At 61.9% G+C, this 55,173-nt stretch carries 57 protein-coding genes (1 of these 57 only partly in view); 21 read left to right on the top strand and 36 right to left on the bottom strand.

From position 1 onward, the window contains the following. The 4 genes from M5B98_RS07060 to M5B98_RS07045 form a co-directional block, all read right to left on the bottom strand. Positions 1-962, bottom strand: partial view of an MFS transporter gene (locus M5B98_RS07060; protein WP_248742307.1) — the 5' portion only. It extends 271 nt beyond the left edge of the window; only the first 962 of its 1,233 coding nucleotides appear in the window; the start codon lies at positions 960-962; its stop codon lies off the left edge, out of view. After that, positions 955-1,911, bottom strand: coding sequence for a diiron oxygenase (locus tag M5B98_RS07055; protein ID WP_248742306.1), 957 nt, complete (start codon positions 1,909-1,911; stop codon positions 955-957). Before M5B98_RS07055 ends, M5B98_RS07060 begins: the two co-directional genes overlap by 8 nt. Beyond that, positions 1,908-2,981 carry a SagB family peptide dehydrogenase gene (locus tag M5B98_RS07050; RefSeq protein WP_248742305.1) on the bottom strand — a complete coding sequence of 358 codons (1,074 nt, stop codon included), beginning with the start codon at positions 2,979-2,981 and terminating at the stop codon, positions 1,908-1,910. Before M5B98_RS07050 ends, M5B98_RS07055 begins: the two co-directional genes overlap by 4 nt. 445 nt (positions 2,982-3,426) lie before the next feature. Beyond that, positions 3,427-4,623: a class I SAM-dependent rRNA methyltransferase gene (locus M5B98_RS07045; RefSeq protein ID WP_085709044.1), complete on the bottom strand. Its 1,197-nt coding sequence runs from the start codon at positions 4,621-4,623 to the stop codon at positions 3,427-3,429. A 266-nt stretch (positions 4,624-4,889) separates the two neighbouring features. Between M5B98_RS07045 and M5B98_RS07040 the strand changes: the two genes are divergently transcribed. The 3 genes from M5B98_RS07040 to M5B98_RS07030 all read left to right on the top strand — a co-directional run bounded on the left by M5B98_RS07040 (position 4,890) and on the right by M5B98_RS07030 (position 6,933). Beyond that, a complete protein-coding gene (locus M5B98_RS07040; RefSeq protein WP_162803536.1) occupies positions 4,890-5,702 on the top strand; it encodes an HDOD domain-containing protein in 813 nt (270 codons plus the stop codon). A gap of 27 nt (positions 5,703-5,729) precedes the next feature. Further along, complete coding sequence (gene mutM / locus M5B98_RS07035) at positions 5,730-6,542, top strand: bifunctional DNA-formamidopyrimidine glycosylase/DNA-(apurinic or apyrimidinic site) lyase (RefSeq protein WP_085731547.1); 813 nt, start codon at positions 5,730-5,732, stop codon at positions 6,540-6,542. Positions 6,543-6,609: 67 nt separating this feature from the next. Then, positions 6,610-6,933, top strand: a complete 324-nt coding sequence (locus M5B98_RS07030; protein ID WP_085731548.1) for a multidrug transporter — start codon at positions 6,610-6,612, stop codon at positions 6,931-6,933. A 38-nt stretch (positions 6,934-6,971) separates the two neighbouring features. Here M5B98_RS07030 and M5B98_RS07025 read toward each other — a convergent pair whose 3' ends face one another. The 5 genes from M5B98_RS07025 to M5B98_RS07005 all read right to left on the bottom strand — a co-directional run bounded on the left by M5B98_RS07025 (position 6,972) and on the right by M5B98_RS07005 (position 11,558). Continuing rightward, positions 6,972-7,223 carry a YfhL family 4Fe-4S dicluster ferredoxin gene (locus M5B98_RS07025; protein WP_003195146.1) on the bottom strand — a complete coding sequence of 84 codons (252 nt, stop codon included), beginning with the start codon at positions 7,221-7,223 and terminating at the stop codon, positions 6,972-6,974. A gap of 102 nt (positions 7,224-7,325) precedes the next feature. Beyond that, a complete protein-coding gene (coaD, locus tag M5B98_RS07020; RefSeq protein ID WP_007953414.1) occupies positions 7,326-7,805 on the bottom strand; it encodes a pantetheine-phosphate adenylyltransferase in 480 nt (159 codons plus the stop codon). A 115-nt stretch (positions 7,806-7,920) separates the two neighbouring features. Next, positions 7,921-9,516 carry a GMC family oxidoreductase gene (locus M5B98_RS07015; protein WP_248742304.1) on the bottom strand — a complete coding sequence of 532 codons (1,596 nt, stop codon included), beginning with the start codon at positions 9,514-9,516 and terminating at the stop codon, positions 7,921-7,923. 41 nt (positions 9,517-9,557) lie between these two features. After that, positions 9,558-10,103, bottom strand: coding sequence for a twin-arginine translocation pathway signal protein (locus M5B98_RS07010; RefSeq protein ID WP_248742303.1), 546 nt, complete (start codon positions 10,101-10,103; stop codon positions 9,558-9,560). A gap of 24 nt (positions 10,104-10,127) precedes the next feature. Continuing rightward, positions 10,128-11,558 carry a coniferyl aldehyde dehydrogenase gene (locus M5B98_RS07005; protein WP_248742302.1) on the bottom strand — a complete coding sequence of 477 codons (1,431 nt, stop codon included), beginning with the start codon at positions 11,556-11,558 and terminating at the stop codon, positions 10,128-10,130. Positions 11,559-11,704: 146 nt separating this feature from the next. Here M5B98_RS07005 and M5B98_RS07000 point away from each other — a divergent pair, with 146 nt between their 5' ends. Both M5B98_RS07000 and M5B98_RS06995 read left to right on the top strand, forming a co-directional pair. Further along, on the top strand, positions 11,705-12,376 hold the full coding sequence (locus M5B98_RS07000; protein WP_065258928.1) for a TetR/AcrR family transcriptional regulator: 672 nt from the start codon (positions 11,705-11,707) through the stop codon (positions 12,374-12,376). A 27-nt stretch (positions 12,377-12,403) separates the two neighbouring features. Continuing rightward, positions 12,404-13,258, top strand: a complete 855-nt coding sequence (locus M5B98_RS06995; protein WP_248742301.1) for a sulfurtransferase — start codon at positions 12,404-12,406, stop codon at positions 13,256-13,258. 6 nt (positions 13,259-13,264) lie between these two features. Here the strand turns inward: M5B98_RS06995 and M5B98_RS06990 are convergent, their stop codons facing one another. From M5B98_RS06990 to M5B98_RS06960, 7 genes are all read right to left on the bottom strand, one after another. Continuing rightward, a complete protein-coding gene (locus tag M5B98_RS06990) occupies positions 13,265-14,095 on the bottom strand; it encodes an AraC family transcriptional regulator (RefSeq protein ID WP_248742300.1) in 831 nt (276 codons plus the stop codon). Between the two features lie 4 nt (positions 14,096-14,099). Then, positions 14,100-15,116, bottom strand: coding sequence for a hydrolase (locus M5B98_RS06985; RefSeq protein ID WP_248742299.1), 1,017 nt, complete (start codon positions 15,114-15,116; stop codon positions 14,100-14,102). A gap of 67 nt (positions 15,117-15,183) precedes the next feature. Next, positions 15,184-16,671 carry a M16 family metallopeptidase gene (locus tag M5B98_RS06980; RefSeq protein ID WP_248742298.1) on the bottom strand — a complete coding sequence of 496 codons (1,488 nt, stop codon included), beginning with the start codon at positions 16,669-16,671 and terminating at the stop codon, positions 15,184-15,186. Further along, entirely contained in the window at positions 16,664-18,007 is a 1,344-nt protein-coding gene (locus tag M5B98_RS06975) for a M16 family metallopeptidase (RefSeq protein ID WP_248742297.1), read from the bottom strand. The genes M5B98_RS06980 and M5B98_RS06975 overlap by 8 nt, the downstream gene beginning before the upstream one ends. Positions 18,008-18,122: 115 nt before the next feature. Further along, positions 18,123-18,728, bottom strand: a complete 606-nt coding sequence (rsmD, locus tag M5B98_RS06970) for a 16S rRNA (guanine(966)-N(2))-methyltransferase RsmD (RefSeq protein WP_248742296.1) — start codon at positions 18,726-18,728, stop codon at positions 18,123-18,125. After that, complete coding sequence (locus M5B98_RS06965) at positions 18,728-20,215, bottom strand: M16 family metallopeptidase (RefSeq protein ID WP_248742295.1); 1,488 nt, start codon at positions 20,213-20,215, stop codon at positions 18,728-18,730. The genes rsmD and M5B98_RS06965 overlap by 1 nt, the downstream gene beginning before the upstream one ends. Further along, complete coding sequence (locus M5B98_RS06960) at positions 20,208-21,563, bottom strand: M16 family metallopeptidase (protein WP_114886107.1); 1,356 nt, start codon at positions 21,561-21,563, stop codon at positions 20,208-20,210. Before M5B98_RS06960 ends, M5B98_RS06965 begins: the two co-directional genes overlap by 8 nt. Positions 21,564-21,908: 345 nt before the next feature. Between M5B98_RS06960 and ftsY the strand changes: the two genes are divergently transcribed. From ftsY to rpoH, 4 genes are all read left to right on the top strand, one after another. Continuing rightward, positions 21,909-23,417, top strand: coding sequence for a signal recognition particle-docking protein FtsY (gene ftsY, locus M5B98_RS06955; protein ID WP_248742294.1), 1,509 nt, complete (start codon positions 21,909-21,911; stop codon positions 23,415-23,417). Beyond that, complete coding sequence (gene ftsE, locus M5B98_RS06950; protein WP_008065082.1) at positions 23,414-24,085, top strand: cell division ATP-binding protein FtsE; 672 nt, start codon at positions 23,414-23,416, stop codon at positions 24,083-24,085. Before ftsY ends, ftsE begins: the two co-directional genes overlap by 4 nt. Further along, a complete protein-coding gene (gene ftsX / locus M5B98_RS06945) occupies positions 24,082-25,107 on the top strand; it encodes a permease-like cell division protein FtsX (protein ID WP_134828404.1) in 1,026 nt (341 codons plus the stop codon). The genes ftsE and ftsX overlap by 4 nt, the downstream gene beginning before the upstream one ends. Positions 25,108-25,221: 114 nt before the next feature. Next, entirely contained in the window at positions 25,222-26,076 is an 855-nt protein-coding gene (gene rpoH / locus M5B98_RS06940; RefSeq protein WP_003229146.1) for an RNA polymerase sigma factor RpoH, read from the top strand. 70 nt (positions 26,077-26,146) lie between these two features. Here the strand turns inward: rpoH and mtgA are convergent, their stop codons facing one another. Beyond that, complete coding sequence (mtgA, locus tag M5B98_RS06935) at positions 26,147-26,869, bottom strand: monofunctional biosynthetic peptidoglycan transglycosylase (protein ID WP_085709060.1); 723 nt, start codon at positions 26,867-26,869, stop codon at positions 26,147-26,149. Positions 26,870-26,943: 74 nt separating this feature from the next. Here mtgA and M5B98_RS06930 point away from each other — a divergent pair, with 74 nt between their 5' ends. The 4 genes from M5B98_RS06930 (at position 26,944) to trmB (ending at position 29,187) form a co-directional block, all read left to right on the top strand. Next, positions 26,944-27,324, top strand: a complete 381-nt coding sequence (locus M5B98_RS06930) for a DUF423 domain-containing protein (protein ID WP_085709061.1) — start codon at positions 26,944-26,946, stop codon at positions 27,322-27,324. Positions 27,325-27,396: 72 nt separating this feature from the next. Beyond that, positions 27,397-27,597: a sulfur carrier protein ThiS gene (gene thiS / locus M5B98_RS06925; protein WP_007953386.1), complete on the top strand. Its 201-nt coding sequence runs from the start codon at positions 27,397-27,399 to the stop codon at positions 27,595-27,597. Between the two features lie 60 nt (positions 27,598-27,657). After that, positions 27,658-28,452 carry a thiazole synthase gene (locus tag M5B98_RS06920; RefSeq protein ID WP_007953385.1) on the top strand — a complete coding sequence of 265 codons (795 nt, stop codon included), beginning with the start codon at positions 27,658-27,660 and terminating at the stop codon, positions 28,450-28,452. Between the two features lie 9 nt (positions 28,453-28,461). Beyond that, positions 28,462-29,187 carry a tRNA (guanosine(46)-N7)-methyltransferase TrmB gene (gene trmB / locus M5B98_RS06915; RefSeq protein WP_085646976.1) on the top strand — a complete coding sequence of 242 codons (726 nt, stop codon included), beginning with the start codon at positions 28,462-28,464 and terminating at the stop codon, positions 29,185-29,187. Between the two features lie 65 nt (positions 29,188-29,252). Here the strand turns inward: trmB and M5B98_RS06910 are convergent, their stop codons facing one another. From M5B98_RS06910 to M5B98_RS06860, 11 genes are all read right to left on the bottom strand, one after another. After that, positions 29,253-29,801, bottom strand: a complete 549-nt coding sequence (locus M5B98_RS06910) for an RNA 2'-phosphotransferase (protein ID WP_248742293.1) — start codon at positions 29,799-29,801, stop codon at positions 29,253-29,255. A 19-nt stretch (positions 29,802-29,820) separates the two neighbouring features. Then, positions 29,821-30,144: a DUF3392 domain-containing protein gene (locus M5B98_RS06905; protein ID WP_085709063.1), complete on the bottom strand. Its 324-nt coding sequence runs from the start codon at positions 30,142-30,144 to the stop codon at positions 29,821-29,823. 20 nt (positions 30,145-30,164) lie between these two features. Then, positions 30,165-31,370, bottom strand: coding sequence for a radical SAM family heme chaperone HemW (gene hemW, locus M5B98_RS06900; protein WP_248742292.1), 1,206 nt, complete (start codon positions 31,368-31,370; stop codon positions 30,165-30,167). Beyond that, positions 31,367-31,963, bottom strand: a complete 597-nt coding sequence (gene rdgB, locus M5B98_RS06895; protein ID WP_085709065.1) for an RdgB/HAM1 family non-canonical purine NTP pyrophosphatase — start codon at positions 31,961-31,963, stop codon at positions 31,367-31,369. The genes hemW and rdgB overlap by 4 nt, the downstream gene beginning before the upstream one ends. After that, on the bottom strand, positions 31,960-32,394 hold the full coding sequence (locus M5B98_RS06890) for a DUF4426 domain-containing protein (protein ID WP_248742291.1): 435 nt from the start codon (positions 32,392-32,394) through the stop codon (positions 31,960-31,962). Before M5B98_RS06890 ends, rdgB begins: the two co-directional genes overlap by 4 nt. A gap of 26 nt (positions 32,395-32,420) precedes the next feature. Then, complete coding sequence (gene metW, locus M5B98_RS06885) at positions 32,421-33,041, bottom strand: methionine biosynthesis protein MetW (RefSeq protein WP_085709067.1); 621 nt, start codon at positions 33,039-33,041, stop codon at positions 32,421-32,423. Between the two features lie 7 nt (positions 33,042-33,048). Beyond that, complete coding sequence (gene metX / locus M5B98_RS06880; RefSeq protein ID WP_248742290.1) at positions 33,049-34,188, bottom strand: homoserine O-succinyltransferase MetX; 1,140 nt, start codon at positions 34,186-34,188, stop codon at positions 33,049-33,051. A gap of 65 nt (positions 34,189-34,253) precedes the next feature. Further along, positions 34,254-34,544: a DUF167 domain-containing protein gene (locus M5B98_RS06875; protein WP_248742289.1), complete on the bottom strand. Its 291-nt coding sequence runs from the start codon at positions 34,542-34,544 to the stop codon at positions 34,254-34,256. Next, complete coding sequence (locus tag M5B98_RS06870; protein ID WP_114886096.1) at positions 34,541-35,131, bottom strand: YggT family protein; 591 nt, start codon at positions 35,129-35,131, stop codon at positions 34,541-34,543. Before M5B98_RS06870 ends, M5B98_RS06875 begins: the two co-directional genes overlap by 4 nt. Before the next feature lie 10 nt (positions 35,132-35,141). After that, a complete protein-coding gene (gene proC, locus M5B98_RS06865) occupies positions 35,142-35,960 on the bottom strand; it encodes a pyrroline-5-carboxylate reductase (RefSeq protein ID WP_248742288.1) in 819 nt (272 codons plus the stop codon). Between the two features lie 23 nt (positions 35,961-35,983). Next, positions 35,984-36,670 (bottom strand): YggS family pyridoxal phosphate-dependent enzyme, encoded by a 687-nt coding sequence (locus M5B98_RS06860; RefSeq protein WP_085709072.1) that lies wholly within the window; start codon positions 36,668-36,670, stop codon positions 35,984-35,986. A gap of 56 nt (positions 36,671-36,726) precedes the next feature. On the opposite strand from M5B98_RS06860, the gene M5B98_RS06855 reads away from it, so the two are divergent. Further along, the gene (locus M5B98_RS06855) at positions 36,727-37,761 is read left to right on the top strand and encodes a type IV pilus twitching motility protein PilT (RefSeq protein ID WP_248742287.1); all 1,035 of its coding nucleotides are present in this window, start codon (positions 36,727-36,729) and stop codon (positions 37,759-37,761) included. Between the two features lie 51 nt (positions 37,762-37,812). On the opposite strand, the gene M5B98_RS06850 is transcribed toward M5B98_RS06855, so the two are convergent. Further along, on the bottom strand, positions 37,813-38,436 hold the full coding sequence (locus M5B98_RS06850; RefSeq protein WP_085709074.1) for a C40 family peptidase: 624 nt from the start codon (positions 38,434-38,436) through the stop codon (positions 37,813-37,815). 248 nt (positions 38,437-38,684) lie between these two features. Between M5B98_RS06850 and M5B98_RS06845 the strand changes: the two genes are divergently transcribed. Next, positions 38,685-39,119 (top strand): NINE protein, encoded by a 435-nt coding sequence (locus M5B98_RS06845; protein WP_248742286.1) that lies wholly within the window; start codon positions 38,685-38,687, stop codon positions 39,117-39,119. 34 nt (positions 39,120-39,153) lie between these two features. On the opposite strand, the gene M5B98_RS06840 is transcribed toward M5B98_RS06845, so the two are convergent. From M5B98_RS06840 to gshB, 7 genes are all read right to left on the bottom strand, one after another. Then, positions 39,154-40,425 (bottom strand): dihydroorotase, encoded by a 1,272-nt coding sequence (locus M5B98_RS06840; RefSeq protein WP_248742285.1) that lies wholly within the window; start codon positions 40,423-40,425, stop codon positions 39,154-39,156. Next, complete coding sequence (locus M5B98_RS06835; RefSeq protein ID WP_025109148.1) at positions 40,422-41,426, bottom strand: aspartate carbamoyltransferase catalytic subunit; 1,005 nt, start codon at positions 41,424-41,426, stop codon at positions 40,422-40,424. The genes M5B98_RS06840 and M5B98_RS06835 overlap by 4 nt, the downstream gene beginning before the upstream one ends. A gap of 27 nt (positions 41,427-41,453) precedes the next feature. Then, the gene (gene pyrR, locus M5B98_RS06830) at positions 41,454-41,957 is read right to left on the bottom strand and encodes a bifunctional pyr operon transcriptional regulator/uracil phosphoribosyltransferase PyrR (protein ID WP_096817616.1); all 504 of its coding nucleotides are present in this window, start codon (positions 41,955-41,957) and stop codon (positions 41,454-41,456) included. An 81-nt stretch (positions 41,958-42,038) separates the two neighbouring features. After that, the gene (ruvX, locus tag M5B98_RS06825) at positions 42,039-42,476 is read right to left on the bottom strand and encodes a Holliday junction resolvase RuvX (RefSeq protein ID WP_119427542.1); all 438 of its coding nucleotides are present in this window, start codon (positions 42,474-42,476) and stop codon (positions 42,039-42,041) included. Then, positions 42,476-43,048 (bottom strand): YqgE/AlgH family protein, encoded by a 573-nt coding sequence (locus M5B98_RS06820; RefSeq protein WP_096817620.1) that lies wholly within the window; start codon positions 43,046-43,048, stop codon positions 42,476-42,478. The genes ruvX and M5B98_RS06820 overlap by 1 nt, the downstream gene beginning before the upstream one ends. A gap of 59 nt (positions 43,049-43,107) precedes the next feature. Next, entirely contained in the window at positions 43,108-44,007 is a 900-nt protein-coding gene (locus M5B98_RS06815) for an energy transducer TonB (RefSeq protein ID WP_248739939.1), read from the bottom strand. Positions 44,008-44,114: 107 nt separating this feature from the next. After that, positions 44,115-45,065 carry a glutathione synthase gene (gene gshB / locus M5B98_RS06810; protein ID WP_114886081.1) on the bottom strand — a complete coding sequence of 317 codons (951 nt, stop codon included), beginning with the start codon at positions 45,063-45,065 and terminating at the stop codon, positions 44,115-44,117. Between the two features lie 225 nt (positions 45,066-45,290). Here gshB and pilG point away from each other — a divergent pair, with 225 nt between their 5' ends. The 6 genes from pilG to M5B98_RS06780 all read left to right on the top strand — a co-directional run bounded on the left by pilG (position 45,291) and on the right by M5B98_RS06780 (position 55,157). Then, the gene (pilG, locus tag M5B98_RS06805) at positions 45,291-45,695 is read left to right on the top strand and encodes a twitching motility response regulator PilG (RefSeq protein WP_085709083.1); all 405 of its coding nucleotides are present in this window, start codon (positions 45,291-45,293) and stop codon (positions 45,693-45,695) included. 61 nt (positions 45,696-45,756) lie between these two features. Next, positions 45,757-46,122 (top strand): twitching motility response regulator PilH, encoded by a 366-nt coding sequence (pilH, locus tag M5B98_RS06800; protein WP_011336365.1) that lies wholly within the window; start codon positions 45,757-45,759, stop codon positions 46,120-46,122. Positions 46,123-46,132: 10 nt separating this feature from the next. Further along, the gene (locus tag M5B98_RS06795) at positions 46,133-46,672 is read left to right on the top strand and encodes a chemotaxis protein CheW (protein WP_085709084.1); all 540 of its coding nucleotides are present in this window, start codon (positions 46,133-46,135) and stop codon (positions 46,670-46,672) included. Positions 46,673-46,685: 13 nt separating this feature from the next. Next, on the top strand, positions 46,686-48,746 hold the full coding sequence (locus M5B98_RS06790; protein WP_085709085.1) for a methyl-accepting chemotaxis protein: 2,061 nt from the start codon (positions 46,686-46,688) through the stop codon (positions 48,744-48,746). A gap of 35 nt (positions 48,747-48,781) precedes the next feature. Then, positions 48,782-54,697: an Hpt domain-containing protein gene (locus tag M5B98_RS06785; protein WP_248742284.1), complete on the top strand. Its 5,916-nt coding sequence runs from the start codon at positions 48,782-48,784 to the stop codon at positions 54,695-54,697. Further along, the gene (locus M5B98_RS06780) at positions 54,690-55,157 is read left to right on the top strand and encodes a chemotaxis protein CheW (RefSeq protein ID WP_248742283.1); all 468 of its coding nucleotides are present in this window, start codon (positions 54,690-54,692) and stop codon (positions 55,155-55,157) included. The genes M5B98_RS06785 and M5B98_RS06780 overlap by 8 nt, the downstream gene beginning before the upstream one ends. The last annotated feature ends 16 nt before the right edge of the window (positions 55,158-55,173 follow it).

Below are 55,173 nucleotides of genomic sequence, written 5' to 3'. Positions count from 1 at the left end.
CCGGCGGTGCAGATCAGCATCGGGATCAGCACGGTTGCCGGAGCCAGAGCGAAGTTCGACGACAGATACAGCATGGTCACGCCGGCGAACAGGATCAGGCTCAGACCGACGACCATCTGCTGGCCGCTGCTGATGCGCCTGCTCAGCACGCTGGCGAGAATGCCTCCGGTGACGTAAGCCGCACCATAGATCAGCAGGATCAAGGAGAACTCGTAGGCGGACAATTGCAGCCGGTCCATGAAGATCAGCGGCGAGATTACGATGAATGAAAAGTGGCAGGCGAACGCAAATGCCGAAATCAGCCAGTAGCCGACGAAGTCGAAATCTCCCAACACCCGTCGGTAAGCCGTGAGGAAGTTTGTGCGTGTGCCGCGGGTGGTTGGTCGGGTGTTCTCCAGAAACAGCCAGGCCTTGAGCAGTACGACAGCTGATAACGCGATGAACACCCAAAAGCTGCCACGCCATCCCAGTGTTGCCTGCAGGAACGTACCGGCAAGAGGCGACACCGAGATGAAAATCCCGCCGGCGGTCACCATCAGGATTCGCAGGCGATCGCGTTCCTCGCCTTCGAACAGATCCTGGACCAGCGCCTGGGACAGCACGAAGCAACCGCAGCCCAGCGCCTGCACGACCCGGAACATCAGGAACAGCGAATAATCAGTGGTCATCACGCAGCCGAGGGCGCCGAGCATTGAAACGCTCATGCCGGCGAGCAACAGGCCCTTGCGCCCGATCACATCCGACAGCGGCCCGATCAGCAACTGGGCGAAAGCGATGCCGACGGCGAACAGGCTGATGGACAGCGCGATGTCGGCCGGGGTGCTGCGAAAGTGTTCGGCCAGTGCCGGGAACGAAGGCAGCAGGACATCCAGCGGAAATACGCCCAGCAGCACCATCGCCAGCAACAGGCTGACGGCCCCGCGACGCTGTCGGGTCGTCACCCCGGATTTTCCTTTATCCATCGATCAATCCCGCCCTGGCGAAAAGTATCTGGTTGTAAGGTTCTTCGAAAAATCCGGCTTTCCTCAGTGCATTCAATGTGGCGATGCCGCCTGTTCGGGCACGTCGTCTGGAGGCTTGCACTGTTGTCAGGCTGTCGAGTATTTCAAGCACGGCACCGTCGGCAATTCCGGCATCACACAGGCTTTGTCGCAGCCACTGTTCATCGGTTTCGAAGAAAATCCCGATGATCTCGAGCAGGGTGGTGGCGGCGAACGTTCGTTGCTGCAGCCCCAGACGCAACCAGAGGTAATGGAACACTTCGGTGAAGTAGCGACTGTGTCGCGCCTCGTCGGTGAGGTGATCGCGCAGCATGTCGTTGACCCCGGACACCAGGCTGTCCCGGCAGACGTCGAGCAGTTCCCGGGCAATGATGGTTTCCGACACGAAGCCGAGCAGAAACCCTGTCAGCGGTCGCTGCTGCGGAAGGGTTTCGTCGATCAGCCTGATCATGCGAGTGATCCGCCTGGGCATCGCCGGGCGCCCGGTGATGCCGTAGAACCCGGCGATCTGTTCCGCGACCTGATTTGAGAACAGGGCGTGGTAGCCCTCATCGGTGTAGAGCTGCAGCGCGGCGGTTTTCATGGACGGCGGAGCATCGACCGGCAGTTCGCCGTGGACGATGACTTCCACGGCGCGATTGACAATGCGATGTTCGAGCAGGGTGGTGTAGTCGAGAAAGTGCACCAGATGATTGGCCGTGAGCCGGTGCACTATCGAGCGGCCCGCGGCTTCGATGGCCGGGTGGGCGAGGTAGGGCAGAAATGCCGGCGGGAACCAGTGACGGGTTTCCAGTTGTTGCACTACGTCATCCGGCAAACGGTAATTGTGGGCGCTGGTACGCACCGACGCGCGAGTGCTCCAGTCACCCAGCGAAAACTCGAATGCCGGGTCTTGGGAGAGAAGGCTCATGCTGGCGTCTCGCGCAGCAGGTCGCGCATTTCCTGGCACATCGCCTGACCGTCGCTTTCCCCGCAACCGACGAAGAACAAGGGTTGTTCCGCACTGTTCTCGAGTTTCAGCAACGTCTCGACCTGGTCGTCGGAAAACGCACCGGTCAGCCAGGTGTTCATGCCCAGGGCGGTGGCCACCAGTTGAAACGTCTGTGAGAGGTGCCCGGCTTCGACGAATGCCATTCGATAGGCGCGCGAGTGCGGGTATTTCCACCAGAGCCTGTCGAAGCGGGCCGTGATAAACAGGCCCAGTGGCAGGTTATTGATGAAGTGCTGACCTCCCAGCAGATTGCCCAGTGCTGTGTCGGGCCTGGGGTTGATGAAGCTCAGGGCGTGTTCCGCCGGGTGATAGGCGTATATGCCGGGTGGCAGTCCGTCGACGTTCTGCACCAGCACAACCCCCGCGCAGGCATTGAGGCCGCCCCCGGAAGGGCTGCCGCGTCGCGCGCCAAGCCCTTCGGCGATGCTGTCGTCACAGTCGGCTTCGCGTTCTCGCAGGTAACCGAGGGACAGGTATAGCAAGGTGCCGACGTCGCCCAGCGGCACCGCAGCGCCGGTGAAGGATCGGCAAGTCTTTCGCCGGATCAGTGAGCCTGACAGGCTGTCGTCCTTCAGTGCCAGTGGTGCGGGCAGGGCGATGAGTGCGTTCGGGGCGGTGTCCACAGGGACATCGGCCGGAGGCGACGTGGCAAGCACGGTGTTGCAGTGTTCGAGGTATTGCCTGGACCATTCCCGAATATTTCGAGGCGTGTGTTTGCAGGGAATATTCCGGGTGCCGATATGGTAGATCCTGGACAGTTCATCCCAGCCCCAGACCGGCGCTGCGATTTTTGTAGAAGTCAGTATTCCGGCATTTAGAAGTTGCGCGTCTATTGTGTTGTCGCTGTCATATAAGGCTGGTTCGTGAATAAGTTGTGCGAGTCGAAAAGAGTATTTGAGGTCAAGTTCGTGCTGAGTATGGTCTTTGTAGTTCCAGACTATCTGGCCGGGCGTTCGTGGCAATATGAATAAATAAGGGTTTATATGCATGTTGGGGCACGCTGCTCTGGATGAGTGTTTTGCCAGAGGCGCTGGGTAGCCGGCATACCCAGCGCCCACCTTACTTATCGGGCTTTAGGTGCGACCAGAAAAGCCAGGTTTGCGAGGGTGCGGGATTCCAGAGTAATTGCTTTCATGATTGAACTCCTTGTTCATTGTTGCTTCGTGGTTAGTTGGTGCCACCTTCGTGGTGACGACTTAATAATAGTTTGTAATGGATTAATCGCAAGCAAATATTAAGTAGGAATAATCCAGTAATTTTGTCGGAGTGATCTTTGGCTGGAAGTAAATGTGTAAGTTAAATTCCAGTAAATAAAAGAGTTAAGGAAATATCCTGCACGCCGGCAGGACAATAAATGTAGGAAAGCAAAGCTCAAGACAAAAAAAGGGGGAGCCCGCGGGCTCCCCTTTCGACAGCATCAATGACGTGCGTCTGTCAGCTGTTCGGCAGCAGACGGCAGGTGATGCTCTTGATGTAGCGGGTTTCTGCAATGGCCGGGTGCACCGGGTGATCCGGGCCCTGACCGCCGCGCTCCAGCAACTGGATGTTGCGGTCCAGGTGGCGGGCGCTGGTCAGCAGGATGTTCTGCAGATCGTCTTCCGGCAGGTGCATCGAGCACGAAGCGCTGACCAGGATGCCGTCCTTGTTGAGCAGGCGCATGGCTTGCTCGTTCAGGCGACGGTAGGCACCTTCACCGTTTTTCATGTCCTTCTTGCGTTTGATGAACGCAGGCGGATCGGCCACGATCACGTCGAAGCGTTCTTCGCTGGCCTTGAGTTCCTTCAGGGCTTCGAAAACATCGCCTTCGATGCAGGTCATCTTGTCGGCGAAGCCGTTCAGCGCGGCATTGCGCTCGACGCCGTCGAGGGCGAAGCCCGAGGCATCGACGCAGAACACTTCGCTGGCGCCGAACGCGGCAGCCTGCACACCCCAGCCACCGATGTAGCTATAGAGGTCCAGCACGCGTTTGCCTTTGGCGTAAGGCGCCAGGCGTGCACGGTTCATGCGGTGGTCGTAGAACCAGCCGGTCTTCTGGCCCTGGATCACCGGCGCTTCGAATTTCACGCCGTTCTCTTCCAGAGCAACCCACTCCGGCACCAGGCCGAACACGGTTTCGGTGTAGCGCTCCAGACCTTCGGCGTCACGGGCGGCAGAGTCGTTCTTGAACAGAATGCCGCTCGGTTTGAGCACCTGGGTCAGTGCCGCGATCACGTCATCTTTATGGGCTTCCATGGTGGCGGAAGCGATCTGCACCACGAGGATGTCGCCGAAACGGTCGACCACCAGACCCGGCAGCAGGTCGGAGTCGCCGTAGACCAGGCGATAGAACGGTTTGTCGAACAGGCGCTGACGCAGGGACAGCGCCACGTTCAGGCGGTGCACCAGCAGCGACTTGTCCAGCGGCAGCTTGATGTCGCGCGACAGCAGGCGGGCGCAGATCAGGTTGTTCGGGCTCATGGCCACGATGCCCAGCGGCTTGCCGCCGGCGGCTTCGAGGATGGCCTGGTCGCCGGCCTTGAAGCCGTGCAACGGGGTGGCGGCCACGTCGATTTCGTTGCTGTAGACCCACAGGTGGCCGGCGCGCAGGCGACGGTCGGCGTTGGCTTTGAGGCGCAAGCTAGGCAGGGACATGACGTCGCTCCGGAAAAAAGAGCGGGAGTATACCGTGTTGCGACGCAGGCGGGTTCGGTGCTGGACATGTGGCGCACAGGCGTGGCGCGCAAACGGACGAAGGCAGAATTCTGTCCATGGTCTTGAATGAAAGTTTCCGCCGATCTGCCCCTGATGTGTCGTTCGTCGGTTTTTAGGGGTTAGAATCGCCGCCTGTCCAAGAGTATGTACTTATGTCCCAAGAGCTGACCACCGAACAGATTCAACAATCCCTGCAAGGCATCAGCGTGCCGGCGCAACCGCAGATCATGGTGGATCTGCAAATGGAGCAGTACATGCCCGACCCGGACCTGGAGACGATCGCCAAGCTGATCTCCCAGGACCCCGGCCTGTCCGGCTCTCTGCTGAAAATCGTCAATTCGCCGTATTACGGTCTGAGCAACAAGATCACCTCGATCAAGCGCGCGGTGAACCTGCTGGGCAGCCGCTCGATCATCAACCTGATCAACGCGCAGTCGATCAAGGGCGAGATGAACGACGACACTATCGTCACGCTCAACCGTTTCTGGGACACCGCCCAGGACGTGGCCATGACCTGCCTGACCCTGGCCAAGCGCGTCGGCACCGAGGCGAGCGACGAGGCCTACGCATTGGGCCTGTTCCATGACTGCGGCGTGCCGCTGATGCTCCAGCGTTTCCCGGATTACATGACGACGCTCGAAAAGGCCTACGCCAACGCAAGTGCCGAACGCCGGGTCGTGGACACCGAGAACGATGTCTACAACACCAATCACTCGGTGGTCGGTTACTACACTGCCAAGTCCTGGCGCCTGCCGGAGCACGTCAGTGCGGCCATCGCCAATCACCACAACGCCATGGCGATCTTCAGCGACGAGACTTCGCGTAACAGCCAGATGAAAAACCTGCTGGCGATCCTGAAAATGGCCGAGCACATCTGCGCGTCGTACCGGGTGTTGGGCAACCAGAGCGAAGATTTCGAGTGGCAGGCGGTCGGGCCGCTGGTGCTTGAATACATCGGTCTTTCGGATTACGACTTCGAAACCCTGAAGCAGACGATCCGCGAACTCGGCGCACACTGATCAAGACACTCAAGATTCGAGACGCTCATGCCTGAATTGCCGGAAGTCGAAACCACCCGTCGCGGGATCGCCCCGCACCTGGAAGGCCAGCGCGTCAGCCGGGTGATCGTGCGTGACCGGCGGCTGCGCTGGCCGATTCCCGAAGACCTCGATGTGCGCCTGTCCGGGCAGCGCATCGTGCTGGTCGAGCGGCGCGCCAAGTACCTGCTGATCAATGCCGAAGTCGGCACACTGATCAGCCATCTGGGCATGTCGGGAAATTTGCGGCTGGTCGAGGTCGGGATGCCGGCAGCCAAGCATGAGCATGTGGATATCGAACTGGAGTCGGGCCTGGCCTTGCGCTACACCGATCCGCGACGTTTCGGCGCGATGCTCTGGAGCAACGATCCGCTCAATCACGAATTGCTGATTCGTCTGGGGCCGGAGCCATTGACCGATCTGTTCGACGGCGAGCGGTTGTTTCAGCTGTCACGCGGACGTTCGATGGCGGTCAAGCCGTTCATCATGGACAACGCGGTGGTGGTGGGGGTCGGCAATATCTACGCGACGGAAGCGCTGTTCGCCGCCGGCATCGATCCGCGCCGCGAAGCCAAGGGCATTTCCCGGGCGCGTTATCTGAAGCTGGCGATCGAGATCAAACGCATCCTCGCCGCCGCCATCGAGCGCGGCGGTACCACGTTGCGTGACTTCATCGGTGGCGACGGGCAGCCGGGATATTTCCAGCAGGAGCTGTTTGTCTACGGTCGTGGTGGCGAACACTGCAAGGTTTGCGGTACGGGCCTGCGGGAAGTGAAGCTGGGCCAGCGGGCCAGCGTTTTCTGCCCGCGCTGCCAGACCTGACGAAAAGCTGAAAAAGTCCTACGGTCTATAGTGAGTTGTCTCACTGTTCAGCCCGAAGGATCGTGCCATGAAGTCCTCGCAAGCCCTGCTCCTCGCACTGCTGCTGTGCTCCAGCCTGACCGTTCAGGCCACGGAGGGCGGCAGCGGTGATCCGCGTTACGCCATCCAGAACCCACCGGCCTACGCCATGATCGGCGATCTGCTGATTGCCCGCCCCTTGCTGGTGGCGGCGACAGTGATCGGTGCAGGCGTGTTTGTGGTGTCGTTGCCGTTTACCGCGCTGGGTGGCGGCGTCGGCGATGCGGGGGAGGCGCTGGTGGTGGCGCCGGCGAAAGCGGCGTTCGTGCGTTGCCTGGGCTGCACAGGGGAGGGATTCGAGCAGCGCGAATGACGCGATCGCAGCCGGGAGCTGCGATCGGATTCAGTGGCTCAAGCCTTGCCGGTGATCTTGCGGTACTTCTCCATCAACTGTTCTTCAGTCTCCGGATGGGCTTCGTCCAGTGGAATGCAATCCACCGGGCAGACCTGCTGGCACTGCGGCTCGTCGTAGTGGCCGACGCACTGGGTGCACAGGTTCGGGTCGATCACGTAGATCTCTTCGCCTTGGGAAATGGCGGCGTTCGGGCACTCGGGTTCGCAGACGTCGCAGTTGATGCAATCGTCGGTGATGATCAGGGACATGCTAACTCCAGCCGGGGCGGGGAGCCCGGGCGCTATGAATCAATGCGCGCAATTGTGCCGCATTGGCGCCCGCAGTGCACGCGGGCGCCGTTTGAACGGTCGTTACTTCTTGAAGCGCAGGGTCAGGGCTTCGGCCACCGCCGGGTGGACGAACTTGCTGATATCGCCGCCCAGGGCTGCAATTTCCCGCACCAGTGTCGAGGAAATGAACGAATAACGCTCGGACGGGGTGAGAAACAGGCTCTCCACATCCGGCGCCAACTGACGGTTCATGTTGGCCAGCTGGAATTCGTATTCGAAGTCCGACACCGCGCGCAAACCACGCAGGAACACGTTGGCGTTCTGCTCCTTGGCGAAATGCGCCAGCAGCGTCGAGAAGCCGACCACTTCCACGTTCGGCAGGTGTTTGGTGACCTCGCGGGCCAGCTCGACCCGTTGTTCCAGCGGGAACAGCGGATTCTTCTTGGGGCTGGCGGCGACGGCGATGATCACATGGTCGAACAGGCGCGAGGCGCGTTCGACCAGATCGCCATGGCCCTTGGTAATAGGGTCGAAGGTACCTGGGTACAACACTCGGTTCATCGCGTCGTCCTGGCGGGAATCCGTTGGGGAGTCGGATGGTATCGCAGCCGTCCCGGTCGGCCAAGTCGCCTTTTGGGTAAGAAAGCACTATGGACGGTACGAATCTTCGGCTTTTTCACGGGTTTTTCAGCCGTTCGCCGAGGGACGTCGCCAGTTGCGCCGTCAGACCATACACCGACAATTGCGGGTTGGCGCCGATGCTGGTGGGGAACAGCGAGCCGTCGTGAATCGACAGATTGCGCAGCTGATGATGGCGACCCAGGCTGTCGGTGACGGCGCTTTTCGGGTCTTCGCCCATCGCACAACCGCCCATGACATGGGCGCTGCCCAAGCGGGTGCGGTACAGCTCCAGGCTCAAGTCGTCGATCATTTTGCGTGCCTCGGCCAGGCTGTTCACATAACGGGCATCGGCGTGCATCGGCATCACCGCTTTGGCGCCGCCGGCGAACTGGATTTCGGCCATGACGTGGAAGGCCCGGCGCAGACCGTCCCAGGCGTATGGCGAAACCTGATAATCGAGTACCGGCGAACCATCACCGCGCAATTCGACACTGCCGCCCTGGCTGTCCTGATGAAACCCGTCACGCAGCAGCGCCAGCATGGCGTGGGTGTGCGGAAGATCCGCCATGTGCTGTGCATTTTCCTGGCCGAAGCCGCCGAGCAGGGTGGCGGCCAGCGCCGGGTGCAACGGCGGCACTTCGAGTTTGAAGGCCATCGGCCCGGTGGTGCCGTCCTTCCACTGGAAATGGTCGGAGTAGATCGACTGCGGCGCTCCGTAAAACGGGTTGATGACCTCGTCGAAGCGCCCGGCAGACATGTTCACCGGGTGCAGAAAGGTGCGTTTGCCCAGGCGTTGATGCGGATCCGGCGCATCCGAGCGCAGTAGCAGGGCAGGGCTGTTGATGCCGCCGCCGGCCAGCACGTAATGGCGGGCCTTGACCGTGATCTTGCGCCCGGTCGGCTCGACGCAGCGTTCGTCCATAGCCACACATTGCAGCCCGGTGACCTTGTCGCCGTTGATCAGCAGTTTTTCGGCGCGGGCCAGATAGAGCAGTTCGCCGCCCTTTTCCAGGGTCGCAGGAATGGTCGTAACCATCATCGACTGCTTGGCGTTGGTCGGGCAGCCCATGCCGCAGTAGCCGAGGTTCCAGCAGCCGCGCACGTTGCGCGGGATCACGTGCCAGCTGTAGCCGAGTTGTTCGCAGCCTTTGCGGATTACGTCGTTGTTGGCGTTGGGCGGCACCATCCACGGGGCGACGCCGAGGCGTTGCTCCATTTTTTCGAACCACGGCGCCATGTCGGCGGGGCTGTGGCCTTTGACGTTGTGTTCTTTGGCCCAGTGTTCGAGGGTCGGCTCGGGCGTGCGAAAACTCGAAGTCCAGTTGATCAGAGTTGTGCCGCCGACCGCACGACCCTGAAGGATGGTGATCGCGCCGTCCTTGCTCATGCGGCCGATGCCTTCCTGATAGAGGCTACTGTAGGCCTTGTCTTCCAGCATCTTGAAGTCGCTGCTGGTCTTGAGCGGGCCTTCTTCGATCAGCAGCACCCTGTAGCCGGCGGCGCTGAGGATTTCCGCCGTGGTGCCGCCGCCGGCACCGCTGCCGATGATGGCTACGTCGGTTTCCAGGGTCAGGTCATCGGACAGTTGCGCACCGTTGTAGGTTTTCCAGCCACGGGCAAGGCCTTCGCGAAACGGGTCGGGTACGGGCATCAATCAGGCTCTCTTATTATTGTTCGGAGGCGTCGCAGGTCTTAAACCGTGGGCGGGCCGGGATAACCGCAGTGCGCCCAGGATTCGGTGCGGGTGTACCAGGCCATCATCACCATTTGCTGCAGGGAGCTGTGGCCCATGCGCAGCAGGCTCAACGAGCTGTTTTCCCAGCGCTCGAGAAAGTGACGAATCGCCTCGGGGCTGGCGTTTTCCCAACTGCCCCAGATGCCGGTCAGCGGTCCCCGGGTTACGGCCATGCCCAGCACGTCGAACAGTTGCCGGGTGAGCTTGAGCATTTCTGGCGACAGGTGATCGAGGCTGTAGTCCAGGGATTTCAGGGTTGCGTCGACAGCGGCAGGCATCTTTTCCACCGCGACGGCGCCATCGAGCATCACCGGAATCAACGCACGCAGAAACAGCAGGTCACCGCTGCGCAACGCGGCGAATCCGTTGGCCGATACGCTCGACGAACAGCCGCTGAGGCTGGCGCCAAGGCCGGCGGTGGCGAGGAAAGCCGTGGCGCCGAGGCTGAATTTCAGCAGGCCACGGCGCGAGAGGGCGGGTGTTTCGGTCAGGCTTGGGTGCATTGTTGTTATTACCCGGCGGTGACGTTAGCGAATGAACAGTTTCTGGATCAGTTTCTGAATGGATTTGCCGTACGGCGGGTAAATCAGCTTCGCCGCGTTGAAGCGCTGTTTAACCAGCACACCTTTGGCCTTGCTGAAGGTCAGAAAACCTTCGTGTCCGTGGTAATGCCCCATCCCCGACGGCCCGATACCGCCGAAGGGCATGTCGTCCTGAGCCACATGCAGCAGCGTGTCGTTGAGGCAGACGCCGCCGGAGTGGGTTTCGTGGAGCACGCGGTGCTGTTCGCGTTTGTCGTAGCCGAAGTAGTAAAGAGCCAGAGGACGTGGGCGCTGATTGATGTAAGCAAATGCCTGATCCAGGTCCCGGTACGGCACGATCGGCAGCAGCGGGCCGAAGATTTCGTCCTGCATCACTGTCATTTCGTCGCTGACATTCAGCAGCAGGCTGTGAGGCATGCGTCGGCCCTGGCCTTGCTCGAACAGCGGAATCAGCAGCGCGCCCTTGCTGGTGGCGTCGCTGAGGTAGCTGTTCAGTCGCGCCAGTTGGCGTTCGTTGATGATCGCGGTGTAGTCCGGGTTGTCGGCGAGGGTCGGATAAAACCCGCGCACGGCCTGGCGATAGGCTTCGACAAAACCGCCGACACGTTCTTCCGGCACCAAGACGTAGTCCGGCGCCACGCAGGTCTGGCCGGCGTTGAGGGTCTTGCCGAAGGCGATGCGTTCGGCGGCGTCCTTGAGCGGTACGTCGTGGGAAACAATGGCCGGGGATTTGCCGCCCAGTTCCAGGGTTACCGGCGTGAGGTTTTCCGCCGCCGCGCGCATCACGTGTTTGCCGATGCTGGTGGCGCCGGTGAACAGCAGGTGATCGAAGCGCAGTTTCGAGAAAGCCACGCCGACATCGGCCTCGCCGAGTACCACGCAGACCAGGTCTTCAGGGAAGATCCGCGCCAGCAATTCCTTGAGCAGCAGGCCGGTGGCCGGGGTCGATTCGCTGAGTTTGAGCATCACCCGGTTGCCCGCCGCGAGGGCTCCGGTCAACGGGCCCATGGCCAGAAACAGCGGGTAGTTCCACGGCACGATAACGCCGACTACGCCCAGCGGTTGGTACACGACTTTCGCCGACGCCGGCTGGAAGGCGACACCCACCTTGCGCCGCGAAGGCTTCATCCATTGGCTGATATGCCGGCTGGCGTAATGAATGCCGTGCAGGCTCGGCATCAGCTCGGCGAGCAGGGTTTCATCGGCGCTGCGATGGCTGAAATCCGAACTGATCGCCTCGACCAGTGCCTGCCGTTCGCTGCTCAGCAGATCGCGCAAGGCCTTGAGCCACTGCTGACGCTGGGCGGCAGGCGGCATCGGGTTGGCGGCGTAGGCGGCGCGCTGCGCGTCGAACAACCGGTTGAGCTCTTCCAGCGGCTGTTGCAACGATTGCAGGTAGGCAATATCGGCGGTCATTGTCGGCTCCGGATTTGTTGTCGTGAGGAACTTTCTAGAGTCTATGCTCTAGAAAGTCAAATGACTTCCTTGGGCATCATGGTTTTATCCCGTTCCGGTTAGGTCGTAAGATGCCCCCCAACGCACTCTGAATTAAAGCTCAAGCCATGGCCCCACGGATCAAAACCAGCGAGCGCATCGTGCAGAACAGCCTCGAGCTGTTCAATCAGCAGGGCGAGCGCAGCATCAGCACCAATCACATCGCGGCCCACATGGAGATTTCTCCGGGCAATCTGTACTACCACTTCCCCAACAAGCAGGCGATCATCGCCGTGTTGTTCAGTGAGTACGAAAGCCTTGTGGACAGCTTCCTGCGCCCGCCTCAAGGGCGTGCGGCGACGGTCGAAGACAAGCGTTTCTACCTCAAGGAATTGCTGTCGGCGATGTGGCGCTACCGCTTTCTGCACCGGGATCTCGAGCATCTGCTCGACAGCGATCCGGACCTGGCCGCACGTTACCGGCGCTTTTCCCAGCGCTGCGTGATTCAGGGCGCGGCAATCTATGAAGGTTTCGTCGCCGCCGGCATCCTGAAAATGGACCGGGTGCAGATCGAATCCCTGACCCTCAACGCGTGGATCATCCTCACTTCCTGGGTGCGTTTTCTGTGCACGACCCGGGAAAACTCCAATCACCTCAGCGAGCAGGCCATTAAACGTGGCGTGTATCAGGTGCTGGTGCTGGAAGCGGGGTTTGTCACCGAGCAGGCCCGGGATGAGGTCAACGCACTGTTCGAAGAATTCTACGTACCGTTGGCCCAGGCCCTCGAAGAAAGGTCCTGACCCATCCGCTCACAGGAGTCGTTCGCTATGCCGATTGCGCAACTGATCAGCCCGACCACGCTGGATGCCCGCAAGGAGCAACCGGGGCTGGTGATTCTCGATTGCCGTTTTGCCCTCGAAGACCCGGATTACGGCCAGCGCAGCTATGCCGAAGGGCACATTGCCGGGGCGAGTTTCGCCGATCTTGAACGTGACCTGAGCGGACCGGTGACCAAGGGCGTGACCGGACGCCATCCGTTGCCGGAGCCGGCGGCGTTGATCGAGCGTCTGCAAGCGTTCGGCATCAACAACGACAGCGACGTGGTTCTGTATGACGACGGCCCCGGTGCCTACGCGGCGCGGGCCTGGTGGTTGCTGGCGTGGCTGGGCAAGCGCGACGGTGTGTTCATTCTCGATGGCGGGCTCAAGGCCTGGCATGCGGCGGGGCTGCCGCTGAGCCTGGATGCGCCTTCGGTGGCGCGCGGGACGTTCAGCGGACGCCCGGACAAGCATCTGCTGCTCAGCGCCGAGCAATTGCAGCAGCGTCTCGGCCAACCGGCCCTGACCCTGCTCGATGCCCGCGCCTTGCCGCGCTTCAAGGGCGAAGTGGAACCGATCGACCCGATTGCCGGGCACATTCCCGGCGCGCAATGCGCGGCGTTCACCGACAACCTGGGCAGTGATGGACGTTTCCTGCCGGCGGATCAACTCAAGCAGCGCTTTGCCGCGAAACTCGGTGAGCGTTCGCCGAACGATCTGGTTGCTTACTGCGGCTCCGGGGTGACGGCGTGTCACAACCTGTTTGCCCTGTGTCTGGCAGGTTATCCGCTGGGTACGCTGTATGCCGGATCGTGGAGCGAGTGGATCAACGAGCCTTCGCGTGGTATCGCCACGGGTGAGTAAGCGCGTTCAGCGGTCCAGCCGCGCACTGCGATAGGCCGCTGGCCCTACGCCGTAAACCTGTTTGAACTGCCGGCTCAGATGACTCTGGTCGGCAAAGCCCAGTTGCGTGGCGACTTCCACCGGCAGGCAGCCGCTCTGCAACAAGCCCCGCGCGCAGGCGATCCGCTGTTGCATCAGCCAGGTGTGCGGCGGCATGCCGGTGGCGCGGCGGAATACCCGGGCGAAGTGGAAGGGCGACAGGTTCACCGCCGCCGCCAGTTCTTCCAGCGAGGGTGGCGCCGCCAGTTGCGCGTGCAGCAACTCCTTGGCCATTACTACTGCGCGGTGCTCTTTTCCGGGTTTGCCGTTGATCTGCACCGCTGCGTGGCGTTGCAACAGCAGCATCATCATTTCGCGCCAAACGGTTTGCTGCTGCAGCGCGGTGGCGGGGCTTTCCAGCAAGCGGTGCAACTGGCTGAAGCCGTTGACCAGATCCGGGTCGCGGTACAGCGTCGCGCCAAAGGCCGGCATCGGCGCGGTCGGCAGTTCCAGCTCTTCAAGCAGCGAGACAATCTTGTCGGTATCCGGATAGAACGCCCGGTACAGCCAGCCGTCCTCGGTGCCTTTGTGGCCGGTGTGCAATTCATCCGGGTTGATCAGCACCAGCGTGCCGCTGCCCGCCAGGTGTTCGGCACCGCGATAGCGGTAGCGCTGGGCGCCGGCCATGATCATGCCGATCACGTAGCCGTCGTGGACGTGCGGGGCGAAACGATGCTCGATGTAGCGCGCCGAGAGCAGCTCGACGCCGGCCAATGGCGCGGTTTGCCAGAAACGGATCGACTCGCCCTGATCGCTCATGACCTCACTCGCGCCCCGTTTCGGCCAGCCATTGGGGAATGCGCCGTTCCAGGTAATAACCCGGTTGGCGGAACGAGCCATCGACGAAGCCCACATGCCCGCCCCGGGCCTGCAATTCGAATGCGGTCGAGCTCGACAACTCACTGGCCGAAGGCAGGCTGTGGGGGAACACGAACGGGTCGTCCGCCGCTTGAATGATCAGGGTCGGTGTACGGATTTCCCCAAGAAAGTAGCGGCTCGACGCACGGCGATAGTAATCCTCGGCATCGGCAAAGCCATTCAGTGGCGCAGTCACCCGGCCATCGAAATCCCAGAAGGTGCGCATGTTTTCCAGCGAGCCGAGGGCGGCCAGTGCGGCAAGACCATCCTCGCGCCCGTCGTGCTGGAACTGGCGCTGCTTGTTCTTGATGTAGGCGACCATTTCACGCATGAAGTGCGCCTGATAGACCTTTGAAAACCCCTGGCCGATACGGTCGGCGCATTGATCCAGTCGAAACGGCACCGACACCGCCACTGCGCCGAGCACGCCGCTGGCGCTGCCGGTTTCCCCCAGATGCTTGAGCAGCACATTACCGCCGAGGGAATAGCCCACCGCATACAGCGGCGCCAATGGTCGCTTGGCTTTCAGGTGTTTGATGGTTTCGGCGAGGTCTTCGCTGGCGCCGGAATGGTAGCTGCGCGGCAACAGGTTCGGCTCGCCCGAGCAGCCACGCCAGTTCAATGCGACGCTGGCCCAGCCTTGGGCGGCGAGCGCTGCCTGGATTCCGGCGACGTAAGGCGAATTGGAAGAACCGGTCAGCCCGTGCAACACCAGCACCAGTGGCGCTTCGGCGCTGTGCGGGCCGTGCCAGTCGAGGTCGAGAAAGTCGCCGTCCTCCAGCCACAGGCGCTCGCGCTGGCGATCAAGGTGTACGGTTTTGCGCCACAGCGGCCCCCACAAGGTTTGCAGGTGCGGATTGCCGAGGCCGAAGGCGGGTGTGAAACGAAAACCGGATTCGGAAGGAGGAAGAGGTGCGCGCACGGTAAATCTCGACGGTGTCATGCATGAAGTGACAGTCATGTAGAAGGCTGCCACTTTCAATGGATCTCTAACTTGCCACAAAGCCTGCATCAGCGCGACACGAATGCCGAGACGGCTCGTCGGTCGGGGCGATGGCCGGTTGCGGGAGTGGCAGTTGGGGTACCGACGGGCCAACGGTAACCACCCGCCACTGATCGTCAGCCAAGTGTTGATCCAGCGCTGTTTTGATTTGCTCCAGAGTCAAGCGCTGCACTTGTTCCGAGAAAAAATCCAGGTCGAGGGGCAAGTGATGACGATTGATCTCGGCCAGACGCCCGAGAATCTGTTCGTTGCTGGCACTGCCAATGATATTGGCATTGGCCAATCGACGTTTGAAGTGATCGAGTTCCTCCCGGGAGGGGCCATCACGTCGATAATCACTGAGCATTGATTTCACCAGACTTATCGTTTCGTTCGCGAATTGAGGGCTGGTTTGCAGAGCGATTGATGTCAGTCCGCTGCCCGCCCAGTCTTTCGTACGAATGCTGGCATCGTAGACCAGGCCGCGTTTGTGCCGCAGTTCCGTCATCAGACGTGAGTTCACACCACTGCCGAAAATCAGCGTCGCGGAAAACAGCGCAACGTAGTCTTCGTGTTGGCGCGGCAAGCTGGGCTGCCCAAGCAATACGTGAGTCTGTTCCTGTGCACGTTCGACATGGGTATGCATTTCAGTGCCGAACGCTGTGGGCGGTTCGACGGCGGGGAGTGCAACGAGGGGCGCGGGTAGCGCGTTGGTAATTTGCAGGCTGATGGCCTGTGCCTGTTCGATGGAAAGGTCTCCCACCAACGTAATTTGTGTCTGGCTTGCCGAGTGGGTAAGGCGATGGAAGGCTTGTACAGCCTGGCGGGTGATCGAGGTCAGGCCGGCATCGGTTCCGTAGATCGAGCGGGCGTATGGTGTATCCGGAGCCAGCAGCTCCTGGAGGCGTTGCGAGGCAATCTCCGCAGGCTCTTGTTGTTGTGCCAGCTGCAAGCCACGAAGCTCGCTCTTGACCCTGAGCAGAGCTTCATCGGAAAGAGAGGGCTGCCCCAGCATTTGCGTAAACAGTTGCAGGGCCGGGCTGCTTTTGTCTGGATCACTGAGGCTGCGCAACGTGTAGGTGGCACGCTCCTGATCCAGATCCATCCCGAGCTTGGCACCCAGCCCGTCAAAGACTTCGGCGATCGCTGCATGATCGCTCTTGCCACTCACACCTTCATTGAACAGGCTGAATGTCACCGCTGCCAGGCCTGGGGTGTCGCCATCGTATGCACTGCCGGCGGCGAAGCTGACGTGAACATCGAACATCGGCAGATCCCCGGTACGGATGAATAACGTTTTGATGTCTGTCGTGGTTTTCCAGCCCTTGATTGTCAATGGGCGTGGAGTCTGCCGGGTCGTGTCTGTTTCCGACAATGATTGCAATCGGGGCTCGGGAAAACCGGCTGGCGCGGTGATGGCAGCAGCCGGGCTGGCTGACAGCCAAACGACAAAACAGGCCATGGCAGACCGAAAGACGTGCGCAGATTTATCCATGTTTTCTCTCCACAAGCACATGGGCGGTACTGAGACGTTCGCGGATCAGATATTTTTCAGCGGTCTGGCGAATGTCCTCGGGGGTTACTTTCTTGAATCCGGCAATCTCTTCGTCGAGCAATTGCCACGGCAGGCCAATGCTCTCGAGGGCGGCCAGATGCTGGGCAGTGCTCATGATCGAATCTCGTGCAAAAACTCTTTGGGCGATCAATTGGGTTCGCACGCGTTCCAGCTCGTCGGGAGAAGGAGGCGTGGTGCGCAGCTCCTCGAGCAAATCCCAGACTCGTGTTTGTGCCGCTTCCGGGCTGGTTGATTGCGATGTGTCAAGCCGGGTGCGCAAGGTCAGAAGCGTGTCGCCGCGGCTGTAGAGGTCGTAGCTGGCGCTGACATGGCTGAACACATGCTCCTTGTGTAGCAGGTGTTTTTGCAGACGTGCGCTGTGGGAACCTGCCAGCAACATTTCGATCAGGCGCAGCGCATGCGCGGTCTGGTAGGTATCTGCCGTAGCCAGGCTGGGAACGTTGAATGCCATGATCAACTGTGGTGTAGGAACCGCTTGGTTGAGGATGATGCGGCGTTCGCCTGGCAGCGGCAGCTCTCGCGGTTTAAGGGGTGGGGTGACGGGGCGACGGGTGAGGTTGCCGAAGTAGCGCTGAGCCAGCGGTTGAACGTAATCGAGCGTGACATCGCCGACGACGACCAGCGTGGCATTGCCAGGGGCGTAGCGTGACTCATACCACTCGCGCAACTGAGCAGTGTTCAAACCGTGCAGGTCGTTCATCCAGCCGATGACGGGTGTCCGATAGCTGCTGGAGGGGTAGGCCAGGGTTTCCAGACGTTCCAGTGCAGTGTCCAGAGGACTGTCTTCCACATTCAAGCGGCGCTCTTCTTGAATGACACTGATCTCGGAAGCGAAATTTTCCGGTTTGAGATGAGCAGTCGACATCAAGTCAGCCATCAACTCGAATGCGACACCTAGATAAGGCTTGGGCAACGTCTGGTGATAGGCGGTGACGTCTTTTCCGGTAAAGGCATTTTCTGATGCCCCCAGGGACTCCAGTATGGCGGATGCCTCATCCGGACACGTCTTGCTGCTGCCCTTGTAAAGCATGTGTTCCAGTGCATGTGACAGTCCGGTCTGGCCCGGCGCTTCGTCGACCGATCCGACTTTGAACCACAGGTGGGAGGTGACAAGCGGGGCCCGGTGATCTTCGCGGACGATGACCTTCAAGCCGTTGTCGAGCAGAAACACGTGGGTGGCGGGTGGTGGGTCGGCCAACGCCAGCAGCGGGGCAAAGGCGAGGCAAGGCAGCATCCTGCTGCACAGTGTGTCCATAAGTGATTCGTCCTCAATGGATTACGGAAATGGCGTAGTCCACTGTGGAGATCTGGAAGGAGCGGTGTGCGGTAGTTATCTACCGCACGCCGGATATTGCTTTGATCATGCGGTGTTAGAGGGAGAGCATGCTGCGTTGCCACAGCGCGTAGTACACCTGCCCGGATTTCTGCTCGCGGTGCAGGCGCCAGTTGCCTGGCAGGCCGAGGGTCGATGGCGCGGTTTCGCTTTCAGTGTAGATCCACGAATCATCGGCCAGCCATTGGCGCTCTTCCAGCAGCGTGCAAACGGCGGGCAGCAGGTTCTGGTTGAACGGCGGGTCGAGGAACACCAGGTCGAACGCGGTGGCGGTCTGGGTTTCCAGGTAACGCAAGGCGTCAGCGGTCTGCACCTGTCCGTTGGTACAGCGCAGGGTGCCGAGGTGTTCTTTCAGGCTGGAGACGGCGACGTGGCTGGCATCCAGCGCCTGGCCCATGGACGCGCCACGGGACAGCGCTTCCAGAAACAGCGCGCCGCTGCCGGCGAACGGATCGAGCACCTTGGCCCCGGCAACGTAAGGCGCGAGCCAGTTGAACAGGGTTTCGCGCACCCGGTCCGGCGTCGGGCGCAGCCCCGGCGCATCCGGGAAGCTCAGTTTGCGGCTGCGCCATTCGCCGCCGATGATGCGCAACTGGTTCACACCGTTGTGCAGTTTTTGTACAGGTTTCTTTGGACTGGCCATTAATGCTCCGGAACCCCGAGCGGCTGCTCGGCAGGTTTATCAGATGGGGCCGGTAACGGCTTTTGCGGCACGGTCGGGCCAGCGCTGACGATGACCATTTTGTCCGTGCTCAAGTGTTTGTTCAGGGCGTCGCGGACCTGCTCGACGGTCAGGCTCTGGGACTGACGCATGAAGTCGTCCAGATAGCTCAGCGGCAGATTGTAGAAGCCCATGGCGCCGAGCTGGCCGACGATATCGGCGTTGCTCGCGGTGGACAGCGGGAAGCTGCCGGCCAGTTCGCGCTTGGCGTCGTCGAGTTCTTTCTGGGTCGGGCCGGTCTTCAGGTAGTCGGCGAGCACGTCCTGTACCAGTTTCAGGGTGCCTTCGCTCATTTCCGCGCGAGTCTGCAGATTGATCATGAACGGGCCGCGTGCCTGCATCGGGCTGAACGCCGAATACACGCCGTAGGCCAGGCCGCGCTTCTCGCGGACTTCACTCATCAAACGGGTACCGAAACCACCGCCGCCAAGGATCTGGTTGCCCATCGACAGTGCTGCGTAGTCCGGGTCGTCACGGTCGATGCCCAGTTGCGCGAGCATCAGATTGGTCTGCTTCGACGGGAACTCGATGTGGCCGACGCTGGCCTTCGGCTCCTGTGGCTGGGTGATTTTCGCCAGCGCCGGGCCTTTCGGCAGGGCAGCGGAGACCTGATTGGCAATCGCCTCGGCTTCGCTGCGAGACAGATCGCCGACCAGTGCAATCACCACGTTACCGGCGGCATAGGCCTTGGCATGGAACTCACGCAGTTGCGCCAGGGTGATCTTCGGTACGCTTTGCGCGCTGCCATCGCTGGAGTGTGCGTACGGGTGATCGCCGTACAGACGCTTCATCAATTCCAGGCTGGCGAGCTTGCCGGGGTTCTGTTTCTGGTACTCGAAACCGGCGAGCATCTGGTTCTTGATGCGTGCGAAGGAGTCGGCGGGGAAGGTCGGCTTGCCGATCACTTCCGAGAACAGTTTCAGTGCCGGCTCGCGTTTGTCGGCGGCACTCAGGCTGCGCAACGAAACGATGGCCATGTCCTTGTAGGCGCCGTTGCCGAAATCCGCACCCAGGCCTTCGAAGCCTTGGGCGATGGCGCCGACATCCTTGCCCGCCACGCCTTCGTTGAGCATGGCGTTGGTCAGCAGGGCCAGGCCCGGCGCGTTGCCGTCCTGGCTGCTGCCGGCGGAAAAGATCAGGCGCATGTCGAACATCGGCAGTTCGCGAGCCTCGACGAACAGCACCTTGGCGCCTTCGGCGGTGTTCCAGGTCTGCACGTCGAGCTTGCGGCTGGCCGGGGCCTTGCCGTCGAGTTCGGCCAGCGATTGCAGCTTCTGGCTGGACTTGGCGTTATCCAGCGCTTCGCTGGCCTTGCTGTTGTCGCTCGGCGCCAGATACAGCGCGGCGGAGCCAATGACTGCCACGGCGATCAGGCCGAGCAGCAGGCGTGGGGTTTTGCGCTCACTCATGAGTCGTCTCCAGTGGCAGGACGTGGGCGACGCTGAGACGTTCGCGGGTGAAATACAGCTTGGCGGCGTTCTGGATGTCTTGCGGGGTGACGCTTTCCAGATCGGCCAGTTCGGTGTCCATCAGCTTCCACGACAGACCGACGGTCTCCAGTTGGCCGATGGCGGTGGCCTGGCTGGTGATCGAATCGCGTTCGAAAACCAGGCCGGCGATGACTTGCGCACGTACACGCTCCAGCTCTTCGGCGGACGGTGCGGTGGTTTTCAGCTGTTCCAGCAGTTTCCACAGGCCGGCTTCAGCCTGGGCCATGGTCTTTTTCTTCTGGGTGTTCGGCGTGGCCGACAGGGTGAACAGGCTGTCGCCGCGGGTGTAGGCGTCGTAGCTCGACGAGCCGCCGGACACCAGCTCTTCGCCACGCTCCAGCTGGGTCGGGATACGGCCGCTGTAGCCGCCGTCCAGCAACGCCGAGATCAGGCGCAAGGCGTTGATCGAGCGTTTGTCTTCGGCCGTGGCCAGGCTCGGCACGTTGAAACCGAGCATCAGGCTGGGCAGTTGGGTCTGCACGTGCAGGGTGATCTGGCGCTCGCCGGGTTCGGCCAGTTCCAGCGGCTGCTTCGCCGGTGGCACATCGCGTTTAGGGATCGGGCCGAAGTAGCGCTGGGCGAGGGTTTTCACTTCGTCCGGGGTCACGTCGCCGACCACCACCAGCGTGGCGTTGTTCGGCACATACCAGGACTGATACCAGTGGCGCAGCTCTTCGACCTTCATCCGGTCGAGGTCGGCCATCCAGCCGATGGTCGGCGTGTGATAACCGCTGGCCGGGTAGGCCATGGCCTTGTAGCGCTCGTAGGCCTTGGACATCGGTTTGTCGTCGGTGCGCAGGCGGCGCTCTTCCTTGATGACTTCGATTTCCTTGGCGAACTCGTCGGCCGGCAGGCGCAGATTGGCCATGCGGTCGGCTTCCAGTTCGAAGGCTACGCCCAGACGGTCGCGGGCCAGCACCTGGTAATAGGCGGTGAAGTCATCGCTGGTGAAGGCGTTCTCTTCGGCGCCGAGGTCACGCAGGATCAGCGAGGCTTCGCCGGGGCCGACTTTCTCGCTGCCCTTGAACATCATGTGCTCGAGGGCGTGGGACAGACCGGTCTGGCCCGGGGTTTCGTAGCTGGAACCGACCTTGTACCAGACCTGCGACACCACCACTGGCGCGCGATGGTCTTCGCGCACGACGACTTTCAGACCGTTGTCGAGGGTGAATTCGTGGGTCGGTTGCGGGTCGGCCGCCAGGGCCGAAAGGGGCAGGCAGACTGTGCTGAGCAGCAGGCCTGCGGCGCGGCGGGCTAGAGCATTCATTCGTTTTTAAACCTGTTCGGCTGCCCGCTTGGTCTTAGCCTAGGCGGGCGAGGAGGTGCTAGGATACTGATCCGTTTTACTGGCGGCCACGCCTATCAGGCCACTGATCGGTCTATAGGTTGTACGGGTTACCGGCAGAAGCTTTGAGTTTGTCAGCTAAACTCTGCGTTTTCGCCGACGATGCCGTTCCAGTCCTTCGTATTTACAGACCTTTGAGGTGCTTTTGGCGCCTCGACAAAATGTTGCGCGTGAACAAGCTGGGTGAAACACAGTCTGTTCTGCATCGAATATTTATTTGCCGGGGCGCCCCTGTGGCGCGTCGCTACCGTGAGATAGCCGTCCTCCATGTTTGGTTCCAACGACGACAAGAAGACCCCAGCTGCGGCTGGCGAGAAGAAAAGCCTGTTCGGATGGCTGCGCAAAAAGCCGCAGGAACCCGTCGTCGAACAGCCGACTGCCATTCCTGAGCCTGCCCCGGCGCCCGCTCCGGTAATAGAAGAAGCGCCGGCCCCGGTTGTGCTGCCGATTGCCGAACCGGTGTTGCAACTGGTGGCCGAAGTCGAGCCTGAAGCCCCGGTTGCCGCTGAACTGCCGCTGACCCCGGCTGCCCAGCCATGGTTGACCTTGCCCGTGGCGGAAGAGCCGGTGGCGCTGGTCGAAGAGGCTGCGCCGCACATCACACCGCCGATTCCGGCACCGGTTGCATTCACTCCCGAGCCTGTCCAGGCGCCGGTGGTCGAACCTGCTCCTGTCATTCCCGAGGCTGTGGTCGCTGCGCCGGTTGCACCGATTGTCACTGCGCCCGAGCCTGCACCTGCACCTGCACCTGCACCTGCACCTGCACCTGCACCTGCACCGGTCGTCGCAGCGCCAGTCGCTGTCGTCGAAACTCCGGTGGAGGCTCCGCGCACCGAAGAAACCAAGGCCGGCTTCTTCGCCCGCCTCAAGCAAGGACTGTCGAAGACCAGCGCCAGCATCGGCGAGGGCATGGCCAGCCTGTTCCTTGGCAAGAAAGCCATCGATGATGATCTGCTCGACGACCTCGAAACCCGTCTGCTGACTGCCGACGTCGGCGTCGAGGCGACTTCGGTGATCATCCAGCGCCTGACCCAGAAGGTCGCCCGCAAAGAACTGGCCGATTCCGACGCACTGTACAAATCCCTGCAGGCCGAACTGGCCGCGATGCTCAAACCGGTCGAGCAGCCGCTGAAGATTGCTTCGCAGAACAAGCCGTTCGTGATCCTCGTGGTTGGCGTCAACGGCGCCGGCAAGACCACCACCATCGGCAAGCTGGCGAAGAAGCTGCAACTGGAAGGCAAGAAAGTCATGCTCGCCGCCGGTGACACCTTCCGCGCTGCGGCGGTCGAGCAATTGCAGGTCTGGGGCGAGCGCAACAAGATTCCGGTGATCGCCCAGCACACGGGCGCGGACTCGGCCTCGGTGATTTTCGACGCCGTGCAGGCCGCCAAGGCCCGTGGCATCGATGTGCTGATCGCCGACACCGCCGGTCGTCTGCACACCAAAGACAACCTGATGGAAGAACTGAAAAAGGTTCGCCGGGTAATCGGCAAGCTCGACGCCGATGCGCCGCACGAAGTGCTGCTGGTGCTCGACGCCGGCACCGGTCAGAACGCCATCAACCAGGCCAAGCAATTCAACCAGACCGTCGAACTGACCGGCCTGGCGCTGACCAAGCTCGACGGCACCGCCAAGGGCGGGGTGATTTTCGCCCTGGCCAAGCAATTTGGCCTGCCGATCCGCTACATCGGCGTCGGTGAAGGCATCGACGATCTGCGTACCTTTGAAGCCGAACCCTTTGTCCAGGCACTGTTTGCCGAGCGGGAGCGTTCATGATTCGTTTCGAACAGGTCGGTAAGCGCTACCCGAACGGTCACGTCGGCTTGCATGAGCTGAGCTTTCGAGTCCGTCGCGGCGAGTTCCTGTTTGTCACCGGCCACTCCGGTGCCGGTAAATCCACGTTGTTGCGCCTGTTGCTGGCGATGGAGCGTCCGACCAGCGGCAAACTGCTGCTGGCCGGGCAGGACCTGAGCACCATCAGCAATGCGCAGATTCCGTTCCTGCGCCGGCAGATCGGCGTGGTGTTCCAGAATCACCAGTTACTGTTCGATCGCACGGTGTTCAACAACGTCGCGCTGCCATTGCAGATCCTCGGGCTGTCCAAGGCGGAAATTGCCAAGCGCGTCGATTCGGCGCTGGAGCGCGTGGCGCTGTCGGACAAGACCGACCTGTACCCCGGCGACCTGTCCACCGGTCAGCAACAGCGTGTCGGTATCGCCCGCGCCATCGTTCACCGCCCGGCCCTGCTGCTGGCGGATGAACCGACGGGTAACCTCGACCCGCGTCTGGCGGCCGAGATCATGGGCGTGTTCGAAGACATCAACCGTCTGGGCACCAGCGTGCTGATCGCCAGTCACGACCTGGCCCTGATTGCGCGCATGCGCCATCGCATGCTGACCTTGCAACGCGGCCGATTGATCGGCGACGGGGAGGCTGGCGAATGAGTGCAACACGTAGTCCGAAGGTTTCCGAGCGCGTGGCCCCAAAGGCCGCTGATCCGCAGCCGCCAAAGAAGAAAAAGCACGACGAGGACGATGGTCCGGACTTTGCCACGCTGTTCCACGCCTGGATCGAAAGCCACCGTGCCAGCCTGCTGGACAGCCTGCGCCGTCTCGGCAAGCAGCCGATTGGCAGCTTCTTCACCTGCATGGTGATGGCAGTTGCCCTGAGCCTGCCGATGGGCTTGTCGTTGTTGCTGAACAACGTCGAGCGTCTGGGCGGTTCGTGGCAGCGCGCGGCGCAGATCTCGCTGTATCTGGAGCTCGAGGCCAGTCCGGCTCAGGGCGAGAAGCTGCGGGATCAGATCAAGGGCATGCCCGGCGTAGCTGATGCTGAATATGTCGGCCGCGATCAGGCACTGGAAGAATTCCAGCAGCAGTCCGGACTGGGCGAAGCCCTGCGCGAGCTGCCGGAAAACCCGCTGCCGGGCGTGGTGCTGGTGACGCCGAACGAGGTCGACAAGCCGACCCTGGAAGCATTAAGACAAAAACTTTCCGAGCTGCCCAAGGTACAACAGGCGCAACTTGATCTAGTCTGGGTCGAGCGTCTGGCCGCCATCCTCAAGCTCGGCGACCGCTTTGTCTTCGGTCTGACGGTGTTGCTGGTTTCCGCATTACTTTTGGTGATAGGCAATACCATTCGTCTTCATATTGAAAACCGCCGCACAGAGATAGAAGTGATTAAACTCGTCGGCGGCACCGACAGCTATGTGCGTCGTCCCTTCCTTTATATGGGCGCGCTGTATGGCTTCGGTGCGGGGCTGCTGTCCTGGGGTGTGCTGGCGTTCGGCCTGAACTGGTTGAACGACGCGGTGGTCGGGCTGGCCGGCTTGTACGGCAGTGATTTCGCACTGGCCGGAGTGCCAGTTGCCGACGGTCTGTCGCTCTTGCTTGGCGCGGTGCTGTTGGGTTATATCGGTGCATGGATTGCAGTCGCACGTCATCTCAGGGAGCTGGCGCCGAAGTAGAATCTTTTTTGCGCGTGATTGACCTTGCGGTTTTTTGGGAACTTGTACCTGAGTTCCCGGTCAATTTTTCGCAGTGCCGAAAGGCGCGAGTATGTAAGTCGGAGGTTTTTTCGTATGACCAATTCTTTGCAACCTGCGTATGCATTGGTTCCGGGCGCAAACCTGGAAGCCTATGTGCACACCGTCAACAGCATTCCATTGCTGACGCCGGAGCAGGAGCGTGAACTGGCCGAGAGTCTCTACTATGAGCAGGATCTTGGGGCGGCTCGGCAGATGGTGCTCGCCCACCTGCGATTTGTCGTACACATTGCCCGTAGCTATTCCGGCTACGGTCTGGCTCAGGCTGACCTGATCCAGGAAGGCAACGTCGGCCTGATGAAGGCCGTGAAGCGTTTCAACCCGGAAATGGGCGTGCGTCTGGTGTCCTTCGCGGTGCACTGGATCAAGGCCGAGATTCACGAGTTCATCCTGCGCAACTGGCGGATCGTGAAAGTCGCGACCACCAAGGCCCAGCGCAAGCTGTTCTTCAACCTGCGCAGCCAGAAGAAACGTCTGGCCTGGCTGAACAACGAGGAAGTCCACCGCGTGGCGGAAAGCCTCGGCGTCGAGCCGCGTGAAGTGCGTGAGATGGAAAGTCGCCTGACCGGTCATGACATGGCCTTCGACCCGGCTGCCGAAGCCGACGACGACAGTGCTTTCCAGTCGCCGGCCAACTACCTTGAAGACCACCGGTACGACCCGGCGCGTCAGCTGGAAGATGCCGACTGGAGCGACAACTCCAATCACAACCTGCACGAAGCGCTGGAAGTGCTGGACGAACGCAGCCGCGACATCCTCTACCAGCGCTGGCTGGCAGAAGAGAAAGCCACGCTGCACGACCTGGCGCAGAAGTACAACGTGTCGGCCGAGCGGATCCGTCAGCTCGAGAAGAGCGCGATGAACAAGCTCAAGTTGTCGATTGCCGCGTAACCGGTAGTCCGGCAATAAAAAACGCCCCGATCAGTGATGATCGGGGCGTTTTAGTTTGTGTGTCAGAAAGTCATTGGGCCCAGGGTGCGCGGCGTGAGTCATCGAGTGTCAGCAAATAGCTGTCGCCACCCAACTGGCTCATCTGCTGGCGAATCCATCCGGCCCGGCGCGAAACATAGGAAGTCGGGTGACTGGCACTCCAGACCCGGGGATTGGGCAGTACGGCTGCCAGATAACTCGCCTGCTGGCGGGACAAAGACTTGGCAGAAACGCCAAAGTGATGCCGTGCCGCCGCTTCGGCACCAAACACGCCGTCATCCCATTCGACACTGTTCAGGTACACCTCAAGTATCCGCTGCTTGGGCCAAAACACTTCGATCAGTGCGGTAAACCACGCCTCAAGACCTTTACGCAGATAACTGCGGCCAGACCACAGAAACAAGTTCTTCGACACTTGCTGGCTCAGGGTGCTGGCGCCGCGAATCGAACCGCCGAGTTCGTTGTGGGCCAGTGCGGCCTTGATCGCGCTCAGGTCAAAACCCCAGTGCTCGGGGAATTTCTGGTCTTCGCCGGCAATCACCGCGACCTTGAGGTCATCGGAGATCTCGTCCCACGGCTTCCAGGTGCGTTGCAGGTCGATCGGCTCGCCGTCGACCCAGGATTCGATCTTGCGCTCGACCATCAGTGCCGTGCCCGGCGGCGGCACGAAACGAAACACCAACACCAGCAATACGCTGCCGCCCGCGAACCAGAGCAGGGCCTTCGTGAAACGACGGAGAAATAAACGCAGCATAGAGATGGCTTGGCCGAACCGGTTGAGCGGGCCATTATACAGACCCTGCCGATCGAGTCTGAGTGGAGTTCTACATGCTGCGTAGCTTTCTGATGCTGGCTGCCTTCTTTGGTTTCACCGGTGTCGGCCTTGGCGCATTCGCCGCCCATGGCCTGAAAAACCGCCTGACCCCCGAGTACCTCGCAATCTTCCACACGGGCGTTACCTATCAACTGGTGCACGCGCTGGCGCTGTTCGGCGTGGCGCTGCTGGCCACACAGCTTCAGGGACGTCTGGTCGCCTGGGCCGGCATCTCGTTCAGCATCGGCATCCTGCTGTTCTCCGGCAGCCTGTACCTGTTGACTACCGTCGGCATCGGCAAGCTCGGCATCATTACCCCGTTCGGCGGCCTGGCATTCCTGATCGGCTGGCTGTGCCTCGGACTTGCCGCCTGGCGCCTGCAGCCAACCGCTTGACGCTTGGTGCTGACCTTTAGGTCATGATCGGGCTAGAATGCCACCCCCTAAAAAGTGATGGCGGCGTTGCGCATGCGCATTCAGTTGAACGGTGAATCCTTTGAACTGCCCGACGGTGAAACCGTTGCGGCCCTGCTGACCCGTCTGGACCTGACCGGACGCCGCGTCGCGGTCGAACTCAATCTGGATATCGTCCCGCGCAGCCAGCATGCCGACACCACGCTGAACGACGGCGACAACGTCGAAGTGGTGCACGCCATCGGCGGCGGCTAGCCGCCAGGCCTGCATGGGCCGAGAATTCTGCAAGACCCTCACCCCAACAGAGGATTTCCCATGAGCATCGTTCGTAGCGACAAGCCTTTCGTTCTGGCCGGTCGTACTTACCAGTCGCGTTTGCTGGTCGGTACCGGCAAGTACCGTGACATGGAAGAAACCCGCCTGGCCATCGAAGCCTCGGGTGCCGAGATCGTCACCTTCGCGGTGCGCCGCACCAACCTGGGCCAGATAGAAGGCGAGCCGAACCTGCTCGAAGTGCTGTCGCCGGATCGCTACACCTTCCTGCCGAACACCGCTGGTTGCTACGACGCGGTTGAAGCCGTGCGCACCTGCCGCCTGGCCCGTGAGCTGCTCGATGGCCACAATCTGGTGAAGCTGGAAGTGCTGGCCGACCAGAAAACCCTGTTCCCCAACGTGATCGAAACCCTCAAGGCCGCCGAAGTACTGGTCAAGGAAGGCTTCGACGTGATGGTTTACACCAGTGATGACCCGATCATCGCCCGGCAACTGGCGGAAATCGGCTGCATCGCGGTGATGCCGCTGGCCGGTCTGATCGGTTCGGGCCTGGGAATCTGCAACCCGTACAACCTGCAGATCATCCTCGAAGAAGCCAAGATCCCGGTGCTGGTGGATGCCGGTGTCGGTACCGCTTCCGACGCCACCATCTCCATGGAACTGGGCTGTGACGCCGTGCTGATGAACTCGGCCATCGCCCACGCCCAGCAGCCGATCATGATGGCCGAAGCCATGAAACACGCGATCGTCGCGGGCCGCCTGGCCTACCTCGCCGGCCGCATGCCGAAAAAACTCTATGCCAGCGCCTCTTCGCCGCTGGATGGTCTGATCAAGTAAGAGCTATTGATGACTGAATCGAACGACACGCCAATCCAGACGGAAGAAGGCGACGAGCGCCAACACCGCCGCATCAAGAGTTTCGTGATGCGCGCCGGGCGCATGACCGAAGGCCAGCAGCGCGGCCTGGATCAGGGCGCGCCGAAGTTCGTCCTGCCGCTGGCCGATGCGCCGGTGGATTACGATCAGGTGTTCGGCCGTTCCGCGCCGCGTTCGCTGGAGATCGGTTTCGGCATGGGCCACTCGCTGCTGGAAATGGCAGCCGCTGCGCCGGAACAGGATTTCATCGGTGTCGAAGTTCACCGTCCGGGTGTCGGTGCGCTGCTCAACGGCGTGCTGACCCAGGGCCTGACCAACCTGCGGGTCTATGATTGCGACGCGATCGAGGTGCTCAACCGCTGCATCGCCGACAACAGCCTCGATCGCCTGATGCTGTTCTTCCCGGACCCGTGGCACAAGAGCCGTCACCACAAGCGCCGCATCGTTCAGGCGTCCTTCGCTGAGCTGGTGCGCAGCAAGCTGAAAGTCGGCGGCATTCTGCACATGGCCACCGACTGGGAACCGTATGCCGAATACATGCTGGAAGTGATGAACGTCGCCCCGGGCTATCGCAACCTCGCCGAAGACGGCAAGTGCGTGCCACGCCCGGCCGAACGTCCGATCACCAAATTCGAACGCCGCGGCGAACGTCTTGGGCACGGCGTTTGGGATCTGAAGTTCGAGAAACTCGCTTAAGCCTTATGCAATAAACAACTGTGGGAGCCATTGGCTCCCACAGTTGTTTTAGCAGTACTCGGTGATTACATCGTAGAAAGGAATTCTGCCGGTACCCGCTCTGTCAGCCAGACACCATTCTCGGCCTGGTAGAACTTGAACCCCTGTTCCTGCATCTGTCGTGCGGCGACCTGCAGAATCACGACCGTTCCGTAACGTTGCCCGACCGCCGAAGCAGTGGCGGTGTCCTGGGACAAATGCACGTGATGACGTGATCCCGGGATCAATCCCTGTTCGTTGATCGAGTCCATGAAGCGCGTCGCGGTGCCGTGATAGAGCGTTTCCGGAGGCTGTTTCTCTTCGAACTGCAGCTCCACGCTTTTCGTCGAATGGCCCTGTACGGCGCGAATCGACTGACCGTCCGGAGAGATCGAAAAGCGTTTCTTGTCACTGCTGGCCACGACGTTTTCGATCAGCGTGCGATCCAGCGTTCTGCCGTCCCGTGCCGCGCCATCGATCAAGGCGTCGATGTTCGCCCAGCCTTCAGAGTCCAGCGTCAGGCCAATCGCCTGTGGCTCGTGACGCAGCACAAAGCTGAGAAATTTGCTTGTTTCGTCCAGCAGTTTCTTGCTCATGAACTTCCCTGTCTGTAATTCAGCGGCGGTCGGCGACTACACCGATCAAAACCAGCACCACCAACAACACCGGCGCCAGGCTGTAGTTGTTGAACTGGCTCAGCCCCTTCACCACCCAAGGGGTGGCGTAGATCAGCGCCGCGCCGCTGCCGACCATGCACAGCAGGGCCATCAGCGGGACGCGCAGGGCGCCGGCGATGCTGCCCAGGCGTTGCTCGACCCAGCCTTTGAAGTCGGCGCCGAACAGCACCAGCAGGCAGCCCACCAGGGCCAGGGCGATTTCCGAGAGATTGCTGCGGCTCCAGCGAGAGACAGTGGCGAGCAGGTCGAGTATCAAATCCATGCGGTTTCCCCGGGAGCCATTCAGCTCAGAAATTTCTGCAGCAAATCGTTGAGAAAGAGTTGTCCGCGCTCGGTGGCCGCCAGACGTGACGGTTCGACCTGCAACAGACCGCTTTGTTCGGCCTCGCGCCGGTGTTCGTCGAGGCTTTCCAGCGGCAGGCCGGTGCGCTCGGGATACAGGCGTGATTCGACGCCGGCGGTCAGGCGCAGGGCGTTCATCAGGAACTCGAAGGGCATCTCGTCGTTGGTCAGGGCTTTCTCGCCGGCCTGGAAGCTTTTGGCCGGGTTGAGGTAGTCCTTCGGCAAGCGCGTCTTCCAGGTACGCACGATGCGCCCGTCCGGATGGCTGAGCTTGCCGTGGGCACCGGCGCCGATACCGATGAAGTCGCCGAAACTCCAGTAGTTGAGGTTATGCCGCGCCGGACGACCCGGTTGGGCGTAAGCGGAAACTTCGTACTGCGCGTAACCGTGTTCGGCCAGTAGCGCTTGCCCGGCTTCCTGAATGTCCCACAACGTGTCGTCTTCCGGCAGCACCGGCGGCTGGTTCCAGAACACGGTGTTCGGCTCCAGCGTGAGCTGATACCAGGAAATGTGCGTCGGCTTCAGTTCGATCGCCTGACGCAGATCGCTCAGGGCATCGTCCAGCGACTGGTCCGGCAGGCCGTGCATCAGGTCGAGGTTGAAGTTATCGAACCCGGCCTGGCGCGCCATGCCTGCCGCTCGCACGGCTTCGTCGCCGTTGTGGATGCGGCCGAGGGCCTTGAGCTTTTCCTGCTGGAAGCTCTGGATACCGATCGACAGGCGATTGATCCCCAGTTTGCGGTAGGCGACGAACTTCTCTTGCTCGAAAGTCCCGGGGTTGGCTTCCAGGGTGATTTCGATGTCATCGGCAAACGGAATGCGTTGTTTGACGCCTTCCAGCAAGCGGCCCAGTGCTTCGGCACTGAACAGGCTCGGCGTGCCGCCGCCAAAGAAGATCGAACTCAACTCACGGCCGTACACCGCGTGCAGATCCTGATCGAGGTCGGCAAGCAACGCGTCGACATATTCCTGTTCCGGCAGCACCGGGCTGGCGGTGTGGGAGTTGAAGTCGCAATACGGGCATTTGCGCACACACCACGGGATGTGGATGTACAGCGCCAGGGGCGGCAGCGTCGGCAGCGGCGCCCGAGGCGAAGAGGCGGCGCCACCGACGATCAGTGGCGACGCAGAAGAATCACGGGTCATTTCAAGCCCAGACGCTGGCGCAGCAGATCCATTGCACGGGCGCGGTGGCTGATCTGGTTCTTGTCGCTCGGGCTCAGCTCGGCGCTGGACACGTTACGCTCCGGCACCCAGAACAGCGGGTCGTAGCCGAAACCGTGCTCGCCGCTGGCGGCGGTCAGGATGCGCCCGTGCCACAGACCTTCGCAGAGGATCGGCAGCGGATCGTCGGCATGACGCACCAGCGCCAGCACGCAGACGAACTGCGCGCCGCGCTCGGCTTCAGGCACGTCCTTCAAGGCGTCGAGCAGCTTGGCGTTGTTCGCCGCGTCGCCCTTGCCGTCGGCGTAGCGCGCGGAATAGATGCCCGGCGCACCACCGAGGAAATCCACCGCCAGACCCGAATCGTCGGCCAGCGCCGGCAGTCCGGAGATGCGCGCAGCATTACGGGCTTTGAGGATCGCGTTCTCGACGAACGACAGACCGGTTTCTTCCGGCTCCACGCTGCTGAACTCGCCGATCGAGCGCAATTGCACCGATTCGCCGAGCATGGCCTGGAGTTCCTTGAGTTTGCCGGCGTTATGGCTGGCCAGTACGAGTTGCTTGAGGTTCATCATTCGCCGGGGAAAAGCTCTTGGTTGAAATTGATGGTGTTGATCTTGTCACCGTTCTGCACCTTGATTTCGAAGGTGCGGGTTTCCTGCTGTTCCACCGGGTACTGGGCGATGTAATAGATCGCGCCCTGTTCGGTAACCTGGCGGAAATTCAGGGTCACGGTCTGGCTGGTCAGATCTTTCACCGTGCCGGTGACGTTAGCGATCAGCGGCTTGCCGTCCTTGACCACCGAGACGTTGATCACGCCCTGGTTCTTGCTGCGGATCAGCTCGGCAGCCTTGGCGATGTCCGGTTGCAGGTAGGTCGAGTTGAAGGTGTTGTAGTGCACCGTCACGTCGCCGAAGGTTTCCTGGCGCTCGCTCTTGATGGCATCGGCTGCCACGGCCGACAGGCTCAGGCAGGCGGCCAACAGCGTGGTAATCAGGCGTCCCATGTTCGTTCTCCTCGCAATGTCGTGGTTCAGACCGCGATTTTGTGATCCTGCAGCCCCGGGCTGCTGACGCGGTAGATACCGATCTCACCTAACAGATTAGGCCATAGCTTACTGGCCCACCCGTGGCGGTGCTGTTGATCCACGGCAAGCCGATCAATGACCTTCGCCTCACGTTCGCGGCAAAGTTCTTCAAAGTCTTCGAAGGTGCAGAAGTGAATGTTCGGCGTGTTGTACCAGGTGTACGGCAGGAACTCGGACACCGGCATCCGGCCCTTGCTCGCCAGATACCAGCGGCAGCGCCAGTGGCCGAAGTTGGGGAAGGTGATGATGCACTGGCGACCGACCCGCAGCATTTCGTCGAGGATCTTGTCCGGGTAGTGCACGGCCTGCAGGGCCTGGGTCATCACGACCACGTCGAAGCTGTTGCTGGCGAAGTTGCCCAGGCCCTTGTCCAGGTCCTGTTCGATGACGTTGATGCCCTTGGCCACGCACTCGGCAATGTTGTCCGGGTCGTTTTCCAGGCCATAACCGGTGACCTGCTTGTGGTCACGCAGCCAGGTCAGCAACTCGCCGTCACCGCAACCGAGGTCGAGCACGCGGCTGCCGGCGGGGATCCATTCCTGGATGATTTCCAGATCAGCTCTCATGGCTTGTTCACACCGTAATTCGGTTCATGTAATTGCCGAACGCCTGCAAATAACGAGGGATCGGAATCAGGAAGGCGTCGTGGCCCTGGGGCGCGTCGATTTCCAGGTAGCTGACGTCCTTGCGCGCGGCCATCAGCGCATCCACCAGTTCCCGCGAACGGGCCGGGGAGAAGCGCCAGTCGGTGGTGAACGACATCACGCAGAACTTGGCTTTCGCGCCTTCGAAGGTTTTCGCCAGGTTATCGTCGAAGTTCGCCGCCGGATCGAAGTAATCCAACGCCTTGGTCATCAACAGATAAGTGTTGGCATCGAAGCGCCCGGAGAACTCTTCGCCCTGATAGCGCAGGTAGCTTTCGACCTGGAACTCGACGCTGTGGAAGTCGTAGTTGAGTTTTTCGCTCTTCAGGCCGCGGCCGAATTTCTCGCCCATGGAGTCGTCGGACAGGTAGGTGATGTGCCCGACCATCCGCGCCAGCATCAGGCCGCGCTTGGGGATCACGCCTTGCTCCTGGAACGAGCCACCATGGAATTCCGGGTCGGTGAGAATCGCCTGACGCGCCACTTCGTTGAAGGCGATGTTCTGCGCCGACAACTTGGGGGCTGAGGCGATGGCCAGGCAGTGGCGCACGCGATCCGGATAGGTGATGGTCCATTGCAGCGCCTGCATGCCGCCGAGGCTGCCGCCGATCACCGCCGCCCACTGGCTGATACCGAGCAGGTCGGCGAGGCGCGCCTGGCTGTGCACCCAGTCTTCCACGGTCAGCACCGGGAAGTCGGCGCCGAACGGCTTGCCGGTGTCCGGGTTGAGGCTGCTCGGGCCGGTGGAACCATTACAGCCGCCGAGGTTGTTCAGGCTGACCACGAAGAACTTGTTGGTGTCGATCGGTTTGCCGGGGCCAATGCAGCTGTCCCACCAACCGGGCTTGCGGTCGTCGACGCTATGGTAACCCGCAGCGTGATGGTGGCCGGACAAGGCATGGCAGATCAACACGGCGTTGCTCGCTTGCGCGTTCAGCGTGCCGTAGGTTTCGTAGATCAGGTCATAAGCGGCCAGCGAACGGCCGCAGGCCAGGGCCAGCGGTTCGCTGAAGTGCGCCGTTTGCGGCGTCACCAGACCAACAGAATCGGGGGGAAAGGCAGCTGGCATCGACCCTGCTCTCGTTGAAATGAGGCGTAAGTCTAAAGACCGCTGCCCCCAGCGGCAAGCAACGATCAGGGGCGTTGAAGCCCCGGTAGATCCGGCAGTTTTTTGGGGGCGTGGATGCGTACACGTTTCTGCCGGTTCAACTCACCACTGAGCAAACTGACCTGACTCTTGGAAACCCCGAAAGCCTTGGCCAGAAACCCCATCAGATACGCATTGGCCTTGCCTTCGACCGGCGGCGCGGTCAGGCGGATCTTCAGGCGATCACCGTGCAGCCCGGCGAAGTCATCGCTGCGGGCTGCCGGTTGCAGGTGACACTCAAGGATCAGGTCGTCACCGTCCCAACGGAACCAGCTCACATCAACAGGCGCAGGATTTCCGGCATCATCGTCATCGCCGCGAGGTTGTTGATCACCAGCATGTCGATCAGCTTCAGCACGAGGAAGGCGAAGATCGGCGACAGGTCGAGACCGCCCATGCTCGGCAGGAGGCGACGGAACGGCGCCAGGGCCGGTTCACAGATCTGGTTCACCAGCTCGGCGCCCGGGTTATGGCTGCCCGGGGCGACCCAGGACAAGATGATGCTGATGATCATGGCCCAGAAGAAAATCTTCAGGAACAGCGCGGTCACCCCGATGATCGACCAGATGAACAGTTGCAGCGGGTTGCCGGTGGTGCCGTAGGTCAGCAGCAGGGTCAGCGCCATCAGCGCCAGTTGCACGAGGATCGCCAGCACCAGAGAGGACATGTCGAGGCCGAACAGGCTCGGGATGATCCGGCGCAGTGGCTTGAGCAGCGGCTGGGTGGCCTTGACCACGAACTGGCACAGCGGGTTGTAGAAGTTCGCCCGCACCAGTTGCAGGACGAAGCGCAGCAGCACGATCAGCAGATACAGGCTGCCGAGGGTTTGCAGCACGTAGACCGCTGCAGTGTTCAATCCAATCATGTAAGGCTCCTTATTTGCCCAGTTGTTCGGCCATCTCGGCCGAGCGGTGCGCGGCGGCGCCGAGTGCTTTTTCCACCAGGGCTTCGAAGCCGCCGGCCTGGAACGATTTGATCGCAGCTTCAGTGGTGCCGGCCGGCGAGGTCACGCGACGGCGCAGCTCGGCGGCGTCGATGTCACTGGAAACCGCCATGTGCGCGGCGCCCAGCGCGGTTTGCAGGGTCAGTTGCTCGGCGGTTTCCTTCGGCAGGCCGAGTTTGACGCCGGCGGCGGTCATGGCTTCGATCAGCAGGAAGAAGTACGCCGGGCCGGAACCGGAGACGGCGGTGACCGCGTCCAGTTGCTGCTCTTCGTTCAGCCACAGGGCGATGCCCACGGCGGACAGCAGCTCTTCAGCCTGCTGGCGCTGTTCGGCACTCACTTCGCCGGTGGCGTACAGACCGCTGACGCCCTGACGCAGCAGCGCCGGGGTGTTGGGCATGCAGCGCACGATCGGCTGCTCGCCGAGCCATGCGGTCATGCTGGCGCAAGTGATGCCGGCGGCGATGGAGACCACCAGTTGATTCGGCTTCAGGCTCGGGCGAATCGCTTCGCACACGGCTTTCATGGCCTGCGGCTTGACCGCCAGCACGACAACGTCGGCGCCGTCGATGGCCTGGGCGTTGTCGGCGAAGGTTTCGATGCCATGCTCGGCGCTGACCCGGTTGCGGGTCTCTTCGCCCGGATCGCTGGCGCGGATGTGTGCGGCTTCCAGACCCTTGGCCCGCAGGCCGCCGATCAGGCTGGCGGCCATGTTGCCGGCACCGATAAAGGCAATACGCGTGTTGCTCATGTCAGGTCCTTATCTGGAAATCATCAAGATTGGGAGTAGTCGCGAGCGCCAAACAGGGCCGTACCGATACGGACCCAGGTGGCGCCCTGGGCAATGGCCGACTCGAGGTCGTGGCTCATGCCCATGGAAAGTGTGTCGAGCGGCAAATCGAGGCCGGCCTGCAATTTTTGAACGGCGGCGAATGCAGCGTCCTGCTCGGCGCGATCTTCGGTCGGCTCGGGAATCGCCATCAGCCCGCGCAACTTCAAACGGGGCAGGGCGCTGATGGCCTGGGCCAGGGCCGGCAGGTCGGCCGGGGTGCAGCCGGATTTGCTGGCCTCACCGCTGACATTGACCTGAATGCAGATATTCAGTGGCGGCAGATCCGCCGGACGTTGCTCGGACAGGCGTTGGGCGATTTTCAGACGATCCACGGAGTGCACCCAGGCGAAGTGCTCGGCAATCGAGCGGGTCTTGTTCGACTGAATGGGGCCGATGAAGTGCCAGATCAAGGGCAGGTCGGCCAGTTCGAGCTGTTTGCCCAAAGCTTCCTGCAGATAGTTCTCGCCAAAGTCGCGCAGGCCGGCGGCGTACGCTTCGCGCAGGGCTTGGGCGGGTTTGGTCTTGCTCACGGCCAGCAGCTGGACGCTGTTTTCATCGCGGCCGGCGGCTTTGACGGCTGCCTTAATGCGCGAACTAACCTGGAGAATGTTGTCTGCTATCGTGGACATCAAGAGGCGCCAGCGGTCTGAAGGTTCGCGGCATTCTACTGGAATTGAGGGACGCTATGGATATCACTGAACTGCTGGCCTTCAGCGCCAAACAGGGCGCTTCCGACCTGCACCTGTCGGCCGGACTGCCGCCGATGATCCGCGTGGATGGCGATGTGCGGCGGATCAATCTGCCGGCGCTGGATCACAAACAGGTGCACGAGCTGATCTACGACATCATGAACGACACCCAGCGGGTGGAGTACGAGAAACATCTGGAAACCGACTTTTCCTTCGAAGTGCCGGGTGTGGCGCGCTTCCGGGTCAACGCCTTCAACCAGAACCGTGGCGCCGGCGCCGTATTCCGGACCATCCCGTCGAAAGTGCTGAGCATGGAAGACCTCGCCATGGGCGATGTCTTTCGCAAGATCACCGACGCCCCGCGCGGGCTGGTGCTGGTGACCGGGCCGACCGGCTCGGGCAAGTCCACCACGCTGGCGGCGATGATCGATTACCTCAACACCCACCGTCATCACCACATCCTGACCATCGAAGACCCCATCGAATTCGTCCACGAATCGCGCAAATGCCTGATCAATCAGCGTGAAGTCCACCGCGATACCCGCAGTTTTGCCACGGCACTGCGCTCGGCGCTGCGGGAAGACCCGGACGTGATCCTGGTGGGCGAGATGCGCGACCTGGAAACCATCCGCCTGGCGCTGACCGCTGCGGAAACGGGGCATCTGGTGTTCGGTACGCTGCACACCACCTCGGCGGCCAAGACCATCGACCGGGTGGTGGACGTGTTTCCGGGGGACGAGAAGTCCATGGTGCGCTCGATGTTGTCCGAGTCGTTGCTGGCCGTGGTCTCGCAGACGCTGATCAAGAAGATCGGCGGCGGCCGGGTGGCGGCGCACGAAATCATGCTGGGAACGTCGGCGATCCGGAACCTGATCCGCGAGGACAAGGTGGCGCAGATGTATTCGGCGATCCAGACCGGCGGGTCGCTGGGGATGCAGACACTCGATATGTGCCTGAAGGATCTGGTGAGCAAGGGCCTGATCAGTCGCGAACATGCGCGGGAGAAGGCGCGGACGCCGGATAATTTCTAGTGACGAAAAAAAACGCAGCCCGAGGGCTGCGTTTTTTGTGATCTGCAAGGATCAGCGTTGAACCACGCGCATCTGCTTGCCGCCCGGTTCTTTCGGCAGCACACGCTTGGCAACCACGTAATGCTGTTCCCAATACGGCTTGTTCAGCGTATCGATGCTTACTGCTTTGCCACGGCGCGGTGCGTGGATGAAGCGGTCGTTGCCCAGGTAGATGGCAACGTGATTGACCCGACGGCTCTTGATGTTGAAGAAAATCAGGTCGCCAGGCTTGAGATCCTTGCGCTCGACTTTCTCGCCGTGACCGCTGGCCATGGCATTCGAGGTGCGCGGCAGGTCGAACGTGGCGTCGTTGAACGCGTATTTCACCAGACCGCTGCAGTCGAAGCCTTTACTCGGGCTGCTGCCGCCCCAACGGTAAGGTGTACCGAGGACGTTCACCGCGCGACTGAGGACGTTGCTGCTTTCCTTGTTCGCCATCGGTGGAACCAGCTTGCCGTGACCCTTGCTGGCGAGCGTGGTGTGTTTCGTTTGCTTGCCTTTGTTCGACGGAGCAGAGGCATGGGATTTGGGAGTGAAACCGTTAACGTTGGGAAGACGTTGCTCACGATTGGTGGCGTGGGCGGCCAGTGGCATTAATAGGCAGATAGTTAGCCATGTCTTGAAAAATGGACGCATTAGGCAGGGCTCTTATGTGTTAGCGCGCAACTTTATAACAGCTTTTTTGTCCCTTCCGAGGCCGTTGGTCGATTCAAAAGGCGGGCAACGGAACCAAACAAGCGGCAAATAGACGCAATTGTCGGACAGAAGTCAGGTGCTATAAGGCTTTTACGGATCACAAGGTAGCATTTGCCGTACGTCGGGTACCTGTAAAAAAGTCACAAAGAATTAAAGAAAATTTATCTATCGCGTGAATCGAGGTCTTCATGAACCGCTATCAACTGCCACAAGTGAAGGAAAAGGACACCCATAGCAAGGTGATCGGTTACCTGTTGTGGATCTTCGGTTTTACCGGGTCGCACCGCTTCTATTACGGCAAGCCGGTGACCGGCACGATCTGGTTTTTCACCTTCGGACTGCTGGGGATTGGCTGGCTGATCGACGTGTTCCTGATCCCGGCGATGGACCGGGAAGCGGACCTGCGCTTTGCGGCGGGGCCGATCGAATACAACGTGGCGTGGATTCTGCTGACATTCCTCGGCGCGTTCGGCGTGCACCGGATGTATCAGGGCAAGTGGATCAGCGGGGTGGTGTATCTGCTGACCGGCGGGTTGTTCTTTCTGGGCGTGCTGTATGACTTCTGGACGCTGAATGATCAGGTGTCGGTGTGTAATGCCGAAGGGCGGGGCGCCTTTCAGTAAGTGATGGCGAGGGAGCAAGCTCCCTCGCCATTTTTTATGCCTGATGGCTGATCCGGCCATCCACCAGGGTGTAACGCACCACACCCGGCAGGCTGTGGCCGAGGAACGGGCAGTTCTCGCCCTTCGACAGCCAGCTCTCGCCGGCCACGGTCGAAGCCTTCGGATCGAACAGCACGATATCCGCCGCGCCGCCCACTGCCAGTTTGCCCGCCGGCAGGCGCAGGGCCTCGGCCGGGCCGGCGCTCAGGCGTGCCAGCAGCGTCGGCAGGTCCAGCAGACCATCCTCGACCAGCGTCATTGCCAGCGGCAGCAACAGTTCGACGCTGCTGATGCCCGGCTCGGTCGCGCCGAACGGTGCCAGTTTCGCATCGCGTTCATGGGGCTGGTGATGGCTGGAAATCGCCGAGACCACCCCGGACTTCACCGCTTCACGCAGGCCGTCGCGATCCGCGCGGGTGCGCAGCGGCGGTTGCACGTGATACAGGCTGCTGAAGTCGATCAGCGCTTCGTCCGTCAGGATCAGCTGATACAGGGCGACATCCGCCGTGACTTTCAAGCCACGGGCCTGGGCCTGAGCGATCAGGGCCACGCCGCGAGCGCTGGTGAGCTGACTGAAGTGGGCACGCACGCCGGTCTGCTCGACGAGCAGCAGGTCCCGGGCCAGGGCCACGGTTTCAGCGGTTTCCGGGATACCCGGCAGGCCGAGGAAGCTGGCGGTGGGGCCTTCGTGGGCCAGGCCGCCGTCGGCGAGGTCGTGATCCTGGGAGTTGAAAATCACCGTCAGGTCGAACGTTGCCGCGTAGTCCAGCGCCCGGCACAGGGTTCGGGTGTTGCGGAAGCTCTCCAGACCGTTGCCGAACGCCACGCAACCGGCGTCGCGCAGGGCAACGAGCTCGGCCAGTTGCTCACCGTCCAGGCCTTTGCTCAGGGCGCCGATTGGAAACACCTTGGTGTTGCCGGCCTCGCGGGCGCGGTCGAGGATCAGCTCGGCCACGGCGGAGGTGTCGAGTACCGGTTTGGTCTTCGGCGGGCAGCACAGGCTGGTTACGCCACCCGCCGCCGCGGCGCGGGTTTCGCTGGCGATGGTGCCTTTGCGGCTGTAGCCCGGCTCGCGCAGGGCAACGTTCAGGTCGACGAGGCCCGGAGCGGCGACAAGGCCTTGGGCGTCGATGGTTTCCACAGCGGTGAAACCGGCCGGTGCCGCGCCGAGGGCGACGATCTTGCAGGCTTCAACGTGAATATCGGTGATTTGATCCAGGCCGCTGCTTGGATCGATGACGCGGGCGCCGAGAATGCTGAGTTTCACTGGGCGTTCTCCTGCTCGAATTGACGCTGCGCGGTTTGTCCGCTCATGGCCATGGACAGCACGGCCATACGGATCGCGATGCCGTAGGTGACTTGATTGAGGATCACCGAGTGCGGGCCGTCAGCCACCGCCGACTCGATCTCCACGCCACGGTTGATCGGCCCCGGGTGCATGACGATGCAATCGGGCTTGGCGCCGGCCAGGCGCGCGGTGGTCAGGCCGAACAGGCGGTAGAACTCGCCTTCGCTCGGCAGCAGGCCGCCGGTCATGCGCTCACGCTGCAGGCGCAGCATGATCACCACATCGACGTCCTTCAGGCCTTCGGTCATGTCGGTGTAGACCTTCACGCCGTACTGCTCGATACCGATCGGCAGCAGGGTTTTCGGCGCGATCACGCGGATGTCCTGGCAACCGAGGGTCTTCAGGGCGAGCATATTCGAGCGTGCCACCCGCGAGTGCAGGATGTCGCCGACGATGGCCACCGAGAGATTTTCGAAGCTGCCTTTGTGCCGACGGATGGTCAGCATGTCGAGCATGCCCTGGGTCGGGTGGGCATGACGGCCGTCGCCGCCGTTGATGATCGCCACCTGCGGGCAGACGTGCTCGGCGATGAAGTGCGCGGCGCCCGAATCACCGTGGCGCACGACGAACATGTCGGCGGCCATGGCTTCGAGGTTGCGCAGGGTGTCGAGCAGGGTTTCGCCCTTGCTGGCCGACGAGGTCGATACGTTCAGGGTGATCACGTCCGCCGACAGCCGCTGGGCCGCCAGTTCGAAGGTGGTGCGGGTGCGGGTGGAGTTTTCGAAGAACACATTGCACACGGTCTTGCCGCGCAGCAACGGGACCTTCTTCACAGCCCGGGCACCGACTTCGAGGAACGAGTCGGCGGTGTCGAGGATTTCCGTCAGCAACTCGCGGCGCAGGCCGTCGAGCGAGAGGAAGTGGCGCAGCTGGCCCTGATCATTGAGCTGCAGCGGGCGCTTGGTATCTAGAGGCGTCATCGCGAAGGGGACTCTCAATAGGGCGGATTAAAGGGCGAGGTCTTGCAGTTCGAGGGCCAGCTCCGGGCCGGACAGCTTCACTCGTTCGTGGGGGGCGAGCGACAGCGTCGCGCCGACCACGTTCGGGCGGATCGGCAGTTCGCCGGCGTCCAGGTCCAGCAGGCAGACCAGCGTCACGCTGGCCGGGCGGCCGTAGTCGAACAGTTCGTTCATGGCGGCGCGGATGGTGCGGCCGCTCATCAGTACGTCGTCGATCAGTACCAGATGCTGGCCTTCGATTTCGAAGGGCAGGGCGGACGGGCGCACTTGCGGGTGCAGGCCGTTCTGGCTGAAGTCGTCGCGGTAGAAGGAAACATCCAGCGTGCCCAGTGGCGCATCGCTGCCGAGCTCTTCGAGCAGGGCCTGGGCGACCCAGACGCCACCGGTGCGGATGCCGATGTAACGCGGTTCGCTGATATCACGCTGGGCAAGGTGCGCCTTGAGGCGGGTCGCCATCTGGCTGATCAGATCGGCGGGATTGGGCAGGCTCATGGTTGCTCCTTCTCGGGGTCGAGCCGGTTCTTGCGAACCGAGGCTCGGGTTGTAACCAAAAGAAAAGCGCCGTAGCGCTTGTCAGGATTCAAACAGTGCGGTGTTTTCGTCGAGCCAGCCTTGCAGCAGCAGGGCGGCAGCGATGGCGTCCACCGGGTTGTCGCGGTAACTGCCTTTCTGCCCGCCGCGTACCAGTCGCTCACCCTTGGCTTCAAAGGTCGTCAGGCGTTCGTCGTGGGTGTAGAAGGGCAGGTTGTAGCGGCCGTTTAGGCGACGGGCGAATTTCTCGGCGCGCACGCACATCTCGCTGGGCGTGCCGTCCATGTTCAGCGGCAGGCCGACCACCACGGCGTCGGGTTTCCATTCCTTTATAAGGGCTTCGACCTGGTTCCAGTCCGGCACGCCGTTCTGTGCCTTCAAGGTGCACAGTTCGCGGGCCTGGCCGGTAATCACCTGGCCGACCGCCACGCCGATCTGTTTGGTGCCGTAGTCGAAGCCGAGGATCAGGCGCAGGGCCATCAGGCGTGCCCTGCCTGGCTGGTCAGCAGGTTGAGGTTGATCCCCAAGTGCTTGGCCGCCGCTTCCAGACGCAGTTCGCTGCTGGTGTTGAACAGGATGTCGGCGTCGTACGGGCAGGTCAGCCAGGCGTTGTCGGCCATTTCAGCCTCCAGTTGCCCGGCTTCCCAACCGGCGTAACCGAGGGCGATCAGGCTTTTCGCCGGGCCCACGCCGTCAGCGATGGCGAACAGCACGTCTTGTGACGTGGACAGTGCCAACTCGCCTTCCAGCTCGACGGTGGCCTGAAAGGTCTTACCCGCCGGGTGCAGGACAAAACCGCGATCGGTCTGCACCGGGCCGCCGATGAAGATCGGCACATGCTGGCACAGCGCTGGCGGGTCGATGTCCGGGCGCAACTGCTCGAGGATGTCGGCCAGATTCAGCTCTTGCGGTCGGTTGACCACCAGCCCCATGGCCCCATTGGCCGTGTGCTCGACGATGTAGGTCAAGGTGTGGGCAAAGTTCGGGTCGGCCATGTGTGGCATGGCGATCAGGAAGTGATGCTTGAGGTAGCTGGGGCTGACGTTTTTCATGTGCGGTAGTGTGGCGTTCGGGGGGCGAACTGACAAGCTGGAGCGGTCAAAAGATCGGCTCAGTTGCTGGACAACCGGTCGCCCCGGGCGAATTTCCAGGTGCGGATGATTTCCAGTCGGTCGATGTCCGACAGATCCCCGGTAAACGGTGCGAAAGGCGCGGCCAGCCGCACGATGCGCTGCGCCGCCTGATCCAGCAGCGGCTGGCCGGAGGATTCCAGCACCAGCACTTCATACAGCGAGCCGTCGCGGTTGATCGACACCATCAGGCGCAGATTGCCGTAGATCTGTTGGCGACGGGCTTCGTCGGGGTAATTGAGGTTGCCGATGCGCTCGACCTTCTTGCGCCATTCGTCCTTGTACCAGGCGCCCTTGTCGCGCATGGTCGAGGCCGCGCTCAGGCGGTGGATGCGCGGGCGCTTGGCGTACAGCTGTTGTTCGTTGGCCAGTTCGGCTTCCAGGCTGGCGATGTCGCTGGAGAGCTGCGAGCTGTCGAAAGTCGGGGCGTCGACCGTCGGTTTGGTCTCGGTCTTGGCTTCTTCTTTCTTGGTCGGTGCCTTTTTCGGTTTCGGCGCGACGGTGGTCACGGCCGCCTTGGGCGCCGCTTCCTGCACTTCCGGCTTGGCGGCCGGTGGCGGAGTGACTTTCTTGACCTGATTGTCCTGGAATGGCGCGACCTCGGTGGTCTTGGGGATCGCCTTCTTGTCGAGGGTGCCGCTGCCTTCCTGGTTTTCCTGGGCGAGGAAATCGGCCTTCTTGGGCTTGGTTTCGCTCTTGAAGGTGGCGAGGGTGATTTCCAGGGTTTTGCTGATCTGCTTGGGCTCGACCATGGTGAAACCCACGCCAAGCAGCAGCGCCAAATGGATCAGCGCCGCGAGAAACAGGGTAAATCCGAGGCGATCGACCGGGCGCACGCCGCGGTGGGCGAGTTCAGCAGGCAGATCGGACGGAAGTGTCATGACAAGAAAACCAACATCGCGTTTTTCACAGGCCGCGCATGATAACGCAATGTTGGTTTCTCGCCTTGGGCTTCAAGCATCAAGCGACAGGCTGCATGTGATGCACATCAAGCTTGCAGCTTTTTCTCGATGGCATCCATCAGCATTCCGCCGATGTCGGTGCCGAAGGCATTGTCGATTTCGCGGATGCAGGTCGGGCTCGTGACGTTGATTTCGGTCAGGTGCTCGCCGATCACGTCGAGGCCGACGAACAGCAGGCCCTTCGCGCGCAAGGTCGGGCCGACCTGAGCGGCGATCCAGCGATCCTTGTCGGTCAGCGGACGGGCTTCGCCTCGGCCGCCGGCGGCGAGGTTGCCACGGGTTTCGCCCTGGGCCGGAATCCGCGCCAGGCAGTAGTCCACCGGCTCGCCGTCGATCATCAGGATGCGTTTGTCGCCGTCCTTGATCGCCGGCAGGTAGGCCTGGCCCATGATCTGCTGGGTGCCGAGGGCGGTCAGGGTTTCGAGAATCACCGACAGGTTCGGATCGCCGACGCGGTGACGGAAGATCGAAGTGCCGCCCATGCCGTCCAGCGGCTTGAGGATCACGTCGCCATGCTTGGCGGCGAATTCACGCAGCACGTCGGCGCGGCGGCTGACCACGGTTGGCGGCGTGCACTGCGGGAACAGGGTGGCGAACAGCTTTTCGTTGCAGTCGCGCAGGCTCTGCGGCTTGTTGACCACCAGTACGCCGGCGGTTTCGGCCTGTTCGAGCAGGTAGGTGGAGTAGACGAATTCCATGTCGAACGGCGGATCCTTGCGCATCAGGATCACGTTCAGGTCGCTGAGCAGGGAATCCTGTTCGGCGCCCAGTTCAAACCATTTTTCCGGGTTGGCGAAGACTTTCAGCGGCTTCATCCGCGCCCGGGCCTGACCTTCGCCCTGATAAAGGTCTTTCTGTTCCATATAGAACAGTTCCCAGCCGCGCTTCTGCGCCGCCAGCAGCATGGCCAGCGAGCTATCCTTTTTATAGGAAATGCTGGCGATTGGGTCCATGACTATTCCGACGCGAACGCTCATTGGGTTTTCCTCGAAAATTGGCTACCGGATCGGTATGAAAAAAGTGCCGCCAGAGTGGCTCCGGGCGGGTTTTCGGTCAAGGAAAAACCCGTCGATAGATTGCGTCAGGAGACTGTGCTAAAAAGGCTGCCATATCGTGCTGGCCCTTAAGCATCAAGGGTTTCCGGCCATTACGCATCGCAAAACGGACAAATTGATTCGCAAAGGCGACGGTAGAGCCCCCTTATGGAACAGCAGTCCAGCGCCTTGAAGGTCATGGTGATCGACGACTCGAAAACGATTCGTCGCACCGCCGAGACCCTGTTGAAAAATGCAGGGTGCGAAGTCATCACGGCGATCGACGGTTTCGACGCCCTGGCGAAGATCGCCGACAACCACCCCGGGATCATTTTTGTCGACATCATGATGCCGCGTCTGGATGGTTATCAGACCTGCGCTTTAATCAAGAACAACAGTGCCTTCAAGGCGACGCCGGTGATCATGCTGTCGTCCCGCGACGGGCTGTTCGACAAGGCCAAGGGGCGGATTGTCGGTTCCGATCAATTTTTGACCAAACCTTTCAGCAAGGAAGAACTGCTCGACGCGATTGCGGCCCATGTTCCGGGCTTTGCCGCTGATTTGCCGCAGTAAGACACGCACAGTGACGCTCGGCCAGCGGGCCCGGTGTCGACAAGAAAAAATGGGGAAGACCATGGCACGTATTCTGATCGTCGATGACTCGCCGACCGAAATGTACAAACTGACCGGCATGCTGGAAAAGCACGGCCACGAAGTCTTGAAAGCTGAAAACGGCGCCGACGGCGTGGCCCTGGCCCGTCAGGAAAAACCCGATGCGGTGCTGATGGACATCGTCATGCCCGGCCTCAACGGTTTCCAGGCGACCCGCCAACTGACCAAGGACGCTGAAACCAGCCATATCCCGGTCATCATCATCACCACCAAGGATCAGGAAACCGACAAGGTCTGGGGCACTCGCCAGGGCGCCAGGGATTACCTGACCAAACCGGTCGACGAAGACACGCTGATCAAGACCCTGAACAACGTTTTGGCCGGTTGATCGCGCCGCCATGAGCGAGTCGCTGACCGCGTTCGAACTGTTGTGGCAGATCGACCAGCGCTGTCGCCTGCTGGCGGCGGACCTGCCGTCGCAACCGGCGCGCCAGGATCGCTGGAGCGGTATCGGCTTTCGCCTCGGCGAGCACTGGTACGTCGCGCCGATGGGCGAGGTCAGCGAAGTGCTGCCCGAACCGCGTTTCACCCAGATGCCGGGAGTGAAGCCCTGGGTCAAGGGCGTGGCCAATCTGCGCGGGCGGTTGTTGCCGATCATGGACCTGTGCGGATTCTTCGGCCATGAGCTGTCACCGATGCGCAAGCAGCGGCGGGTACTGGTGGTGGAGCATCAGGACGTGTTTGCCGGTGTGCTGGTCGATGAGGTTTTCGGCTTGCAGCACTTCGAGCAGGACAGCTTCGAACCCGTCTCGATCCGTAAGCGGCAAGGTTCCAAGGGCGAGTTCGTCAAAGGCTATTTCCGGCGCGAGCAGAACTGGCGAGTGTTCAGCCTGTTTGCGCTGGCGCAGTCACCGAGTTTCATGCACGTCGCGGTTTAACAGGCGAGGACCGATGATCAAAGCAAAAACCAGCAAGCCCGCAGAAGGCTCGCGCAGCCGCTCGCAGATCATCGTGCTGTTCATCGCGCTGATCGTGTTCATCATGCTGCTGTTCGCCAATTTCGCTTACCTCAACACCCAGGCCAACTACGACAAACAGTACATCGGTCACGCCGGCGAGCTACGGGTGCTGTCGCAGCGGATCGCCAAGAACGCCACCGAAGCCGCCGCCGGCAAGGCCGCCGCGTTCAAGCTGCTCAGCGATGCGCGCAACGATTTCGCCCAGCGCTGGGGGTATCTGAAGAAGGGCGACCCGGCCACCGGCCTGCCGCCGGCACCGTCCACCGTGCGCCCGGAAATGCGCGCCGTGCAGCTGGACTGGGAACGCCTGCTGAAAAACACCGACGCCATCCTGTCCAGCGAACAGACCGTGCTGTCGCTGCATCAGGTCGCCGCGACCCTGGCCGAAACCGTGCCGCAGTTGCAGATCGAATACGAAAAAGTCGTCGAGATCCTCTTGCAACGCGGCGCCCCGGCGGCGCAGGTGGCGATGGCCCAGCGTCAGTCGCTGCTGGCGGAGCGGATTCTCGGCGCGGTGAATACCGTGCTCTCCGGCGACGAAAATTCGCAACAGGCTGCCGATGCCTTTGGTCGTGACGCCACGCGCTTCGGTCAGGTGCTCAACGGCATGCTGCAAGGCAACCCGACGCTGAAGATCAGCCAGGTCGAGGACCGTGATGCCCGTGCGCGCCTGAGCGAAATCGCCGAGCTGTTCCAGTTCGTCTCCGGTTCGGTGGATGAAATCCTCGAAACCTCGCCGGAGCTGTTCAAGGTCCGCGAGTCCGCGACCAATATCTTCAGCCTGTCGCAGACCCTGCTCGACGAAGCCTCGCACCTGGCCACAGGTTTCGAAAACCTCGCCGGCGGACGCAGCACCGACACCATTGGCGGCTACGTGCTGGGCCTGCTGGCACTGGCGTCGATCATCCTGATCGGCATGGTCATGGTCCGGGAAACCAATCGTCAGTTGCGCGAGACCGCCGAGAAGAACGAGCGCAACCAGAACGCGATCATGCGCCTGCTGGACGAAATCGAAGACCTCGCCGACGGCGACCTGACGGTGACCGCCTCGGTGACCGAAGACTTCACCGGGACCATCGCCGACTCGATCAACTACTCCGTCGACCAGTTGCGCGATCTGGTGGCGACCATCAACCTCACCGCCGGCCAGGTCGCCGCCGCAGTGCAGGAAACACAGGCCACCGCCATGCACCTGGCCCAGGCCTCGGAGCATCAGGCCCAGCAGATTTCCGAAGCCTCGACCGCGATCAACGACATGGCCCAGTCCATCGACCAGGTGTCGGCCAACGCCGCTGAATCCTCGGCGGTGGCCGAGCGTTCGGTGGAGATCGCCAACAAGGGCAACGAGGTGGTGCACAACACCATCCACGGCATGGACAACATTCGCGAGCAAATCCAGGACACCGCCAAACGCATCAAGCGCCTGGGCGAGTCGTCCCAGGAAATCGGCGACATCGTCAGCCTGATCGACGACATTGCCGACCAGACCAACATCCTCGCCCTCAACGCGGCGATTCAGGCGTCGATGGCCGGTGATGCCGGGCGCGGTTTTGCCGTGGTTGCCGACGAAGTACAACGGCTGGCCGAACGTTCGTCCGCCGCGACCCGGCAGATCGAGACGCTGGTGCGGGCGATCCAGACCGACACCAACGAAGCCGTGATTTCCATGGAACAGACCACCACCGAAGTGGTGCGCGGCGCGCGGCTGGCGCAGGATGCCGGTGTGGCCCTGGAAGAAATCGAAGGCGTGTCCAAGACTCTTGCGGCGCTGATCCAGAGCATTTCCAACGCGGCGCAGCAGCAGACGTCTTCGGCCGGGCAGATTTCCCTGACGATGAACGTGATCCAGCAGATCACCTCGCAGACTTCGTCCGGTTCCACGGCCACCGCCGAAAGCATCGGCAACCTGACGAAAATGGCCAGCCAGTTGCGGCGTTCGGTGTCCGGGTTCACCTTGCCGGCGGCGGCAACGCCCGCCACGGGCAAGGCGTGAGGCCTGCGGGCGAGATCATGTCGAGCGGAGTGGTTATGGGCGACCGGCACGACTACGTGGCCCTCGAATGGGTCAAGGGCGAAATTGCCGAAACGCTGAGGCAGGCGCATCAGGCCATCGAAGCCGTGCTCGATGATCCGCAGTCGGTGCCCGGGCTGGACGAGTGCCTGGCGTGCATCCATCAAGTCCACGGCAGTCTGCAGATGGTCGAGTTCTACGGCGCGGCCTTGCTCGCCGAAGAGATGGAACATCTGGTCGAAGCCCTGCAGAACGACCGCGTCAGCCACCGCGACGAAGCCTTGCACCTGCTGTTGCAGGCCTTCGGTCAACTGCCGACCTACCTCGACCGCGTGCAAAGTGCTCGCCGTGACTTGCCGCTGGTGGTGCTGCCGTTGATCAACGATCTGCGCAGCGCCCGGGGCGAAAGCCTGTTGTCCGAGACCAGCCTGTTCAGCCCGCAATTGCCGGAGCTGCCGCCGCTGAGCCCGCAAGCGCTGGCCCTGCTGGAGCCGGCGGAACTGCCCAATGTGCTGCGCAAATTGCGGCAGATGTTGCAGATGGCGCTGGTGGGTCTGCTCCGCGAGCAGGACGACCAGACGCACCTCGGTTACCTCAGTAAAGTCTTCACCCGCCTCGAAGCCTTGAGCGGCGATGCGCCGCTGAGCCCGTTGTGGCAGGTCGCTTCGGCACTGGTCGAGGGCATGCGCGAAGGGCGAATTGCCAACAGCCCGGCCCTGCGCAGTCTGTTCAAGGACGCCGACAAGGAACTCAAGCGCCTGCTCGAACAAGGCATGGCCGGCCTCAACCAGCCCCCGCCACCCGAGCTGTTCAAAAGCCTGCTGTTCTATATTGCCAAAGCCGAACATCCCACCGGGCAGATGCTGACCATGAAAGATCGCTACTCCCTGGACGACGCGTTGCCCGACAGCGCGATGGTCGACGAAGAACGCGCGCGCCTGGCCGGCCCTGACCGCGATGCCATGCGCTCGGTGCTCGCGGCGTTATGCGAAGAGCTGGTGCGGGTCAAGGAACGCCTCGACCTGTTCGTGCGCAGCGACCGCCAGCACACCTCGGATCTGGACAGCCTGCTGGCGCCGTTGCGGCAGATCGCCGACACCTTGGCGGTGCTCGGTTTCGGCCAGCCGCGCAAGGTCATCATCGATCAGCTGGCGGTGGTGCTCAGCCTCGCTCAGGGCCAGCGCGAACCGAACGACGCCACGCTGATGGACGTCGCCGGCGCCTTGCTCTACGTCGAAGCGACGCTGGCCGGGATGGTCGGCACGGTGGAGCCGGAGAGCCCGGAAGACTCGCGCCTGCCCACCACCGACCTGACGCAGATCCACCAGATCGTGATCAAGGAAGCACGCATCTGCCTGCAACAGGCCAAGGACATGATCGTCGACTACATCGACGCCGACTGGGATCGCCAGCAACTGCAACCCTTGCCGGCGCTGCTGACCCAGGTGCGTGGCGCGTTGGCAATGATTCCGCTGACCCGTGCGGCGAGCCTGCTGGAAGCCTGCAACGGCTTCATCCGCGAGCATCTGCTGCTCGATCCCCACGAGCCGGGCTGGCAGCAACTGGACAACCTCGCCGATGTCATCACCAGTCTCGAGTATTACCTCGAACGCCTGACCGATGACCCACAGGCACCGAGCGAGCAATTGCTGGATGTCGCGCAGAAGAGCCTGGCCTGTCTCGGCTACTTTCCTGACGAGCCGCCCAGCGAGCAGCGTGTACCCGTGCTCGAGGATGTGCTCAGCCCCAGCGAAGCGCTGGTCATGCAGGACCTGCAGGAACTCGATGACCCACAAATCGCCCAGTCGCTGGCCGATGTGCTGGCCAGCCCGGTGTCAGCGGTCAACCCGCCCGCGTTGACCACGCCCGGCAGCCTGCTGCCACCGCCCGCCGATGAAGAACCGGTGGACGATGAATTGCGTGAAGTGTTCCTCGAAGAGACCGAGGAAGTGCTCGATGTGTTGCGCGACTACCTGCCGCGCTGGACCGCCGATCCGCAGGACCGTGCAGCCCTCAGTGAGCTGCGCCGGGCCTTTCACACCCTGAAAGGCAGCGGGCGCATGGTGCGCGCGCTGGTGCTCGGCGAACTGGCCTGGGCGGTGGAGAACCTGCTCAACCGTGTGCTGGAGCACAGCGTAGAACCGAGCCCGGCGGTGCAGCAATTGCTGGCCGATACGTTGCTGTTGCTGCCGGACCTGATCGCCGAATTCGCCATCAACCACCAACGCCAGCGTCAGGATGTCGATCAACTGGCGGCTCGCGCCCATGCATTGGCCAAGGGCGACACGCCGCTGCCGGCCGAAGACGTGGAAGACGTCGCGGCGCTCGATCCGCTGTTGCTGGAGATCTTCCGCAACGAAGCCGAAACCCACCTCGCCAGCCTCAACCGCTTTCTCGATCAGGCCGCCGTACACGTGCCATTGCAGGCCAGCGATGAATTGCAACGTGCGCTGCACACCCTCAAGGGCAGCGCCTCGATGGCCGGCGTATTGCCGATCGCCGAGCTGGCGGCGCCGCTGGACAAACTGGCCCGGGAGTTCAAGGCCCATCAACTGGCCCTGGACCTGGACGAAGTTGAGCTGCTGCTGGAGGCCGAAGGCCTGTTCCGCGTCGGTCTGCGCCAGCTCAAGCATGATCCGCTGGCGCCGATTGTCGGTGCGCAGTCGCTGATCAAGCGTACAGACACCCTGCTGAGCGAACGCCTCGAATCCATCCTCAATGCACCGAGCAGCGCCCTGCGGGTCAAGCGCGATCCGCAACTGATCAACAACTTCCTGGCCCAGGGCATGGACATCCTGCTGGATGCTGAAAACCTCTTGCAGCGCTGGCAGCAGCACCCCGGCGAACGCCAGGAACTCAGTGCGCTGCTGGATGAACTGACGACCCTCGGCGAGGCCGCGCACCTGGCGGATCTGCTGCCGGTGGACGTGTTGTGCGAAGCCTTGCTGGATTTGTATGGCGCGGTGGAAGAAAGCAGCCTCGCGGTCAGCGAGCGGTTTTTCCATGAGGCGCAGCAGGCCCACGAAGCGCTGATCAACATGCTCGACGAACTGGCCGCCGGCCAGGAAATCACCCCGCAACCCCAGCGCATCCGTGCGCTGCACGAGCTGCTCGACGAAGGCCTCGACCCGTCGGCCATGGGCCTGATCCGCAGCGACGGCAGTCGAACCCTGAGTATTTCCGAACTGGGCAGCGCCACTGCCGAACTGCAAAAAAGCACCAGCGGGATCGGCGCGGATGACGAGATCGTCGAGATCTTCCTCGAAGAGGCGGTGGACATTCTCGACAGCGCCGGACAAGCCTTGCAGCGCTGGTTGAACGACCCGGAAAACGGTGCGCCGCTGTCGTCGCTGCAACGGGACCTGCACACTCTCAAGGGCGGTGCGCGGATGGCCGAGGTCGAGGCGGTCGGCGACCTGGCCCAGGAGCTGGAGAACCTTTACGAAGGCCTGGTGGATCGCCGCTACAACCACAGCGATGCGTTGGGGCGACTGTTGCTGCAAAGCCATGAGCGACTGGCGTTGTACCTCGATCAACTGCATGACCATCAACCGCTGAAACCGGCGCTGGACCTGATCGACGCGATCCGCCAGTTCCGTCAGGGCCAGTCAGGCGCTTCCGAGACGCCGCCCGAAGCCGCCAGCCATGACGCCGCCGGACACGACCCGGAGCTCCTGGAAATCTTCCTCGAAGAAGGTTTCGACATCATCGAAAACTCCGGCGCCGCGCTGCTGCGCTGGCAGGCCGAACCCGGCAACCGTCAGGAAGTGGAAACCCTGCTGCGCGATCTGCACACCCTCAAGGGTGGCGCGCGGATGGTGGAGATCGGCCCGATTGGCGACCTCGCCCATGAGCTCGAATACCTTTACGAAAGCCTGTCCTCCGGCACCCTGCACAGCAGCGCCGAACTGTTTGCCCTGTTGCAGCGCGGCCATGACCGGTTGGCGCAGATGCTCGATGCGGTGCGCGCCGGCCAGCCATGCCCGCCGGCGGATCGACTGATCGGTGCGATCCAGAATTTCAGCCACCCGGTGGCGGTGGAAGCGCCTGCGCCGATACTGCCGGTGCCCTTGAAGACCGAACCCGCCGCGCCCGCTGCCGAGGCCGGCGCGGACATGGTCAAGGTTTCCGCCGAACTGCTTGATGAGCTGGTCAACCTTGCCGGCGAAACCTCGATTTTCCGTGGGCGTATCGAGCAGCAAGTCAGCGATGCGCAGACCGCGCTGAACGAAATGGAAACCACCATCGAGCGTATGCGCGACCAGTTGCGCCGGCTCGACACCGAAACCCAGGGGCGGATCCTCAGCCGTCAGCAAGTGGACGCCGAACGTCTGGGCTACGAAGAATTCGATCCGCTGGAAATGGATCGCCATTCGCAGTTGCAGCAGTTGTCCCGGGCCCTGTTCGAATCCGCTTCCGACCTGCTCGACTTAAAGGAAACCCTCGACCGCCGTACCCACGACGCCGAGAACCTGCTGCAACAGCAAGGCCGGATCAACACCGAATTGCAGGAAGGCCTGATGCGCACGCGCATGGTGCCGTTCGAGCGCATGCTGCCGCGACTCAAACGCATCGTCCGTCAGGTCGCCGAAGAGCTGAACAAGGACGTGGCGTTCACCGTCGGCAACGCTGAAGGCGAGATGGATCGCAACGTTCTCGAACGCATGGCGGCGCCGCTGGAGCATATGCTGCGCAACGCCGTCGACCATGGTCTGGAGCCCGCCGAGGTGCGACTCGCTGCCGGCAAACCGGCTCAGGGTCAGATCAGCCTGGACCTGTCCCGTGAGGGCAGCGACATCGTTTTCGACATCCGCGACGACGGCGCCGGGGTGCCGCTGGACGCGGTGCGGCGCAAAGCGATCAAGCGCGGCCTGCTGGCGCCGAACGCGGAAATCAGCGACCGCGAAGTGTTGCAGTTCATCCTGCAACCGGGCTTCTCCACCGCCGAGAAAATCACCCAGATTTCCGGGCGCGGCGTGGGCATGGACGTGGTCCACGAAGAAGTGCGGCAACTGGGCGGCACCATGAGCATCGATTCGGTGCCGGGGCAGGGCGTGCATTTTCGCATTCGCCTGCCGTTCACCGTGTCGGTCAACCGGGCGCTGATGGTGCAGTGCGGTGAGGATCAGTACGCGATTCCGCTGAACACCATCGACGGTATCGTTCGCGTGTTGCCGAATGAACTGGACGGGCATTTCCGTCACGATCCGCCGCGCTACGAGTACGGCGGCCAGCGATATGAACTGTGCTATCTGGGCGAGCTGCTGAAAACCGCGCCACGGCCGAAACTGCTCGGCCAGAGCCTGCCGCTGCCGGTGCTGCTGGTGCAGTGCAACGACCGGCACATCGCGGTGCAGGTCGACGCTATGGCCGGCACCCGGGAGATCGTGGTCAAGAGCCTCGGCCCGCAATTCGCGGCGGTGCAGGGTGTGTCCGGGGCAACGATTCTCGGCGATGGCCGGGTGGTGCTGATCCTCGATCTGCTGGCGCCGATCCGCGCGATGCAGGCGCGGTTGCCGCAACGTCCGGCCAGTCACGAGATCGACAGCGAACCGCAGAAGCCGTTGCTGGTGATGGTGGTCGATGACTCGGTCACCGTGCGCAAGGTCACCAGCCGCCTGCTCGAACGCCACGGCATGAACGTGCTGACCGCCAAGGATGGGGTCGACGCCATGCTGCTGCTGGAAGAACACATGCCGGACCTGATGCTGCTCGACATTGAAATGCCGCGCATGGACGGTTTCGAAGTGGCGACCCAGGTGCGCCACGATGAACGCCTGCAACACCTGCCAATCATCATGATCACCTCGCGCACCGGGCAGAAACACCGCGACCGCGCCATGGCCATCGGCGTCAACGACTACCTCGGCAAGCCGTACCAGGAATCGGTGCTGCTCGAAAGCATTGCCCTGTGGAGCAAAAAACATGCATGAGCGGCGTCACAACCAACGCAGCAGCCAGCTCACCGGGCTGCTGTTGCCGCTGGCCGACCGGAATCTGATCCTGCCCAACGTCGCTGTCGCCGAGCTGATCGACTATCAGTCCAGCGCCTTCGATCTCGATACACCGTCGTGGTATCTGGGCCGGGTGACCTGGCGCGAGCGGCAGATTCCGTTGCTGAGTTTCGAGTCGGCGTGCGGCAACAAGATCGTCATCGGCGAACGGGCCCGGATCGTCATCCTCAACGCCCTCGGCGGGTTGCCGACGCTGCGTTTCATTGCCTTGCTGGTGCAGGGGATTCCACGCTCGTACAAGCTCGACAGCCAGTTGAGTTATGTCGACGTGCCGTTGTGTGCGCTGGAGCAGGCGGCGGTGCAGGTCGGGGAACAGGTGGCGAAGGTGCCGGATCTGTTGGCGCTGGAGAGATTGTTGGTGGATGCCGGCCTGGCATGATCGTTACTCCAGGCGT

The organism is Pseudomonas sp. MWU12-3088, assembly GCF_023242405.1.
Taxonomy (GTDB): domain Bacteria; phylum Pseudomonadota; class Gammaproteobacteria; order Pseudomonadales; family Pseudomonadaceae; genus Aquipseudomonas; species Aquipseudomonas kribbensis.
Note: the sequence above shows the minus strand (reverse complement) of the source record. Positions and strands in the feature narration are given on the sequence as shown.

Bases quoted from the DNA above. Each gene is read 5' to 3' on its own strand.
- ftsX (WP_134828404.1), top strand. From the start codon at position 24,082: ATGAGTGCAACACGTAGTCCGAAGGTTTCCGAGCGCGTGGCCCCAAAG.
- proC (WP_248742288.1), bottom strand. From the start codon at position 35,960: ATGAGCAACACGCGTATTGCCTTTATCGGTGCCGGCAACATGGCCGCC.
- M5B98_RS06995 (WP_248742301.1), top strand. From the start codon at position 12,404: ATGCCGATTGCGCAACTGATCAGCCCGACCACGCTGGATGCCCGCAAG.
- M5B98_RS06855 (WP_248742287.1), top strand. From the start codon at position 36,727: ATGGATATCACTGAACTGCTGGCCTTCAGCGCCAAACAGGGCGCTTCC.
- M5B98_RS06835 (WP_025109148.1), bottom strand. From the start codon at position 41,426: ATGACGCCTCTAGATACCAAGCGCCCGCTGCAGCTCAATGATCAGGGC.
- M5B98_RS06930 (WP_085709061.1), top strand. From the start codon at position 26,944: ATGCTGCGTAGCTTTCTGATGCTGGCTGCCTTCTTTGGTTTCACCGGT.
- M5B98_RS06850 (WP_085709074.1), bottom strand. From the start codon at position 38,436: ATGCGTCCATTTTTCAAGACATGGCTAACTATCTGCCTATTAATGCCA.
- M5B98_RS07050 (WP_248742305.1), bottom strand. From the start codon at position 2,981: ATGCATATAAACCCTTATTTATTCATATTGCCACGAACGCCCGGCCAG.
- M5B98_RS06860 (WP_085709072.1), bottom strand. From the start codon at position 36,670: ATGTCCACGATAGCAGACAACATTCTCCAGGTTAGTTCGCGCATTAAG.
- thiS (WP_007953386.1), top strand. From the start codon at position 27,397: ATGCGCATTCAGTTGAACGGTGAATCCTTTGAACTGCCCGACGGTGAA.
- M5B98_RS06905 (WP_085709063.1), bottom strand. From the start codon at position 30,144: ATGGATTTGATACTCGACCTGCTCGCCACTGTCTCTCGCTGGAGCCGC.
- M5B98_RS06780 (WP_248742283.1), top strand. From the start codon at position 54,690: ATGCATGAGCGGCGTCACAACCAACGCAGCAGCCAGCTCACCGGGCTG.
- M5B98_RS06980 (WP_248742298.1), bottom strand. From the start codon at position 16,671: ATGGATAAATCTGCGCACGTCTTTCGGTCTGCCATGGCCTGTTTTGTC.
- coaD (WP_007953414.1), bottom strand. From the start codon at position 7,805: ATGAACCGAGTGTTGTACCCAGGTACCTTCGACCCTATTACCAAGGGC.
- M5B98_RS06820 (WP_096817620.1), bottom strand. From the start codon at position 43,048: ATGAAAAACGTCAGCCCCAGCTACCTCAAGCATCACTTCCTGATCGCC.
- M5B98_RS07055 (WP_248742306.1), bottom strand. From the start codon at position 1,911: ATGAGCCTTCTCTCCCAAGACCCGGCATTCGAGTTTTCGCTGGGTGAC.
- rsmD (WP_248742296.1), bottom strand. From the start codon at position 18,728: ATGGCCAGTCCAAAGAAACCTGTACAAAAACTGCACAACGGTGTGAAC.
- M5B98_RS06990 (WP_248742300.1), bottom strand. From the start codon at position 14,095: ATGAGCGATCAGGGCGAGTCGATCCGTTTCTGGCAAACCGCGCCATTG.
- hemW (WP_248742292.1), bottom strand. From the start codon at position 31,370: ATGACCCGTGATTCTTCTGCGTCGCCACTGATCGTCGGTGGCGCCGCC.
- M5B98_RS07010 (WP_248742303.1), bottom strand. From the start codon at position 10,103: ATGCACCCAAGCCTGACCGAAACACCCGCCCTCTCGCGCCGTGGCCTG.
- M5B98_RS06965 (WP_248742295.1), bottom strand. From the start codon at position 20,215: ATGAGTGAGCGCAAAACCCCACGCCTGCTGCTCGGCCTGATCGCCGTG.
- M5B98_RS07045 (WP_085709044.1), bottom strand. From the start codon at position 4,623: ATGTCCCTGCCTAGCTTGCGCCTCAAAGCCAACGCCGACCGTCGCCTG.
- M5B98_RS06920 (WP_007953385.1), top strand. From the start codon at position 27,658: ATGAGCATCGTTCGTAGCGACAAGCCTTTCGTTCTGGCCGGTCGTACT.
- pilH (WP_011336365.1), top strand. From the start codon at position 45,757: ATGGCACGTATTCTGATCGTCGATGACTCGCCGACCGAAATGTACAAA.
- M5B98_RS06960 (WP_114886107.1), bottom strand. From the start codon at position 21,563: ATGAATGCTCTAGCCCGCCGCGCCGCAGGCCTGCTGCTCAGCACAGTC.
- M5B98_RS06785 (WP_248742284.1), top strand. From the start codon at position 48,782: ATGGGCGACCGGCACGACTACGTGGCCCTCGAATGGGTCAAGGGCGAA.
- M5B98_RS07025 (WP_003195146.1), bottom strand. From the start codon at position 7,223: ATGTCCCTGATCATCACCGACGATTGCATCAACTGCGACGTCTGCGAA.
- mutM (WP_085731547.1), top strand. From the start codon at position 5,730: ATGCCTGAATTGCCGGAAGTCGAAACCACCCGTCGCGGGATCGCCCCG.
- M5B98_RS06975 (WP_248742297.1), bottom strand. From the start codon at position 18,007: ATGGACACACTGTGCAGCAGGATGCTGCCTTGCCTCGCCTTTGCCCCG.
- mtgA (WP_085709060.1), bottom strand. From the start codon at position 26,869: ATGCTGCGTTTATTTCTCCGTCGTTTCACGAAGGCCCTGCTCTGGTTC.
- metW (WP_085709067.1), bottom strand. From the start codon at position 33,041: ATGAGAGCTGATCTGGAAATCATCCAGGAATGGATCCCCGCCGGCAGC.
- ruvX (WP_119427542.1), bottom strand. From the start codon at position 42,476: ATGGCCCTGCGCCTGATCCTCGGCTTCGACTACGGCACCAAACAGATC.
- trmB (WP_085646976.1), top strand. From the start codon at position 28,462: ATGACTGAATCGAACGACACGCCAATCCAGACGGAAGAAGGCGACGAG.
- M5B98_RS06790 (WP_085709085.1), top strand. From the start codon at position 46,686: ATGATCAAAGCAAAAACCAGCAAGCCCGCAGAAGGCTCGCGCAGCCGC.
- ftsY (WP_248742294.1), top strand. From the start codon at position 21,909: ATGTTTGGTTCCAACGACGACAAGAAGACCCCAGCTGCGGCTGGCGAG.
- M5B98_RS06890 (WP_248742291.1), bottom strand. From the start codon at position 32,394: ATGGGACGCCTGATTACCACGCTGTTGGCCGCCTGCCTGAGCCTGTCG.
- pilG (WP_085709083.1), top strand. From the start codon at position 45,291: ATGGAACAGCAGTCCAGCGCCTTGAAGGTCATGGTGATCGACGACTCG.
- rdgB (WP_085709065.1), bottom strand. From the start codon at position 31,963: ATGATGAACCTCAAGCAACTCGTACTGGCCAGCCATAACGCCGGCAAA.
- M5B98_RS06870 (WP_114886096.1), bottom strand. From the start codon at position 35,131: ATGATTGGATTGAACACTGCAGCGGTCTACGTGCTGCAAACCCTCGGC.
- rpoH (WP_003229146.1), top strand. From the start codon at position 25,222: ATGACCAATTCTTTGCAACCTGCGTATGCATTGGTTCCGGGCGCAAAC.
- M5B98_RS06845 (WP_248742286.1), top strand. From the start codon at position 38,685: ATGAACCGCTATCAACTGCCACAAGTGAAGGAAAAGGACACCCATAGC.
- metX (WP_248742290.1), bottom strand. From the start codon at position 34,188: ATGCCAGCTGCCTTTCCCCCCGATTCTGTTGGTCTGGTGACGCCGCAA.
- M5B98_RS07030 (WP_085731548.1), top strand. From the start codon at position 6,610: ATGAAGTCCTCGCAAGCCCTGCTCCTCGCACTGCTGCTGTGCTCCAGC.
- pyrR (WP_096817616.1), bottom strand. From the start codon at position 41,957: ATGAGCCTGCCCAATCCCGCCGATCTGATCAGCCAGATGGCGACCCGC.
- M5B98_RS06795 (WP_085709084.1), top strand. From the start codon at position 46,133: ATGAGCGAGTCGCTGACCGCGTTCGAACTGTTGTGGCAGATCGACCAG.
- gshB (WP_114886081.1), bottom strand. From the start codon at position 45,065: ATGAGCGTTCGCGTCGGAATAGTCATGGACCCAATCGCCAGCATTTCC.
- M5B98_RS06910 (WP_248742293.1), bottom strand. From the start codon at position 29,801: ATGAGCAAGAAACTGCTGGACGAAACAAGCAAATTTCTCAGCTTTGTG.
- M5B98_RS07000 (WP_065258928.1), top strand. From the start codon at position 11,705: ATGGCCCCACGGATCAAAACCAGCGAGCGCATCGTGCAGAACAGCCTC.
- M5B98_RS06815 (WP_248739939.1), bottom strand. From the start codon at position 44,007: ATGACACTTCCGTCCGATCTGCCTGCTGAACTCGCCCACCGCGGCGTG.
- M5B98_RS07005 (WP_248742302.1), bottom strand. From the start codon at position 11,558: ATGACCGCCGATATTGCCTACCTGCAATCGTTGCAACAGCCGCTGGAA.
- M5B98_RS07015 (WP_248742304.1), bottom strand. From the start codon at position 9,516: ATGCCCGTACCCGACCCGTTTCGCGAAGGCCTTGCCCGTGGCTGGAAA.
- ftsE (WP_008065082.1), top strand. From the start codon at position 23,414: ATGATTCGTTTCGAACAGGTCGGTAAGCGCTACCCGAACGGTCACGTC.